Raw genomic sequence first — 45,414 nt, 5'->3', positions numbered from 1 at the left:
GCGCCGGCGCCCCCGGCGTGGGCGGCGGCCGAGCGGCGGTCGGCGAGCCGCGCCGACCGCCGGGCCAGCGCCCGGGCGGCGTGGGCGTCCAGGTGGGCGGTGGCCCGGGCGGCCATCCGCTCGGCCACCCGGTGGGCGGCGGGGTGGTTGGCGGGGACCTTGTCCGGCGCGCCGGCGATCAGGTCGAAGAGCCAGGTGCGGGCCCGGTCCGCGCGCCGGTGGAGGAGTCGCTCGCGCCGGAGCGCCCGCGCCCTGCGGCGGGGGCGCGTGGCGTACCGCCAGCGGGCCCACGGGCTGCTCGGCCGGGCCAGCCGGATCGCGCCGATCCAGGAGAGGCCGGGGACCATGATGCCGAGCAGGCCGGTCCACAGCTTGCCCTTGATCAGCGTGATCACCGAGGCCAGGGCGTTGACCGAGATCACCGTGATCAGCCCCCACCTGGTCTCCTGACCGGGCACCACGCCGAGCGGCACGTAGCCGACCAGCAGCAGGGCGGTGAACAGGATCCCGAAGATCACCGCGTCCACCGACTTGCGGCCCTGCTCCCCCCAGTACACGTCGTCCAGGTGCAGGATCAGCGCGAACTCGTCCAGCACCAGACCGCAGCCGATGCCGAAGAGCAGCCCGAACACGTCGATCCACGGGTGACCGCCGTAGGTGGCGAACACCCCGATCCCCCCGACCAGCAGAAAGCCCAGGCCGAACACCATGTGGTGGATGTGCAGGCCGCCGGGCGTGACGTTGCCGGGCCACCACCTGACCTGGGCGCGGATCATCCGCACGCTGAACCGGATGAACACGAAGGAGGTGATGAACCCGACCAGCAGCAGGAACAGCGGTTGTTTGTGCGCGGCGACGATGTGCTCGCGGTAGCTGTCCAGCAGTGTCGTCATGGGTCTTACCTTCGTTCCTGGTCCTGCGTCCTGCCCGCCGTGACGTGGCCCGGAGCCCGACTCCGGCCCAACACCCCGTCCAACGGCCGGTCAGAAGCCCCGGGTGCGCTTGGCGGCCCGGCGGGGCACGACCGGGTACAGCGAGGGACGCTCGGCGCCGACGGGCAGCTTCATGAACAGCCGGGCGATCTCGCCACCGAGGTTGACCCCGATGGCCAGCGCCATCGCGATCGCGGCGGCCCGGGTGATCGACACCAGCCCGGCGCTGGAGTGCCCCTGGGCGAAGGCCAGCATCCCGAGGTAGAGCGCCGAACCCGGCATCAGCGGGCCGATCGCCGCCGTCACGTACGGCAGCGCCGAGCCGCTGCGGTAACGCGCCATCAGCTGGCCGAAGAGACCCACCAGACCGGCCGCGACGCCGGTGGCCACTATCGGGGAGACGCCGCCGTTGTAGACCAGCACGCCGTAGCTCGCCCAGCCGATGCCGCTGTTCACCGTCACGAGGGCGAGGGTGCGGCGGTCGGTCTGCAGCAGCATCGCGAACGCGAGGGTCAGCACGAGCGCCGCCACCATCTGGACCGGCGGGTAGCTGATCCCCACCAGGCTCTCGTCCGGCCGCAGCCTCGCCTCGAAGCCGACGCCCAGGTAGAGGATCAGCATCACGCCGATCACGATGCCCGCGACCAGGTAGATCACTTCGAGGAGGCGGGCGGCGGCGGTGATGTAGAAGCCGGTCAGGCCGTCCTGGACGGCGGCGACCAGCGCCCGCCCGGGCAGCAGCGCGAACAGGCCGCCGGTGATCACGACCGAGCCGCGCAGGCCCCAGTCGTTAAAGGACAGGATGATCCCGGAGGCGGCGGCCGGCATCGCCGCGGCGACGAACTGGTAGAACTCCGGCAGCCGGCGCCGGGCCAGCCCGGAGGCCAGCCGGTCGCCGAGCACGGCCGCGATGAACGCGCTCGCGAAGACCAGCCACCCCTTGTCGTCGACCCGCCCGCCGACCAGGAACGTCGCCGCGCCGGCCAGCAGACCGGTGGTCAGGGCGAGCAGCCAGGCCGGGTACGGGTGCCGGTTGCGCCGGATCTCGGCGAGCCGGCGGTAGGCGTCGTTGACCGTCACCTGCTCCGCCGTGATGTCCGCGACCAGCTCGTACACCGCGTTCAGCCGGGTGTAGTCGGAGGTGCGGCGGCGCACCACGCGGTCCGCGGTGATCGGCGGCTCGACCAGCGAGGGCTGGTGCGAGATGCCGATCAGGGTGAAGGTCACCTGCGGCTCGCAGTGGTCCAGCCGGTAGGCGTGCGCGATGCCGAGCATCGCCGCCTCGACGTCCTCGGCGGCCTCGCCGCTCGCCAGCAGCAGCTCGCCGATGCGCAGCGTCAGGTCGAGGATGCGGGGGACGTTCCGGGCCGCCGAGGGGTGCAGCTCACGGGCCGTCCGCTCGAAGGCGGGGCGCTCGGACATCGGGGTGCGCAGGAGCGTGCGCATCCGGTCCGGCCAGGGCGCCTCGCCGGGCGCGCCGGGGGTCAGCTCCGGGACGGGGATGCCGGTGGGCGGGGTGTAGCCGGCGGCCCGCCACTCCTCGGGCGTCAGGGTATCCTCGGCGACCGAGCGGCGGCGCGGGCGCGCTTCGGCCGGGGCGGAGGCGGTCGAGGACGTCGAGGACGTCGAGGACGTCGAGGACGTCGAGGACGTCGAGGTGGTCGAGGTGGTCGAGGCGGTCGAGGTGGTCGACCCGGCGTCCGGGGTCGTGTCCTCCTGCCGGGCGGCGGACGACCGCGAGGGCAGGGCCAGTGACGGCGAGAGCTGCGGCTGCGGAGCCACGGGCTCCGGGGTCAGCAGGCCCCTGGTCTCGGGGACGGGCGGGACGAGCGGCACGACGGTGGTCGGCTCGACGACCGGGGCCGGGTGGCCGAGCAGGCCCTCGGTGGGCGGCGCGTCGGAGGGGTGGACCGGCTGGACCGGCGGCGTGCGCCGCGCCTGGCGGGCCGCCCGGCCTCCCCTCGCCCGCTTGCCCCCGCCCGGTCGGCCCCGCTTCGGCACTTCCGCTCCTCGCCACCCCTGGTGGCACCGGGCCACCGATCGATCTCCGGTTACACCTTGCCTGATCGAACAGCTGGACGCACATGTACGTCGCGGCGGGTGACCTGCGCGGCAGGCTCCTACCCGGCGCGGTGGCCGGTGCCGGCGGACGCTCCGGAACGGCGGGCCCGGAGCAGTTCGACCGCCACCGGGATCACCGAGAGCAGCACGATCCCGACCAGGATCGCCTCGATGTTGTCCCGGACGAAGGGGATCCGGCCGAGGAAGTACCCGAGGACGGTGACACCGGCGCCCCAGAGCACGCCGCCGACCACGTTGAAGACCACGAACGTGCGGTAGTTCATCCTGCTCACCCCGGCCACGATCGGGGTGAAGGTGCGGACGATGGGCACGAAGCGGGCCAGCACGATCGCCTTGGGGCCGTGCCGGTCGAAGAAGGCGGCGGCCTTCTCGACGTTCTCCTGCTTGAACAGCCGGGAGTCGGGGCGGCGGAACAGGCCCGGCCCCACCTTGCGGCCGAACAGGTAGCCGACCTGGTCCCCCGCGACGGCGGCGGCCACGATCAGGGCGCAGACCAGCCAGAGCGGCTGGTGCAGGTAGGTGCCGCCGGCCACCAGCAGGCCGGTGGTGAACAGCAGGGAGTCGCCCGGCAGGAAGAAGCCGATCAGCAGGCCGGACTCGGCGAAGACGATGACGAGGATGCCGATGAGGCCGAAGGCGGAGATCAGGCTGGTCGGATCGAGCCAGGACGGGCCGAGGGCGATGCTGGTCACGGGGGCTCTCCTGGGGATCGAGTCTTGGCAATGGAATGGTAAAGCAATGACCAAGACTCGATCCGGGTGGAGAAGGTTCCCCGGGGCTTCGGGGGCCGGTCAGAGGCCGTAGCGTTCGACGATGTCCTCGTGGTGGGCCACGTCGGCGCCCGCCGCCTCGGCCAGGGCGGGCCAGGCCAGGGGGTGGGGCCAGGCGGCGGTGAGGCGGTGGAGCAGGGCGTCGGCCTCGGCGGCGGAGGCCGTCGGCGGCACGCCGAGGGCCGCGTAGACGCCGGGCAGCATGCCGTCCTCCTCGGCCGGGTCGGTGATGCTGTACTGCTCCCCGCTGTACGCCCACACCGCGTAGCCGGCCTCGCCCAGGCCGTCCCGCAGGGCGTGCCAGGCCTCGTCGCCGGGCCAGCCGCCGTCGATCCAGTAGGTCGTGTACCCCGCCGGGTCGAGCAGCGTCAGCATCTCGAACGCCGGCCGCCACCGCACCCGCTCGGCCTCGGGGGCCTCGTCCCCCGGCGGGGGCTCCAGCAGGGCCGGGGCGAAGACGACGACGTCGCCGTGGTTGAGCGTCAGGTCGTCGCCGAGGACCGGGAGGACCCGGGCGGTGGCCGGGCCGGTGCGCAGGGCGGGGAGGTCGGCGGTGGAGCCGTTGGTCCGGGTGGTGCGGACGGTGACCAGCTGCCACTCCTCCTCCACCGGGCCCTCGGGCTCGTCGAAGTCGATGCCGAGCAGTGCGCCGGTGGAGCGGACGGCGGCCCAGTCCCGGTTGGCGGTGGCCGCGGTGATCAGGTGCCAGAGGTCGGGCTGCTGGACGGTGCGGTGCAGCTCCTCCTCGGGAGTGCCCTCGACCGGCAGCGCGTGCTCCAGGAGCTCCTCGTACAGCCGCTGCGCGGTCGCGTGGTCGCCCAGTTCGGTGGCGGCGCCGGCGGCGAGGCGGCGGGTGTTGATCCGGTCCGGGTGCTCGGCCAGGATCGCCGCGCAGTGCTCGACCACCTCGGCCCAGCGGGCCTCGGCGGCGGCCCAGCGGGCGCGCACCCAGTGCCCGTCGGCCGGGCTGGTCGCGGCCAGCCGGTCGGCGAGGCGGCGCACGCCCTCGCCGTCCCCGGCGTCGATCAGTACGGCGCCGAGCAGGCCGGGCAGGACGGCGTCGGCCGGGTCGGCGTCCAGCCGCTCCCACAGCAGGTCGGCGGCGGCCCGGGCGTGGCCGAGCCGACCGAGCACGGCGGCCAGTTCGGCCGCGAGGGCGGTGGCGCCGGCCTGCTCACCCCGGTACCGGTCCAGGGCGACGGAGAGCAGGTCGGCGCCGGTCTCGTGGGGCACGCCCGTCTCGGCGAGGTGTGCCGTCAGCTCCCCCGGCGGGACGGGCAGCTCGGGCTCCGGCAGCGCCTCGGCGGCGGCCCGCAGCCCGGCCACCTGCGCGGCCACGCCGTCGGTGCGGCGCAGATCGGTGAGCTTGCGCTCGCCCGTCGCGGCGAGCGTGCGGGCCACCGTCCGGGCGCCGCGGGCGACGGCGAGCCGACCCGCCGCCAGGAGCAGGTCGACGCACGGGCGGTGGGCGCCGGTGCCGTCGAGGTGGCCGACCCAGCCGGCCAGGACGGCCCCGAGTTCGGCGTCGTTCTCCCAGGCGCCGGCGGCGGTCAGCAGCTCGACCGTCCTGGTCCAGTGCTCGCGCAGGTCGGCGTGGCGCTCGGCGTCGTCGCGGGCGGGCAGCAGCGCGAGGGCCTCGTCGGTGCGGCCGAGCGTGGCGAGCGCGCGGGCCCGCAGCAGGGCGCCCCAGAGCCGGTCGTTCTCGCCCAGGGAGCGCCCGGCGGTGCGCTCGGCGCGCTCGGCGGTGTCGAGCAGGCCGAGGACCTCCTCGCACCGGCCGAGCCGGAGCAGGGTGCCGACCCGGGAGTGGTGGTACTCCAGCGAGAGCCGCTGGCCGGCCGCCAGCATCCGGGCGCCGGCGGCGTCGAGGTGGGCCAGGGCCTCCTCGCCGCGGCCGTCGTCCTCCAGCGCGTCGGAGTACTCGCGCGAGAGGCAGTCGAAGCACGAGCGGGCGGGCTCGATCCGCTCCAGCGTCTCGCCGAGCACGGCGAGCCGCTCGGAGGCGTAGCCCGGTCCGTCCACCCGGGCGTGGCAGATCGCGAAGTCCTGCACCACGCAGACGGACTGCGGGCAGCCGGCCGTCTCCTCGCGGTGGGCGAACTCCAGCAGGTCGACCACCTCGGGCAGGGCCCGCTCGCCGTGGTGGCGCTTGTTCAGCAGGTTCTGCATCCGCCAGTGCCGCAGGTAGACCTCGACCCAGGGCAGGCCGAGCGCCCGGGCGGCGGCCAGCGCCTCCGGGAAGACGGCGTCGAGCTCGTCGTTGCGGCCCTCGTTGGCGTGGCCGGGCAGCGCGTAGATGGCCTCGGCCAGGCGGTGCTGACCCGCGTCGGCCAGCTGCCGGTGGGTCTCGTGCACCCAGGCCCAGATGTCGGTCGTCATGCCTCGTCCCCCTGCGTCGTGCTGATGAAGAGTCTGCCGGGCGCCACTGACACCCGGCCGGTCGGCGGTCGGTCGGCCGGCCGGTCCGTCACGCGTCGCCGGACAGCGCTCCGGGGCTGTCCGGTATGTCCGCCGGGCCGGCCGGGACGGCGGCGGTCAGGGCGGAGACGGCGGTGCCGACGCCGGCGAGCGCGGCGGTGAGGTCGCCGCCGGAGGAGCCGGTGGGCCCGGCCGCCGCCATGATCACCTTGAGCGAGCGGAGCAGCGAGGCCGCGGTGGCGCTGCCGGTGTGCCCGCAGCGGTACGCGTCGAGCAGGTCCCGCACGGCCGGGCAGGACAGGTTGAGGTAGAGCCGGGCCCGGACCTCGCCGTCGGTGCGGGCGGTGAAGGCCCGGGCGAGCCGCAGCGCGGCGGACGGGATGCGGGCGTCGGCCCGGTCGTCCTCGATCCGGGCCTTCAGCTCGGCCTCGCGGTCCGGCACCAGGACCAGCGGCAGGCCGGGCGGGTCGAAGCGGGCCGGTACCAGCTGCTCGCCCGGGTCGGCCAGCGCGCCGGCCAGCCAGGCCGCCTCCTCGGCGGGCAGCGGGCGCTCCGGGTCGCGGAACAGCGAGCGGTCGCCCTGCTCGCTGCCGAGCTCGACCAGCCGGCAGCCGCGCAGCTGGGCGTAGCGGCGCAGGAACGGCAGGACGGCGTACCGCTCGCCGCGGGCGATCGGCACCCGCATCGCCCGGTAGAGCATCTCCTCGAAGCCCCCGCCGCTGCCGAGCGCGACGTGCACCGCGCCCCCTCCGGCGGCGCGCAGGGCGCCCGCGGTCAGGTCGCCCTGGGAGGTGGGCACCGGGACGTCGTCGGCGAGCAGCGTGAACAGCCGGTCGTCGCAGAGCGCGGCGCCGAGGAGGTCCTGGCCGTGCCGGGTGAGGATGCGGCGCCAGGCGGCGGGCCGCAGCCGGGCGGTCTCGTACAGGCCGTCGACGATGGCGTCGGTGAGGGTCCGCTGGAGCGCGCGGTAGTGCTCGTCGCGCTGGAGGTCCTCGCGGCTGGCGGTGGGGGTGAGGCGGCTGGACTCGACGACGCCGCCGATGAACCCGGCCCAGCCGGGCAGGAGGTCGCGGGCGTCGTCGGCGAGCAGCATGCCGCGCAGGTAGACGGCGAGGTCGCGGTTGTCGCTGCTGCCGTAGGTGCCGCCGTCCTGGACCCACAGGAGGCCGATCGCGTCGGTGCCGCCGTCGACCGGCTCGACCGGGAAGGCGGTGAGCGGCTCGAAGTGGCGGCCGAAGGCGGCGGCGAAGCGCATCCGGGCCTCGTGCGGATCCCCGGCGGAGGGGCGGCGCCAGGGCACGTCGACGGCGTTGACGGGCTCCTCGTCGTCGCCGACGAGGACCGGGATCGGCAGCAGCACGCAGTACCGGGAGAGCACCTCGCGCAGGGCGTCCTCGTCGGCGAGGTGGGCGTGTTCGGCCTTGAGCGTCAGCTCGACGACCGTGCCGGGCTGCGGCCGGGCGGGCACCGGCTCGACGAGGTACTGCTGGCCGCCGCGGCTGCGGTAGCGGTGGCCGAGGCCGGGTTCGCGGTGGGAGGTGGTGGTGACGACGACCTCGTCGGCCACCGAGAAGGCGGACAGGAAGCCGAGGCCGAAGGCGCCGATCAGGTCCTGGTCGCCGGTGAGTTCGCGCAGCATCCGGGTGTAGCCGGTGCCGACGGTGGCGAGGTAGGCGTGGATCTCCGGCTCGGTGAGGCCGGCTCCGGTGTCCTCGACGGCGACCGTGCGGCGGACGGCGTCGCCGCGCACCCGGATCAGCCGGCGGTGGGCGCCGTCCGGGTCCTCCAGGAGGCGGCGGGTGTGCGAGTCGTGGGCGTTCTGGACGAGTTCGCGCAGGGCGACCAGCGGGGTGGAGTAGAGGTGCGTGGCGAGGACGTTCACCAGGCCGCCGAGGTCGACCTCGGTCGTACGCAGATCCTCGGCCGGGGCGTGGTCGGGCGGGAGACCTTCAGACATGGGAACCCAGTGTGCCAGTGCGACTATCCGGCGACCATTTCTTTCTCTCTGACGGTGCCTGGTCAACTCCGTGTTGACCGGCGGGTGTTGTCGACCCCATTCGACCCCTCCACCAACTCTCCACCGCACAGGAATACTTGACCGGAGACGTACGGGCCCGCCGACCCACCGGAAATTCCCGCACGATGACACCATCGGGGGAATTACCACCCATTTGGTGGAGTTCGCCCGCTCCCCTGGTGAATGCTGATCACGCGACGTCAGGCAACGGCGCCACGGAGCGGCCACTCCGGATCGCGCCACATTTCGCAAGTCCAGCTCAGGGAGACCAGCGTGTCCCGTATTCGTGCAGCCGCCGCCGTCACCGCCCTCGGTGCCTTCGTCCTCGTCGGCGTCGGTGCCGCCACCGCGCACGCCGACAACGCCGCCGGCGCGGACCAGCACTCCAACAGCAGCGTCGTGAGCAACACCGGCTCGAACAACATCATCGGCAACGTCCACGGGAACGTGGTCAGCACCCAGCAGACGGCCACCGGTTCGGGCGCGAGCAACCAGAACAACGGCCTCGCCGCGACCGGCAACGGCGGCAACATCGGCGCCCTGCAGGGCAACGGCAACCTGGACACCCGCGTGTACTACCCGCACGTCCTCTACTAGGGCGGGTCTTTCGGCTCGGGTCGGAGGGCCGCGGCGTCAGGGTGCGTGCATCGCAAGGCGGAGGAGGGAGTCCATGCGGTGGGGGCACCTCCCGGCCGTCAGGCTGGGGGACATCGGCGACCGACGACAACGCGGCGAGGTGCGTGCCCTGGCGTCGCGGCACCTGGCCTGAGCCGACAGACCCGCCCCAGGCCGCGTCCACTGCCCTCGGCGCAGCCTGGCCCCACACGGGCCGGCTGCCCGCCCCACCAGCGCGGGGCGGGCGGCCGGCCCGGCCCCTTTCCCCGCCCCCTTCGGGAGACGGCGCTCAGGACACGCCGAGGACGGCCCGGGCCAGCCGCAGGAGGCAGTCGCCGAGGTCCGGGCGGGCGCTGTGCGGGCGGTTCCGGACCCCGTCGTTGACCAGGGCGAACAGCGCGTGGACGCGGATCCTGGCCTCGGCCGCGTCGTACTCCGGCCGCACCCGGCGCAGCAGGCCGACCCAGGTCCGCAGGAAGTCCCGGCGGAAGTCCACCGCGACCCGGCGGTCGGGCGGGGCCAGCCGTTCCGTCTCGCTGAGCATCGCGCCCAGGTAGTCGCCGTTGCGCCGCGCGAAGCCGACGTACGCCGCCAGGCCGGCCGCCAGCGCCTCCTCCGGCCCGGCCGCGGCCGAGATCGCGCCCTCCACCTCGTGCCACAGGCGCTCGCGGCTGCGGACCAGCGAGGCGGCGAGCAGCTGCGCCTTGCTGTCGAAGTGCCGGTAGACGCTGGGGCCCGAGATGCCGACGGCGGCGCCGAGCTGGTCGGTGCTGACGTTGTCGAAGCCGCGCTCGTGGAACAGCCGGACGGCCGCCGCGAGCAGTTCCTCCCGCCGGGGCTGCCGCCCGGGGACGGCGGCGGGCGCGGCGCCTTCCCCGCTCCCGGAACCGGCGCCGTCGAAGGCCACCGCGAGGACGGCCGCGACCACCTCGCGCAGCACCGCCTCGGCCCGCCGGGGCTGCGGCGCCGCCGACTGGTAGGAGAGCCCGGCGCAGGCCGAGAGTGCCGACCAGCAGAGCAACTCGACGTCCGGCTCCGGCAGTTCCGGGCGCTCGGCGCGCAGGACGGCGGTCATGGCGGCCACGTCCGCCCGCAGTTCGCGGCGCAGGGCCGCCCGCCGGGCCGGCGGCAGCAGCCGGGCGTCGCGCTGCACGAGGGTGCCGAGCGGCCGGTGCCCGACGGCGACGGCGGCCAGTGCGGCGCCCAGACCGGCGGTGGCGCCGGCGGCGCGCAGCCCGTCGGCGAGCGCGTCCAGGCCGAGCCGGACGGCGCGGTCGAGGAGTTCGGGCTTGCCGCGGAAGTGCCGGTAGAGGGCGGGCGCGGTGATGCCGACGCCGGCGGCGACCTCGGTCATCGAGACCTGGTGGTAGCCGCTGCGGTGGAAGCGGTCGGCCGCCACCGCGAGGATCTGGGCGCGCCGCCCCGGGGGCCGTCGGACCACCATGCTGCCGCCCCTCCCGCAGTCCCGCCGCTGCCTGCCCGGTCGCCACGGCGCCCGGCCGGAACGCCGAGGGAAGGCTAGCAAGGATTCACTTGTCATGGCCCTCGCCCAACGGCCACCGGGCGTCCGGCGCCGCGCCGACCCTGGACAGCCGAAGCTACCCGGGATTAACTTGTGAGGCCATCACCAGGCAACACCTGGCACCTTCAGCTGCACCTTCAGCCGCGACCGGCACCACCGAAGGGAGCGCCCGCGTGCGCCGCACCGTGTTCACCGAGGACCACGAGGCCTTCCGGGAGACCATCCGGGACTTCATCGCCAACGAGGTCGTCCCGGTCTACGAGAGCTGGGAGGCCGACGGCCACCCCCCGCGCGACTTCTACCGGCAGCTCGGCGCGCTCGGCGTCTACGGCATCGAGGTGCCGGAGGAGTACGGCGGCGCCGGCGAGAGCGGTTTCAAGTACCAGGCGGTGGTCGCCGAGGAGGTCGCCCGCGCGGGCGTCAGCTTCGGCTCGTCCGGGGTGCACACCGGGCTCGTGCTGCCGTACCTGCTGGAGTACGCCACCGAGGAGCAGAAGCAGCGGTGGCTGCCCGGCTTCGTCTCGGGCGACATCATGACGGCGATCGCGATGACCGAGCCCGGCGCCGGCTCCGACCTCGCGGGCATCACCACCCACGCGCGCCTGTCCGAGGACGGCACCCACTACGTCCTCAACGGCGCCAAGACCTTCATCACCGGCGGCGTGCTGGCCGACCTCGTCCTGGTCATCTGCCGCACCTCCCCGTACGACCCGGAGAACCGCCGGGCCGGGCTCTCCATCCTCTGCGTGGACACGGACTCCGAGGGCTACACCGTCGGCCGCAAGCTGCAGAAGATCGGCCTGCGCACGTCGGACACCGCCGAGCTGGCGTTCAGCGACGTCAAGGTGCCGGTGGAGAACCTGCTCGGCGAGGAGGGCAGGGCCTTCGCCTACCTGACCCACAACCTCGTGCAGGAGCGGCTCGCGATCGCGGTCGGCGCCTACGCGGCGGCCGCGGCGGCGGTGCGGTTCGCGGTGCAGTACGTCAAGGACCGCAAGGTGTTCGGCAAGGCCGTCGCCGAGTTCCAGAACACCAAGTTCACCCTGGCGGACTGCGAGGCCCAGGTGGTGGCGCAGCAGTCGATGGTGGACCGCGCACTGGAGCTCTACCAGCAGGGCGAGCTGACCGTCGCCGACGCGGCCGCCGCGAAGCTGTTCTGCACCGAGTCGGCGTCCACCGTCATCGACAAGTGCCTCCAGCTGCACGGCGGTTACGGCTACATCCTGGAGTACCCGATCGCCCGGCTCTACACCGACAACCGGGTCTTCCGGATCTACGGCGGCACCAGCGAGGTCATGCGCAGCATCATCGCCAAGTCGCTCGGCCTGTAGGCCGGCGGCGGATCCACGACTGCGGCGGGCCGCACCCCCATGGCGGCCCGCCGCACCCCGTCCGGCGCCGGTGCGGCGGCTGCGCCGGACGGGTGAACGTCAGTTCGGCGAGCCGTGCTCGGTGCGCCAGGCCTGCCAGCCGGCGGCGGAGGCCACCCGGGCCTCGTGCATCGCCCGTTGGGCCAGGGCGGTGGGCGGGGTCTCCCGGCTGCGCACCCAGTCACGGCCCGCGGTGGCCAGCGCCACGCACACCATTGCCACCCCGGCCGCGCCGAGCGCCGCGCCGATGCCCGTGAGCATCGCGCCGCCGGTCAGCAGCGAGCGGTTGACCCGGAACCCGCTGAGGTAACTCTCGTTGGTCGCCATGCCTCCACGATGCGGGCACCGCGCGGGGCCCGCACGCCGAGCGGCTCCGGGTGCGCGAGCCCGCGCGCCGGGCCGCCCCGGGTGCACGGGGCCCGCACGCCGAGCGGCTCCGGGTACACGGGGCCCGCACGCCGAGCGGCTCCGGGTGCGCGAGCCCGCCGCGTCCGCCAACCTGGGCTGACAGGCAGGAGGACGCCGCGATGCCCGATCTCGAACAGCTCGCCGTGGAGCACGCCGCGAAGGCCGCCGAGAGCCCGCACGGGCGCAGCGCCCACCTCGTGCTGCACGACGGGGTGCTGCGGCAGACCGTGATCGCCCTGGCCGGCGGCACCGCGCTGGACGAGCACACCCCGCCGACGGCCGGCAGCGTGCAGGTGCTGCGCGGCCGGGTCGCGCTGACGGTGGCCGGGCAGCACCAGGAGCTGTCGGCGGGCCAGTTGGCGCCCGTTCCGCAGGAGCGGCACGGGCTGCTGGCGCACGTGGACTCGGTGGTGCTGCTGACGGTCGTCACGACCTGACGGCCACCACGCGTGCGGTCAGCGTGCGGTCCGTGCGGGTCAGTGCGCGGCGGACTCCGGCACGCTCGCCGCGACCAGCCGCAGCCCGCGCAGGAAGTCCCGCCCGGACGGGGCGAGTTCGGGCGCGGCCAGCCACTGGGCGACGGACCCGGCCAGGAGGGCCTGGTAGAAGGCGCCGCGGGCGAGTTCGTCCGCGGTCTCCGGCACCTCGGGAAGCCCCTGGAACAGCGCGGCCAGGCCGAGCCGGCCCTCCTTCTGCGCCTCCGAGAGCGCCTGCGCCAGCTCGGGCGCGTGCCCGGCCTGCGCGAGCGCCTCGAACTGGGACGCCCAGAGGCCGCGGTGCTCCTCGAAGACGGCCTTGAGGCCCTCCCACACCGCGACGAAGCGCTCCTCGGGGTCGCCCGTGGCCTCGTTCGCGGCGTTGACCACGGCACCCAGGGCCATGCCCATCTCGCCGATCGCCTCGATCATCGCCGCGTTGAGCAGCGCGTCCTTCGAGCCGAAGTGGTAGCCGATGGCGGCCAGGCTGACGCCGGAGGCGGTGGCGACGTCCCGGGCGGTGGTGCGCCCGTAGCCCTTCTCGTACAGGCAGCGCTTGGCGCCCGCCATGAGGTCTTCGCGGTTTCCCATGGTCCCGATCCTACGGAAGGACTGCACAGCTGTCTTGCACTTACGTCTGACACTTTCGTCTCGCACAAGTGATTTATACATCCGTACTAGACAAGCGTCTGAAACGCTCGTACGGTACTTCCCATGACCGCAACCACCGGCCGCGCAGGCCGTCGCGAATGGCTCGGCCTGGCCGTCCTCCTGCTGCCGACCCTCGTCCTCGCCATGGACATGGGCGTCCTCTTCTTCGCCGTCCCCTACATCTCCACGACGCTCGCCCCCAGCGGCACCCAGCAGCTGTGGATCATGGACATGTACTCGTTCCTGCTGGCCGGCCTGCTCATCACGATGGGCGCGCTCGGCGACCGGATCGGTCGCCGCCGGCTGCTGATGATCGGCGCCGCCGGGTTCATCGGCGCCTCGCTGCTGGCCGCCTGGGCCGACAGCGCGTGGCAGCTGATCGCCGCCCGGGCCCTGCTCGGCACGGCCGGGGCGACCGTGATGCCCTCGACGCTCGCGCTGATCCGCAACATGTTCCACGACCCCAAGCAGCGGCAGGCCGCGCTCGGCGCCTGGGGCGGCGTCCTCACCGCCGGCGCCACCCTCGGCCCGGTCGCCGGCGGCCTGCTGCTCGACCACTTCTGGTGGGGCTCCGCGTTCCTGCTCGCCGTCCCGGTGATGGCCCTCGTGCTGGTCGCCGCCCCCGCGCTGCTCCCCGAGTACCGCGCCACCGCCCGCACCGGCCGCTTCGACCTGCCCGGCGCCGCGCTCTCGACGGCCGCGATCCTGCCGCTCGTCTACGGCGTGAAGACCCTCGCGGTGGACGGCTGGAGCCTGCTGCCCGCGCTCGCCGTCCCGGCCGGACTGCTGCTCGCCGCCGCGTTCGTGTGGCGCCAGCGCACCGCCGCCGAGCCGCTGCTCGACCTCGGCCTGTTCAGGATCCGCACCTTCAGCGGGGCGATCAGCGTCAACACCGTCGCGATGTTCGCGATGATGGGCTTCGCCCTCTTCACCTCGCAGTACCTGCAGCTCGTCAAGGGCATGAGCCCGTTCACCGCCTCGCTCTGGTCGCTGGTGCCGAGCGTCGGCGTCGGCGCGGCGGTCGGCCTCGGCTCGGCGCTTGCCGGGAAGGTCCGCCCGGCGGTGCTGATGAGCGGCGGGTTCGTGATCGGCTCGGCGGGCTTCGCGATGATGACGCAGGTCGGCGCGGACTCGCCGCTCGCTCTCATCCTCACCGCGGCGGGCGTGCTGGCCGCCGGCACCGTCGGCACCATGACGATGACCGCCGAGATGGTCGTCTCCGCGGCCCCCGCCGAGCGGGCCGGCGCCGCCTCGGCCACCTCCGAGACCGCCGTCGAGCTCGGCAGCTCGCTGGGCATCGCGCTGCTCGGCGCGGCGGGCGCCGCGGTCTACCGCCACCAGCTGGACGGCGCCCTCCCGGCGGGCGTGGACGGCGAGGCCGCCCGCGCGGCCCAGGACACCCTCGGCGGCGCGGTCACCGTAGCCGCGCACCTCCCGGGCCGGCTCGGCGCCGACCTGCTGGACACCGCCCGGGGCGCCTTCACGGACGGGCTGCACGTGGCGGCCGTCGTCGGCCTGGTCTTCACCCTCGGCGCCGCCGCCCTGGCCTACCGCCTGATGCGCCACCTCCCGGCCGCCGCCCCGGCCGCCGCCACCCCGGAAGCCGCCTCCGAGGCCGTCAACGCCTGAGCCCCCCACCGGCCGGTGCCAACGCGCGTCATCAGGAGCCCTCGCCCACCCGGGCGGGGGCTCTTCGCCGTTCCAGGGAACCGATTAGGCTGACCACTGCCCCGCGTCGGCCGGTGCCCATACCCCTAAGCGCCGGCCCGTTGTGGAGGGGACCAGCCGTGTTCGAGCCGGGCCGGGGCGGGGGTCGTCAGCCGTTCCCCTGGTTGCGGAAAAGCGCCCCGCGGGCGCCGTCCCGGGTGCCAAGGTGGGGCCATGGTTGCTGATCACACGCGCGTGCGCGGGAGTTACGACACGGTGGCGGAGGAGTACCTCGAACGGATCGGGGACGAGCTGGCGCACAAGCCGGTCGACCGGGCCCTGCTCTGGGTGGTCGTGGCGGAGGCCGCCGGCGGGGTCGTCGCGGACCTCGGGTGCGGGCCGGGGCACGTGGCGGGGTGGCTCGCCGGGCACGGCGCCGAGGTCGTCGGGATCGACCTCTCCCCCCGCATGGTGGAGCTGGCCCGCCGCGAGCACCCGAAGGCCGAGTTCCGCACCGGCGACCTGCTCGACCTGCCCGCCCGGGACGGCGAGTTCGCGGCGGCGGTGGCGCTCTACTCGGTGATCCACCTCGAACCCGGCGAGCTGGCGCCCGCGTTCGCCGAGATGCGGCGGGTGCTGCGGCCCGGCGGCTTCCTGCTGGTCTCGTTCCACCTGGGCACCGAGGTGCGGCGGCTGGACGAGTGGTGGGGCCACCAGGTCGACGTGGACTTCCACTTCCTGCAGACGGACGCCGTCGTCGCGCACCTCACCGCCGCCGGGTTCGCCGTCGAGGCCCGGCTGGAGCGCGAGGGCCTGCCCGAGGAGGCCCCGACCCGGCGCGGCTACCTGCTGGCCCGGCGGACGGACTGACGCTCCACCCGGGGGTGGAAGCCCGCGCGTCCACCCCCGGGTCCGTGCGGGGCCGGGCGGGCAGGAGGACCGTGGTGGGTACGCGGCCCCCGTTGCGAGGCCCGTGCCCTGGTCCACGAGCGTCAGGAGCCCCACCATGTCCCTGCCGAGCCTGCTCTCCGTCCTCGGTGTCCTCGCCTGGGCCGGGTACGAGCTGCTGCTGCGCCGCCGCGACGACTCCGCCGCCGGCACCTGGCGCGCGGACGACCGCGACCGCGGCTCGACCCGGCTGCTGCTCGCCTGCTACGCCGCCTCCGTCCTGGTGATCGTCCTCCTCGGCCGCGCGTCGGTCGGCGAACTGCCCGTGTGGGCGCGCTGGTTCGGCGTCGCCTTGATCGCCGCCGGGCTGGCCCTGCGGGCCTGGGGCATGCGCACCCTGGGCCGCTTCTACACCCGCACCCTGCGCACCGTCGACACCCAGGAGGTCGTCCGCACCGGCCCGTACCGGCTGATCCGCCACCCCGGCTACTGCGGCAGCCTGCTGGTGTGGACGGGCTACGCGCTCGGCCTGGGCAGCTGGCCGGCCACCGTGGTCGTGTTCGCGCTGCTGCTGGCCGCCTACGGCTGGCGGATCGCCGCCGAGGAGCGCCTGCTGGTGGCCGCCCTCGGCCCCGCGTACGCGCAGTACCGGCGGGAGTCGAAGCGGCTCGTCCCCTTCGTCTACTGAGCCCCGCTGCTGAGCCCCGCCCCTGCGACCTCCGACCGTGGCCCGCGACCGCGACCTTCGGCTGTGACGTTCGACACCCCGGTCGGGACACACCGGCCGGGACCACGGCACTCGCGGTCCGCTTGAGCGGCACCCGCTTTTCGGCCAGCGTTTCCCGGCCGGTGTATCCGTTCCGCACCGGGGCCAGGCATACTGGCCGGACGGGTACTTTGCCCTCCCGTGACTCTAGACAAGAAGGGACCGGTGGCCAGGGATGCTGCGGAACGGTCTTGAGCCCTGGCACATCTTGGTGGTGCTGGCGGTCGTAGTCCTGCTGTTCGGATCGAAGAAGCTGCCGGAGATGGCCCGTGGCCTCGGCAAGTCGATGCGCATCCTGAAGGCGGAGACGAAGGCGATGCGCGAGGACGACACCCCGGCCGAGGCCGCGGGCACCGCGCAGAGCACCGCCCAGCAGCCGGCCGACCGCCCGGCCGTCACCCCGACGAACGTCACCAAGGCGACCGAGACCCCGCGGCCCGAGACGACCGCCTGAGTCCCGTCGGACCTTCCGGAGGCCCCCGGCACCGTCACCGCGACGGCGCCGGGGGCCTCCGTCGTTCCCGGACGCCCCCGACTGGCCGGTCACCGTGATCCGTTGTCTCCTGGGAGGCACCGACCGGACGAACGGAGTCGTGGCATGCCGACCGACGGGCCGGGCGCCTCCCCTGACGAACCGCCCGGCGAACCACCCGACGAACTGGCCGACCTGCGGGCCCGGCTGAGCGCCGTCGAGGCCCACGAGGCACGGCTCGCCGAGGAGTTGCGGGCCCGCCCGCCGCGCCACCGGGTGCGGTCCGCGTTCGCCGTCCTGCTGGTCCTGCTGGCCTGCCTGCTGACGCCGCTCGGCGCCGTCGCCGTGTGGGCGAAGTCCGAGGTCTCCGACACCGACCGCTACGTGGCCACGATGGCCCCGCTCGCCCGGGACCCCGCGATCCGCGCCGCCGTGACGAACCGGGTGACCGACGAGATCGTGAAGCAGCTCCCCGTCGACTCGCTGCTCGACGACGTCGCGCCGGACGACCGGCCCGTGCTCGGCGCGCTGCTGGGCAGCATCGGCCAGGCCCTCGGCGACGGGATCGCCGGGTTCGTCCACACCCAGGTCCAGCGCGTCGTGGACAGCGACGCCTTCGCCACCGTCTGGACGGACGCCAACCGGGAGGCGCACGCCGCGATCGGCCGGATGCTGACCGGGCAGGGCGGCGGCGCCGTCGAGCTCAAGGGCAACACCGTGGTGCTCGACCTCGCCCCGCTGATCGCCCGGGTGAAGACGGCGCTCGTCGACAACGGGCTGTCCATCGCCTCGAAGATCCCGGAGATCCACACCTCGTACACGCTGGTGCAGTCCGACGCCGTCCCGAAGGTGCGCACCGGCCTGCGGCTGCTCGACGTGGCCGGCTTCTGGGTGCCGGTCCTGGCCGTGGCCTGCGCGACGGGCGGAGTGCTGCTGGCCGTCCGGCGCCGCCGGGCGGTGGTCACGGCGGCGCTCGGCGTGGCCGGCGGGGCCCTGCTGCTGGGCATCGGGCTGAGCGTCTTCCGGGCCGTCTACCTGGACGCGCTCCCGGCCGGCGTGGACCAGGCTGCCGCGCACGCCGTCTACGACACCCTCGTGCGCTACCTGCGCTCCGCCGTCCGGGTGGTGGTCGCGCTCGGGCTGCTGGTGGCGCTGGGCGCCTGGATCAGCGGCTCCGGGCGCCGGGCCGGGACAGTGCGCGGGATGTGGCGGGCCGGACTGGGCGCGGTGCGGCGGGTGGCCGAGCGGGCCGGGCTGCGGCTCGGGCCGGTCGGGCGCTTCGTGCACCGCTGGAAGGCATGGCTGGGCTGGGCGGCGGTCGCGGGGGCGGCACTGGCCTTCGTGCTGTGGGACCGTCCGACGGCGCTGGTGACGCTCTGCCTGGCGCTCGGGCTGATGGGCGTTCTCGCGGTGCTGGAGCTGCTGGACGAGCCCGGACGGAGCAGACGGACGGGCGCCCAGGGGGCGGCCGGGGGAGGCTGAACGGGATGTCCGAGAACCCGCCGCCACCTGCCGACGTACGGGCCTGGTACTGGCTGCTGGGCTCGTTCACGCTGCTGATGGTCGGGTACTTCACGCTGCCGCTGGAGTGGTTCGGCGACCGTCGGCCGGTGGTGAGCTGGGGGGTCTTCGTGGGGGCGCTGGCCGGGCTGACGGGCACGCTGGTGGCCAAGATCGTCGGTGTGATGCGCGGGACGGCGAAGCGTCCGGTGGTCTGGCTGATCTTCCTGATCTGCCTGACGATGACGATCTACGCGGCGACGTACTACGTGCTGGGCGCGCGCAAGGCGGAGTTCAACGGGCTGGAGACCCGGCTGGACGCGCTGTACTTCACGGTCGTGACGATGGCAACGGTCGGGTACGGCGACATCACGCCGTCGGGGCAGGCGGCGCGGCTCGTGGTGGTCCTGCAGATCGGGTACAACTTCGTGTTCCTCGCGACGGCGGCTGGCACGCTGTCGCGGGCGATCCGGTCGAACGTCGAGAACCGGATCCGACGGCAGGGCTGATCGGGCGCGGCGGGCCTGTGCACGCGACCCGCCGGGCGTCCGGTCGGGTCAGTCGTCCTCGTGGGGAGGGGTCGCGCGCAGGGCGGTGACGACGCCGAGGACGACGGTGGCGATCGCGAGGGCGAGGAGGACGGCGAAGGCCGCCGCGATCAGGAACCGCACGGGGTGCCCCGCTCCCGGCCGACGTCGAGGAGGAGGGAGAGGAGGTTGAGGAGGGTCGAGGCGGGGGCCGTGTTGAAGCGGACGAGGACTCGGCCGTCGATGGTCTTGTCGGTGCAGGCGGAGGGGAAGATCAGGCCGAACTCCTTGCCGCGCTCCTGGACTTCGGCGAGCAGGGTGCGGATGTGGTCGTCGCTGTAGCCCCGGATCCGGGGATCGGTCGGCAGCATCGGGCGCCGGCGGCGGGCGGCCATCAGGCGGCGTCCAGCTCGCACTCGAACCACACGGACTTGCCGCGCTGCTGCGGGTCGACGCCCCAGCGGCGGGAGAGCCCGGCGACGAGCTGGAGGCCCCGGCCGGACTCGGCCAGTTCGGGGAGGGAGCGCTGCTGGGGGAGGGTGGGGCTCTCGTCGGCGACGGAGACCCGGAGGGTGTTGTTGATCGCGATGATCTCGACGACCGGGGCGGGGGTCTCGCCGTGCCGCCAGGCGTTCACGAGGAGTTCGGCGAGGGCGAGTTCGGCATCGGCGATGGCGGAGGGCGGCCAGCCGGCGCGGGTCATGGCGTCGCGGAGGGACTGGCGACAGATGGTGAGGGAGGGCGTGTTGAGGTGACGCATGGGAGAACTCCCGAGGCGTGGAGGAGAAGGACGGATACGTCACCGTGAGCCAGGTCAGATGGAGGCATGACTGCTCTGCGGTGCGACGGAATAGCGTTACTGACGACCCGTCGGATCGATGTGACATCGACCATAGCGCACGCGGTCTTCATATGAAGACCTTCGCGAAGAACTTCCCTCCAACGTGGGGCACACTGGTCTTACTGCCCGCAGAGAGGACGACATGGCCCTTCGACCTAACCCGACCTTGCGTCAACGTCGGTTGGGCACCGAGCTGCGAAGGATGCGGGAGCAAGCCGGCATTGGCGGAAGCCAGCTGGCACGCGAACTCGGCATCCACGCCACCCAGGTCACGCAGATGGAAAGCGGGAAGAGCGGGATCAGTGCCGAACGGCTGAGGACCATCGCCACCGTGTGCATGTGCACCAACCAACCGCTGATCGACGCGATGGCGAACATGGCCTCGGAACGCGGGAAGGGCTGGTGGGAGGAGTACCGCACCACCCTGACCGTCGACTTCCTTGAGGTGGCGGAGCTTGAGGGTCACGCGGAGCGGATCTCTTTCTGCAATACCGTCTACCTGCCCGGCCTGCTCCAGACCAAGTCCTACGCATCTGCGATGTTCGCTCGACTCGTGCCTCCCCTGCCTCCACAGGAAGTCGAGACCAGGACAACCTTCCGACTCAGGCGCCAGGAAGTCGCCGAAGCAACTCCAGTCCGGGCCTTCATCCACGAAGCTGCGCTCCGCATGCAGTTCGGGGGACCCCTGGTTCTCATCGATCAACTCGCTGCGCTGCTGGACGACTCGGAGCGACCCGGACTTTCCATTCGAGTGGTGCCCTTCGCCGTTGACACCTTCCCAGGCGCCGGTGAGAACCTGACTTACGTCGACGGGCCGACCCCCGAACTGGACACGGTCCAGATGGACGTCGCCCCAGGCACGCTGTTCTTTGACTCGCCTGCCAACCTGGCCAAGTACCGAACCATCTTCAGCCGCTTGGACGACACTGCCCTCTCCGAGGAACAATCGTGCGACTTCATCCGATCCATCATGAAGGAGATGAAATCCACCTATGCCTAGCTCGGAGTGGCAGAAGTCCAGCTACAGCGCCTCAGGCAACGAGTGTGTCGAAGTCCGTGGGACCGGCGGGGCGATAGAGCTCCGCGAGTCCGACGACGGCGAAACCATCCTGCACACCACCCCCTCTGCTCTCGCCGCGCTCCTCCGCGCCATCAAGGCGGGCGAACACACCCGGTAGCGGCCTGGCCCGCAGCGGGGCTCCCGGCCGGCGCGCGGTGCCCGAAAAGAATCTTCGCGGGCCGCGGCAACCTTTCCGAGGGCGGTGACAACTGGGTGGTGTCCGGACAGGCGGTCTGGTCAAAGGCACCGGCTGAAAGAGAGCATCGCCATGTTCCCTCACTCATCCACCTCACCGGAGGCGTCGTCCCGCTCTGCCGAGCCAGGCCGGAGGCAGAAGCACCGCAGCCGTCGGTTGTACCAGCGTCGGAGTCTCTGGGCGGCCGTCGGTCTGGCGGTCGTGGGCGGTTCCGTGGTCGTGGTCAACACGGCCTCGGCGGGGACCGTGGACACGAACGCCTGGTACGTCCTGGTCAACCGCAGCACCGGCGAGGCGTTGGACGCCCCCGCCTACGCCACGAACGACGGTGCTCCGCTGGCGCAGTGGAGCCGCAACGGCGGGACCAACCAGCAGTGGAAGTTCATCGACTCCGGTGACGGGAACTACCGGCTGCAGAACCGGAACTCCGGCAAGGTGCTGGACGACTACGACTGGTCGAGGACCGAGGGCTCCGAGCTGGTGCAGTGGAGCGACCTGAACGGCGCCAACCAGCAGTTCCACATGGAGAACTCGTCGGACGGCTACGTGCGTCTGATCAACCGCTTCAGCGGCAAGGCCGTCGAGGTCCCGGGCGGGTCCAAGACAGAGGGGAGCCACATCGCCCAGTACCACGACTGGAACGGCCCCCAGCAGCAGTGGCAGCTCGTCCCGGCCGGCAGCGTCAGCGGCACCGGGAACGCGGGGAGCTCCGGCAGCGGCGCCACGCCCACCACGCCTGCTGCGCCCACCACGGCCGCCAAGCCTTCCGCGCCTGCCAAGCCCGGCGCCGGCGTTCCCGCGAGCCAGGCTCCGAGCGGCACCCGCCCGGCGTCGGCGCCGCCGGCCCCCGCTCCGACGTCTGCGGCCGCCCCCGCCGGCGGGAGCTCGACGAAGAGTTTCATGGGCAGCAACACGGTGCTCGTCGGCGGCATGATGAACGAGGCCTCGACGAGCGCCGCGCCGTTCGACATGCGCTACGCCTATGTGCACAGCCAGCCCGCGCCCTCGTCGGACTACTACTCGGCAGCGCTCTGCAAGGCCGCGTGGTCGAGCTGGTGGGGCTGCTGGAGCGGCGAGACCACGGCGCCCGGCTTCTACGTGACCTGGAACGACGACCACGTGACCAAGGCGACGTACCAGGGCAAGCCGCGCCCGCAGAAGAACTTCTGGACCTGGTACTCGCTGCGCGACCTCGGAGACCTGGCGGGCCAGGGCGACGGCCCGGGCGAGGTCGTCGCCATCAACAGGGCCGACCTGCTCACCCGCTACATGAACGACTACCGCTTCTTCCTCCAGAAGATCGGCAACTCGCAGGACGCGATCGACATCGAGCCCGACTTCTGGGGCTACGTCCGGTCGCTCGGCAACCCGCACCAGATCGCCGCGCAGGTCAAGGCCGCGAACCCGACGGACTGCGGATCGCAGGAGAACAGCGCCGTCGGCCTGGCCCAGTGCCTGATAGCGATGGCGCACAAGTACGCGCCGAACACCGGCGCCGGGTTCCACCTCACCTGCTGGGACTGGACCAGCAACATGCAGAAGTGCGTCAACGACTACACGGACCTCGGGGCGAAGAACGCCGACTTCCTGGTCGCCGACGTGGTGGACCGCGACGCGGGCTGGTACGCGCTGCCGGCGAACGGCGGCCGTGACACCTTCTGGAACGACCAGAAGGCCGCCGCCGCACTGGGGTGGTACAAGACGATGGCCGAGTCGGTGGGCAAGCCGGTCGTCCTGTGGCAGATCCCCCTGGGCAACATGGCGCAGAACAACACCTTCGGCCACTACAAGGACGACAAGGTCGACTGGTTCCTCTCGCACATGGACCAGGTGGCGAACGCGCACGTCGCCGCCCTCCTGTTCGGCCCGGGGCAGCAGGAACAGACCACGGTCGAGTCCGACGGCGGGAACCTGATCAACAAGACGACCGCGTACCGCACCTCGGGCGGCACGCCGCTCAAGTAACTGTCCGCAGCCTGGAGCAGGAAGTCGGCCCGTCCGACTTCCTGCTCCGCACATCAGCCGTGGCTGGTGTCGATGACGCAGAAGACGTTGCCCTCGGTGTCGGCGAGCACCACGAAGTCCGGGTCCTCCGGGTACAGGTCCCAGTCGACGTCCCGGGCACCCAGTGCCAGCAGCCGCTCGACCTCGGCCGCCTGGTCGGCGGCGTCGCGCGCATAGAGGTCCAGGTGCACGCGCGGGTGCCGCTGCACGGGCGATTCGCTGAGCCCGAGGGCGAGTTGGACGCCCGTGCCCGCCGCGGGTTCGAGCACCGTCCAGTCGTCCTCGACCAGGCCGCCGCGCGGCACGTAATCAAGGGCGGCCGTCCAGAACGCGACGGCGCGGGCCATGTCGGAGACGCCGAGGACGAGGGATCCGATGGTCAGCATGCGCCCATTGTGGCCCTGGCCGTTTACTGGCGCTCCAGTCATCCGGATTGCTTCGCCTGGCTGCGGCGGGCGTAGGCCCGGGCCGCGCGCACCCGGTCGCCGCAGCGCACCGAGCACCAGTGCCGGGCGGCGTGGGTGCGCACCAGGAAGCGCGTGCACGGGCTCGCTCCGCAGGGGGCGAGGCGTTCGGCGTCCGGGCCGGTGAGCAGGTCCGCCGCGTCGGCGGCGATCGCGGCCATGGCGTGGTCGGCGATCCGGTCGGCCGGATGGACCGCGGCACGGTATGGCCCGCCCTCTCCGTCCCAGTGCAGCAGTGCGGCCACGGGGGTGGCGGTCAGCGCCGCGTTGACCGCGTCGACGGCCTCGGGCGCCGGCACCGTCCCCCCGCTGCGCGCCGCGAGGAGGGTCCGCAGATGAGTGCGCAGTTCGCGCAGCCGTCCTGCGCAGGGCTCGTGGAGCACCGCGTCCGCGCCGGCCAGCCCCCGTTCGACCAGCCACTGAGTGGCGGCGGCCGGGGTGGCCAGCAGGTCGAGGCGGCCGGCGGGCAGCACGAGCTCGCTGTTGGCGAAGTCGAGGGCGACGTACCGGTCCGCGCCCGCCGCAGGTGGTGGAGGGGCAGTGGCGGTCTCGCCCGGGGCTTTCATGACGCTCACGGTTCTCATGCTAAACCTTGCGCTCTTCCGTGATGGCCAGTTAGGTTTCATCACGTCAAATTCCGCAGTTACCCGTGAGGTGAACCCAGCATGGCGACCATCCGCGCCTTCGGCGGCCCGACCACGCTCATCGAGTTCGGCGGCCTGCGCTTCCTCACCGACCCGACCTTCGACGGGCCCGGCGACTACCCGACCGGCAGCGGCTACGCGCTCACCAAGACCGCGCCCTCCGCCACCACCCCCGCCGACCTCGGCCCGGTCGACGCCGTCCTGCTCTCCCACGACGAGCACCCGGACAACCTGGACGCCTCCGGCCGCGCCCTGCTGCCGACCGTCCCGCTCGTGCTCACCACCACCAGCGGCGCCCGACGGCTCGGCGGCACCGCACGCGGCCTCGCCCCCTGGGACTCGGTGGAGTTGACCCGCCCGGACGGCGGCACCGTCACCGTCACCGCCGCGCCCGCCCTGCACGGGCCCGAGGGCTGCGAACCGGTGATCGGCCAGGTGATCGGCTTCGTGCTGACCGCCCCCGACCTGCCGACCGTCTACGTCAGCGGCGACAACGCCTCGCTGCCGCTGGTCAAGGAGATCGCCGACCGCTTCGGCCCGGTCGACACGGCGGTCCTGTTCGCCGGCGCCGCCCGCACCCGGCGCTTCGACGGCGCACTGCTCACCCTGGACAGCGCGCAGGCCGCCGAGGCCGCCGTCCTGCTCGGCGCCCGGCGCGTCGTGCCAGCGCACTTCGACAGCTGGGGGCACTTCACCGAGGGGCGCGAGGCGCTGGAGGCCGCTTTCACGGCGGCGGGGCTCGGCGACCGCCTGGACCTCTCCTGACCGGCAGGACCGGCAGGACCGGCAGGACCGGCAGGACCAACGAACAAAACCACCAGGCCGAGCAGCACCACCGCCCGCAGTGCCGTCGCCTCAGTCGTTCTGGTTGTCCGCCTGCGTGTGGAGGGCGGTGAAGAGCGCGCCGAGGCGGGCGTTCCAGTCCTTGGTGGTCGGGCCGTCGATGGCGTGCCGCTTGCTCATGTCGCGAACCACCTTCTGCGCGTCCTTCAGGTCCTGGGCCGCGTCGTCGGGGCTGCCCTCGTTGAGGCGCGCCGAGGCATCGTCCAGGATGCGCAGGAGCTCCACCTGACCGCCGCGGTCCTTCCCACCCACCTGGGTCTGGGCGACGGCCTGGCGCAGCGCGTTCAACTGCACGGCCGGCGGCTGGTTGCGCGGGACGGTCGGGGTGGGGGCGGGCAGACCGGGCACGGTGGTGGGCGCGGCGCTCGGGCCCGGGGCGGTCGTGGCCGGCGCGGGCGCCTGGGTCGCGGGTGCGGCGGCGGCCGGCTTCTTGGCGGCCGCGTTGCCCGGCGGCGTGTCGAAGGCTGTGAGGGCGATGGCGGTGACCCCGGCCAGGCCGGCCACGCCGAGGGCGCCCAGGACGAGCGGTTTGCGGCTGCGCGCGGGCCTGGCGGGCGCCGGGGGCGCCATCGGGACCGGCGCCATCAGGGAGGTGGCAGCGGGGGCCTGGGGCGGGAGCACGGTGGTGTGCTGCTGGTTCGACGGGAGCGGCGGCAGCATCTGGGTGGGCGCGGCGGTGGCGAGCAGCTCCGCCGTCGGGTCGCCCACGGCCAGCCCGGGGACGGTGGCGAGGAGCTCGGCCCGCGCCGCGGTGGCGTCCGCCGGGCGGTCGGCCGGGTTCTTGGCGAGCAGCCGCAGCACCACGGCGTCCAGCGCGGGCGGCAGCCCGGGACGGCGCGCGGACGGCGGCAGCGGCTGCTCGCTGACGTGCTTGAACGCGATCGCCACCGGGGTCTCGGCGGTGAACGGCGTCCCGCCGGTCAGCATCTCGGTCAGCACGCAGCCGACCGCGTAGAGGTCGGTGCGGCCGTCCAGCGCGGAGGCGGTCGCCTGCTCGGGCGACAGGTACGCGGCCGTCCCGAGCACCGTGGCGGTCTGGGTCAGGTTGTTGGAGGAGCCGGCCCGGGCGATGCCGAAGTCGACGACCTTCACCCCGCCGTCGTCGGTGATCATGATGTTGCCCGGCTTGATGTCCCGGTGCACCAGCCCGGCCGCGTGCGCGACCGCGAGCGCCTCGCACACCGCCGCCGCGATGCCCACGGCGCGCTCCACCGGCAGCTGCGGCTGCTGGGCGAGGACGGCCGCCAGCGAGCGCCCGTTCACCAGCTCCATGACGATGTACGGCGAACCCTGGTCCATGCCCGAGTCGAAGACCATGACGACCTTCGGGTGCACCAGCATCGCGGCGTGCTGCGCCTCCCGGGAGAACCGCTCGGCGAAGCGCGGGTCGTCGGCGAGGCCCCCGTTGAGGACCTTGACGGCCACCTGGCGTCCCAGCACGCGGTCCACCCCGCGCCAGACGGTGGCCATGCCGCCGACGCCGAGTATCTCGACGAGTTCGTAACGCCCGTTGAGCGCCCGTCCGATCACCTGGAACTCCCCTCACGCCGGGCCCGGGGTCCCGGACCGCCTCGTGCACCCGTGCACGATAGCCGCCGGCGTCCGTGCCGCCCGGCGCGGTGTCCGGGCCGGTCCCGGCCGAGGCCGCCGGAGGACTCCACGCGCGCCGTGGTGGCGGCGGTTCCGCCTGCCTGCCACGAAGCCCGCCTGCCGGGAGGCCCGTCTCCCGGGAGGGGGAGGCGGCCGGGGAACCGGGCAGCGGATCCCCGACCGCCCGTTCGGGGTGTGTGTGGCCCGCCCGGACTGCGGGCGGGCGGGCCACACGTTCCGGGCCGGCCGGGCCGGCGGCGCGTCCGGGGTGAGCGCCTGCCGGTCCGGCCGGGGGCCGGCCGGGTGGACGGTGGGCACGGGGGAGCCGACCGGCCACCCGGGGTCTCGGGTGGTCGCCGCGGCGCCGCGGGTGTCGCGGTGCCGCAGGTCCTGCGGTGGTGCTGGTTACTGCGGTGGTGCTGGTTACTGCGGTGGTGCCGGGTACTGCGGTCCTGCGGTCCTGCTATCCGGGTGGGCGGCGGGCCCGGGGGGATTCGCCCACCGCCCACCCGGAGTCCTGTGGGTCACCCCTGGGCGGCCTGCCGGTCCTGCCCGCTGGGGCGGACGTCGGGCAGTGCGGGCGACGCCGGGAGCGTCGGCGTGGTCCGGCCGGGTTTGGGCCCGCCACCGTTGGTGGTGTTCCCGCCGCCGTTGCCGCCGGAACCGCCGTTGCCCTTGCCGCCGTCGACACCGCTGCCGCCCGCGGCTCCGGAGCCGTTCGCGTTGCCACCGCCGGAGCCGGCCGCGCCACCGGAGCCTGCCGCGCCACCGGAGCCGGAGCCCTGGCGGTCGTCGTGCGTCGGCTGCGGGGTGGCGCTGCGGTGGGCGTCGTCGCCCGCCCGGCCGAGCGCCTCCCCGCAGTAGTCCTCCACCTTGTCCGGGCCGCCCGCCTCCTCGACCAGCAGGGTGAACACCGGGTCCAGGACCAGCTGGCGCGGGTGCTCGCCCTTGCCCTTCCGGTCGGTGAACGTGTGGCAGAGGGCGACCATCGCGGCGGACGCGGGCGGTGTGGCCCGCCCCGTCGCGGAGGGGGTCCCGGGCGTCGGCGAGGCCGACGGCCCGAGACCCTGAGCGCCTCCGCCGGAGCCGCCGGCGGAGGGGCCGTTGTACGGCCGGGCGGACTGGCCGCCCGGCGTGGTGGTGCCCGGCCCGTGCCCGGACGTGGGCAGCGCGCCCGTGGCGCCGCCGCTCGCGAGGGTGCGCTCGGGCTCGGTGCCGCTGCCGCTGCCGATCGACAGGTTCCCGGTGCCGGCGGCGACCGCGACCCCGCACAGCGCCGTGGCGCTCAGCACGGCGGCAACGGCCTTCGTGCTGAAGGCCCTGGCGAGGGCGGCGGTTGCCATCGGTCGTCTCCGGACGGGTGCGGTCGTTGCGGTCGTTGCTACGGGGTCGGGCGCGAGACGGGCCTCCCGGAACGCGGTCAGGGCGGCCTGCTCCCCGGTCAGCTCGGCGGCCGTCGCCGGGGCGGCTGCCGCGGCGAGTACCCGGGCGACCTGCCCGGCGGCGTCGCCGTCCGGTCCGGTGAGCGAGGCGTCCTGCCCGGCCGACGGGCCGCCCACGGCACCGCCGAGCAGCTGCTCGGCGGCGTCACGGTCGATCCGACGGGATCGGTTGGTGCTCATCTCATGTCCTTCAGCGTCGCGGCCCGGCGTTCTGTCACACCCTGCGGAGAAACTTTTTTCGCGGCCTTCCGGGCGGCCCTCCCGGAGGGTGCCCCCGGCTCCTGTCCGGCCGCCCGCGCGGCCGGGATCCCGCGGTCGGATCCCGGCCCCTCGCCCGGCCCCTCACCGGGCCCGAACGACTGCTCCAGCAGCTTGGCGAGCCGCCGCAGCCCCCGGTGGGCGGCCATCCGGACGGTGCCGGCCCGCTTACCGAGCACCTGCGCGGCGCTCTCCGCGTCCAGCTCCATCACCACGCGCAGCAGCACCGCCTCGGCCTGGTCGCGCGGCAGCCGGGAGATCAGCGCGAGCGCGTCGCCGGTGCCGGCCCGGGCGAGCGCGGCGCCCGCGGTGTCGTCCCCGGCGGACAGTTCGGCGAGGTACTCGAACGGCAGGTCGGCCACCGGGCGGCGGCGCCGGGCCCGCAGGTGGTCCAGGGCGCGGTTGCGGGCGATGGTGGCCGCCCAGCCGCGGAAGCCGTCGCCGTCGCCGGAGAAGCCCCGCAGGTCGCGGGCGACCTGCAGCCAGGTCTCGGAGGCGATGTCCTCGGCGTCCTGCGCGTCCTCGGGCCGGCCCCCGACGAGGACCCGCAGGTAGCGCAGCAGGCCGGGCTGGACGGTCCGGAAGAGGAGCCGGAACGCCTCCTCGTCACCGTCCTGCGCGGCCCGCACCGCCTCGGTCAGGTCCGCGGGAGCGGGGGCCGGGCCCGGTGGCGGGGCGGCGGGTGGTACTGGTCCGGACCGGCCTTCGGGGCTGCCGGTGCCCGCTCCGGGGCGCTCTGCACTCTGCACCCGCCACATCATGCGCCATCCGCGCGGCGCGGGCGGGCCTGACCTTGGACCGGCCCGCCCGGGGCCCAAGGTCCCGCGGACGACCGCCCTTCGCCCACGGCCGCGGCGGGGCCGCCAGGCCTACGTTGTCCGTGGGCGAATCGACCGGGCCCGCCGCCACCTCGTGACCGCAGCCCCCGTCCGGGGCGTGCCGTCCGTCACGCTCGCGCCTCCGTGCGCCCCCGCCCCACCGGCCTGCGCCGACCCCGCGCCCGGCCCGCCCGCAGCCACCCGCAGCCACCCGCAGCCACCCGCAGCCGCCCGGAAGGACCTCCATGACCGCCGCCCGCGAGTTCCACGCGGCGGGGCTGCGCGACCACCTCGCGCCCGCCCTGCGCGCCCTGGGCCTCATCGGGTGGCGCCGCACCTTCAGCCTCCCGGACGAGACGCACTGGCTGCTGCTCGGCCTGGTCGAGCGGCCCGCCGCCGACCGGGTCCGCTTCACCTTCGGCCTCAGCGTCGTCCGCCGCGCCGACTGGGCCGCCGCCGGCCTGCCCGGGCACCGGCCCGACCCGCGGACCGTCCACGGCATCGAGACCTGGCGGGCCCGGATCGGCGAGGTGCTGCCGGTCGGCGACGACGTCTGGTGGGAGGTGCTGCCCGGACCGCGCTGGCAGGTGGCGCTGGACGACGCGGCGGCCGCCGTCCGCCACTACGCCCTGCCCGAGCTGCGCCGCCGGGCCGAGCGGGACCGCACCGGCGCGGGCGAGGCGTACCTCTCCCCCGCCGACCTGGACGACGTCAACGCCGCGCTGCTGACCGCCGCGGTGCCGCGGATCCGGCGCGCCGAGCTCGTCGCCGGGGTGCTCGTCCTGACCGGCGCCTGGACGAGGGCCGACGCCACCGCCCGGGCCGTGCTGGAGGGCACCGCGCTCGGCTTCCTCTCGGCCGGGGACGAGCGCTTCCACGGCGTGCGCTGTGCGGACACGCTGGGCCGCGCGCTGTGGACGTTCACCGCGGCCGAGGCGTGAAAGCACAGGTCACCGGCCCTTCTCTGCACCCCGGCGAAGGCGGTGTCATGACGGGCACCATGACGTCTGTCATGCGGATCAGGCAACGGACGGCACTGATCTGACGGAGGGTCGCGCCGGAAGACTGGAGGCACGACGCGGGCACCGGCCCCGCGGCCACCAGCGGGGAGGAACCCACCATGAGCCAGACCCTGAGTGCCGTCGCCACCGAGGCCGCCACCACCCCGGCCGGCGCGGAGAAGCAGCCGAACCCGGTGGGCTCCGCGTTCCGCCCGCTCCTCCTGGACGTCGCCGCCCCGCTGGCCGGCTACTACCTGCTCCACTCGGCCTTCGGGATGAGCGAGTTCGCCGCCCTCGCCTGGAGCAGCGCCGTCCCGGCCGGCCGGACGGTCTTCGGCCTGCTGCGCGAGCGCACCCTCAACCTGTGGGCCGCGCTGATGCTGGCGGTCAACCTGGCCGGCCTGGCGCTCACCTTCCTCACCGGCGACGCCCGGATGATGCTCGCCAAGGACGGCCTGCTCAGCGGCAGCGTCGCGGTGGCCGTCCTGGTCTCCGCCCTCGTCGGCAAGCCGGTGATGACCCCGGTGCTGATGCCCTTCCTGACCAAGGGCAACCACGCCCGCGCCGCCGCCTGGCAGCGGCTGGCCGAGGGCCGGGCGACCGCCTCGCGCTCCTTCCACCGCCACGAGCGCGTCTTCTCGGGCATCTGGGGCACCGCGCTGCTGGCCGAGTGCACCGCCCGCGTGGTCGGCGCCTTCACCCTGCCCGTCTCGACCATGGCCTGGCTGTCCACCGTCTTCCTGATCGGCGCCATCGTGGCCGGCTCGATGCTCGGCCAGATCGCCGCCGAGCCGATGGAGAAGCTGCTCACCGCCGAGACCGACGCCCCGACCGCCGCCTGACCTGCGCCTCTTCCTTCCGAACGTCCGAACAGCGGGTTTCCGCCGGTCGAACGGCGAGGAACCATCCGGATCTCCCGATAGTCCTTCATAACGAGGGGGTAACGGGCCCCCGGACGACGAAACGGGGAACCCTGTGAGCGAGCGGAGCGAGCGAGCCATGAAGAGGTGCACGTGGGTGAATGCCCCTGCCGAGCGCAGCGAGGTGGGAGCATGAACCGGACGCACGCGCAGACCACCACCGAGGACCGCACCCTCGTCTGGGACGGCTGCCTGAACGTCCGCGAGCTGGGCGGACTGCCCACCGTCTCCGGCCGCCCGACCGCCCGCGGCGCGATCGTCCGGGCCGACAACCTCGACCGCCTCACCGCCGAGGGCTGGGACGCCCTCCTCGACCACGGCGTCCGCACCGTCGTCGACCTGCGCAACGCCGAGGAGCACAAGCCGCTCCTCCCCCGCCCCGAGGGCGTCGAACTGGTCCGCGTCCCGCTGGACGAACTCGCCGGCCCCGCCTGGTGGGAGACGTACGGACGGCTGGACGGCACCCCGCTCGCGCTCCGCCCCTACCTGGACCACTGCCCGCACGCCGCCGCCGAACTGGTCACCACGGTGGCCGGCGCCCGGCCCGGCGGCGTGGTCGTCCACTGCGGTGCCGGCCGCGACCGCACCGGCCTCGCCGCCCTCCTCCTGCTCGCCCTGGCCGGGGTCCGCCCGGCCGCGATAGCCGAGGACTACCTGCTCAGCGGCCCCAACGTCCGTCCGCTGTACGGAATGCTGGGCCTGCCGGACCAGTACCGCCGGATCGACGCGGTGCTCGCCGAGGCCGGCACCACCGCCGAGGCCGCCCTGGCCGACACGCTCGACGGCTTCGACCCGGCCGGCTACCTGCTCGCCGCCGGGGTCACGCCGGCCGACGTCGCCGCCGTCCGGGCCCGACTGGTGCCCGCGGCCTGACCGCCGTCCGGCCGCTGCCCGACCGCCGCCGGACCGCCGCCGGAGCCGGTCGTTCACCAGAGCCGGTCGACCGTCCCGGGGTGGAGGGCGATCCGGCGGTGCGGGAAGTCCGCCCGGTGGTGCTCGGCGCGCGCGGTGAAGAAGGCTGCCATCGTCACCTTGTCGAAGCCCTCCCGGTCGCTGGGGAACGGATCCTCCGCCGTGCCCCCGACCAGGACCGCGCCCGGCAGGCACTCCCAGCCCGCGCTCTCGTAGAAGCCCCGCAACTCGCGGTCGCAGGTGAACAGCCCGAGGTCCGCGCCACGCTCCCGGGCGGTGGCGCGGGCCGCCGCCACCAGCCGCCGGCCGTGCCCCAGGCCCCGGCAGGCCGGGTCGGTGACGACGGTGGACAGGCCGCTCGCCGCGTACGTCCGCCCGGCGTGGACGATCTCCTTGGAGAGCACGTCCAGCGCGGCCACCACGCGGGCGCCGTCCAGCAGCAGCATGGAGAGCGGGCGCAGGGCCGGATCGTGCACGGGCGCGGCGGACGGACCGGGCGGGCCCGGCCACGCCAGATCCTGCAACTCGGCCACCCGCAGCTTGAGTCCGGCGGGCACCTCGGCCTCGGGCAGGGTGATGATCCGCAGGTCAGCCGCCATGTCCGACACCTTCGCTCCACTCCGTCACCCGACCGCCCGAAGCCTACCCGGCAGTATCGTCAACTATCGGTTGACGATGCAGGATCGACAACCTACGGTTGACGCATGGAGAATCCCGTTGTTCCCAGCACGACTCCGCTGCGCCTCGACGACCTGATCACCGCGATCAAGAAGGTCCACACCGACGCGCTCGACCAGCTGTCCGACGCGGTGATCGCCGCCGACCACCTGGGCGAACTCGCCGATCACCTGATCGGCCACTTCGTGGACCAGGCCCGCCGCTCCGGCGCGTCCTGGACCGACATCGGCCGGAGCATGGGCGTGAGCAAGCAGGCCGCCCAGAAGCGCTTCGTCCCCAAGGACCCCGCCACCCCCGACGACCTCGACCCCAGCCAGGGCTTCGCCCGCTTCACCGACCGCGCCCGGCACGTCGTCGTGGTCTCGCAGGAGGAGGCCAGGAACGCCGGCAACGCCGAGATCACCGCCGAGCACCTGCTGCTCGGCCTGATCGCCGAACCCGAGGGCATCGGCGCCAAGGCGCTCGCCGCCCAGGGCGTCGACGCGGAGGCGGTCCGCGCCGCCGCCGGCGCCGCCCTGCCGGCCCCCGCCGCCGAACTGCCCGCGCTGATCCCGTTCGACGCGCAGGCCAAGAAGGTGCTGGAGCTGACCTTCCGCGAGGCCCTCAAGCTGGGCCACAACTACGTCGGCACCGAGCACATCCTGCTCGCCCTGCTGGAGCAGGCGAACGGCACCGGCGTGCTCGCCGACCTGAACGTCGACAAGGCCGAGACGGAGACGTTCGTCTCGGAGGCCCTCACCGCCATCGTCGCCGCCCGAAGCGAGGACCCGAGGCAGCCCTGAACCACGGACGGGCCCCGCGACGGTCGACCGCCCCGGGGCCCGCGCCGCCCTCCCGACACCCCGTCAGAATCCCGACACGCTCGTGGTGACGATCCGCACCCGGCCGTCGACGGCCGCCTCCAGCGCGGCCCGCAGCCGCGCCGAACGGGACGGGCCGAGCAGGACGAGCGCCTCCTCGTCGGGGACCCAGCGGTAGTCGTCGAGCTCACCGGCCGGGACGGTCACGGGGGTGCCGTCCGGGACGGTGCCGAAGTCGAAGAGCAAGTGCTCGGCCGGGTGGTCGAGTTCGTTCGAGGGGTGGGTCCAGGAGATCGCCAGCAGGTCGCCGGCGGCCTTGACGATCCCGGTCTCCTCCTCCAGCTCCCGCGCGGCGCACTCGGCGGGCCCCTCGCCGAGGTCGATCGTGCCCCCCGGGAACTGCCAGTGCTCGCGGTACCCGGCCTTCACGATCAGCATCCGCCCGGACTCGTCCCGCAGCAGGCAGCCGGCCGCCGCGTAGATCCGCGGCAGGGACGCCAGCCACTCCTCACGGGACTTCAAAGGCTCAGCAGACACGGCGTTCCTCCTCGGCGCGGTGCCCACAGCCGGTGGCTGCGGCAACGGTGGTCCCTGCGGCCCCTACTCTGCCACCGCGGCCGCCGGGCGGACGGACCCGGCGGACCACCCGGACCCGCGCACCCGAACCGGACCTGCGAACCTGCGCCGGACCGATGATTCGCGACCGCCGGAGCGGTCCAACCCGCATGGAGACCAAGCGAACCACCACCGGCCGGACGCTCACCTGCGACCTCGGCGCGCTCACCGCCCCCGACCTGGCGGTCGTCGACGCCCTCGCCCGGCTGCGGCTCGCCGCCGCCCGGCACGGCGTGGGCGTGCTGCTGCTGAACGCGAGCGGCCCGCTGCGGGAGTTGCTCGCGTTCAGCGGGCTGGCCGACGTCCTGCCCGTGGCTCCCCCGCCGCTACTCGGCCTCCAACCGGGCCGGGAGGCCGAACAGCGGGAAGAGCACGTCGGTGTCGAGGAAGTTGGTGAGCCCGGTGATCCGGCCGTCTGACACCTCGGGCACGATCAGCGCCCACGGCTCGTGCCCGCCCGCCGGACTCGGCCGGTACTGCGCGAAGGCCGGACCGCCGTTGGCCGTCACCGGGAGCAGGCGCGAGCCGCGGCAACCGCAGCCGGGGCCGAGCATCCAGGCCCGGATCTCGTCCTTGCCGCGCAGCCACATCGCGAACGGCGGCATGTTGAGCGTGACGTCCTCGTGCAGCAGCGCAGCCAGGCCCGCCATGTCGTAGGCCTCGAAGGCGCTGACGTAGCGGTCCAGCAGCGCGCGGTGGTCGTCGTCCAGGGCGGGCGCCGGGCGGGCGGCCGCGCCGTCGCCGGCGAGCACCGCGCGGGCGCGCTGGAGCGCGCTGTTGACCGAGGCCACCGTGACGCCGAGCAGCTCGGCCACCTCGGCGGCCCGCCAGCCGAGCACCTCACGCAGGATCAGCACCGCGCGCTGGCGCGGCGCGAGGCGCTGGAGCACCGCCACGAAGGCCAGCTTCACCGACTCGCGCTGCGCCGCCACGTCGGCCGGGTCGCCCGTCTCGGGCAGCACCCGGCCGTCCGGCGCGGGGCCGATCCACGTCATCTCGGGCAGCTGCGCGTCGCTCGCGGTGGCGACCGTCACCGGGCCGGCCAGGTCCATCGGGCGGGCCCGGTTGTTGCGGCCGTTCAGCGCGTCCAGGCAGACGTTCGTGGCGATCCGGTACAGCCAGGAGCGCAGGGCGGCCCGGCCCTCGAAGTTCTTGTGGCCGCGCCAGGCGCGGACCATCGTCTCCTGCACCGCGTCCTCGGCCTCGAAGACCGAGCCGAGCATCCGGTAGCAGTAGCCGGTGAGTTCCGTCCGGTACCGCTCCAGCTGGACCTCGACCGGCTCCTCGGTGATCACGTCCGTCATCGTGCGCCCCCGTCGCCCTGGCCGCCCTTCGGCCGACGCGACGACCGTACCGCAGGGGTCCGACACGTCGACCCGGCACGTTCCGGCGGTCGCCCCAACCGGACCTGAGCACGCGTCAGGGGTGGGCGCCCGGCGCGGACGCCCACCCCCGGCGGCAGTGGCGCCGCTCAGTGCGCGGAGTGCTTCTCGGCGCCGCGGTGCCGGTGGCCCTTGAGCTCGGCGTGCATCGCCGGAGCGGCGTGCGCCACCGCCGTCCCGGTGTCGCGCCCGCCGTGGCGGAACGCGTCGCCCGCGGCGTACCCGGCCGCCGCGCCGGAGGTGCCGCCGGTGCGGACGCGTGGAGCGAGCTGCTTGGGGCTGCTGGCCATGCCGCGTCGCTCCAGCAGGTCCTGGGTGCCCTGGCGGAGCTTGGCGGTGCTGGCGGGTGTTCGCTTGGTCATCGTCGGCCTCCCTTCGGCGGTCACCGACGGCGACGGACGTCGGCCGGTGGCCGCTCGGGCGCTGCGCTTCGAAAATCGGACGAGCGCTATGTCCGGATTTTATCCGGCTTGGAGCCGGGTGCCACCGGGAATCCGCACCCGACGGCGGCGCAGCTCAGCCCATGGCCTCGTGGACGAAGCACCAGCGCCAGTCCTCCCCCGGCTCGTACGAGCGGATCACCGGGTGCGAGGAGGCGTGGAAGTGCGCGGTGGCGTGCCGCCCCGGTGAGAAGTCGCAGCAGCCGACGTGGCCGCAGTCCAGGCAGATCCGCAGGTGCACCCAGTCCCGCCGGCCCTCGGCCAGGCAGTCGGCGCAGCCGTCGCCGGGCGGGGCGGGCCGGATGGTCTCGGGGGCCATGGCGAGGTCTTCGCAGGCGGCGGTCATGCCCGCAGGGTAGTGACGCCCGCCCGGGGCGGGGCGCGAAGACACGCCCGAGAAGGGCCGCGGAGCAGCGGCTCACTCCACCCGGGCCGGGCTCCCGTCCGCCGTCCAGCTCGCCAGCAGCGCGAGCTTCTGCGCGGTCGGCGAGCCGGCCGGCGCCGTGAACGCGACCAGCAGCTGCTCCGGCGATCCGTGCACGCCCAGGGTCTCGTAGCCGAAGTCGAGTTCGCCGACCAGCGGGTGCCGGACCAGCTTCACCCCGTGGGTCTTCTCGCGGACCTGGTGATCGGCCCACAGGCGGCGGAACTCCTCGCTGCGCACGGACAGTTCGCCCACCAGCGCACCCAGCTTGGCGTCCTCCGGGTGCAGCCCGGCGTCCCGCCGCAGGTACGCGACCGTCTCCGCCGCCACCGCCTCCCACTGCACGTAGAACTCGCGGGCCGCCGGGTCGAGGAACACCTGCCGGGCGGCGTTGGTGTCGCTCCCCGGACGGGACGAGTAGCCGTGCACCGCGTCCGCCAGCCCGTTCCACGCGAGGACGTCCATCCGGCGCCCCAGCACGAACGCCGGGACCCCCGCCATCATGTCCAGCAGCAGCCTGGTGCCCTCGCGCACCTGCTGCCTCCCGCGCGCGGCGGAGACGGCGGAGGGCTTCGGCGGGCGGGCCAGCGACCGCAGGTGCTCCGCCTCCACGTCGTCCAGGCGCAGCACCCGCGCCACCGCGTCCAGCACCGTGTCCGAGGCGCTGCCGCCCCGGCCCTGCTCCAGCCGGACGTAGTAGTCCACGCTCACGCCCGCGAGCTGCGCCACCTCCTCCCGGCGCAGCCCCGGCACCCGGCGGCGGCCGTGCGAGGGCAGGCCCACCTCCTCGGGCTGGATCCGGGACCGGCGCGAACGGAGGAAGTCCCCCAGGCTGTTCTCCATGCCCGGCAGCGTAGTCCGGGGGACGGCGCGGGAGGGTGGTACTGCCGTTCCCAGGAAAGGAGTTCCCGGGTCCGTGGTTCCCGGGTCCGTGGTTCCCGGGAAGAGCTCGGCCCTGGGTAGCCGTCCGCCGCCGCAGCAGAGTGGTCGTCGTCAGCCCGACCGCCCCAGCCCCGGAGCCTCCCGATGAGCTACCCCGCCCTCGCCACCCGCACCGCCGTCGTCACCGGAGCCGCCAGCGGCATGGGCGCCGCCACCGCCCGGCTGCTCGCCGCCGGCGGTGCCCGCGTCGCCCTGCTCGCCCGCCGCGCCGACCGGCTGGCGGACCTGGCCGCCGAGATCGCCGGGGCCGGCGGCCAGGCCGTCGCCGTCACCGCGGACATCACCGACCAGGCCTCCGTCGACGCCGCCGCCGAGGCCGTCCACGCCGCCTTCGGACCGGTCGACCTGGTGGTCAACAACGCCGGCGTGATGCTGCCCAACCCGCTCGACGACGGCCGCATCGACGAGTGGGCCCGCATGATCGACACCAACCTGACCGGCGCCCTGCGGATCGTCCGCGCCTTCACCCCCGACCTCGTCGAGGCCGCCGCCGAGGGCCGCGCCGCCGACCTCGTCAACGTCTCGTCCATCGCCTCGCACGTCGTCTTCCCCAACTACGCGGTCTACGGCGCCACCAAGGCCGGCCTCACCCAGCTGTCCGCGGCGCTGCGCACCGAGCTCGGCCCCCGCGACGTCCGGGTCAGCGCCGTCGAGCCCGGCCTCACCGACACCGAACTCGGCGGGCACATCGACAACCCGGCCCTGCGCGAGCAGCTCGGCGGCATGTTCGAGGCGATCCCGGCCCTGGGCGCGGACGACATCGCCGACCTCATCGCCTACACCGTCACCCGCCCCCGGCACGTCAACCTGCGCCACGTCGTCGCGCTGCCCACCCGGCAGGCGTGAGGGGCCGCTGCTGGCCTCTCGGCTCACGGCGCGCCCTCAGGGGGGCATGGGAGCATGCCCCCCGTGGCAATCGTGACGGGGAGAACGGACGGCGGCACCGGCGGCGCGGGGGCCGACGGTGCCGGGACGGGCGCTGCGCCCGGGCACCTGCCGGGGCAACGGCCCCGGCAGGCGGAGCGCGCTCCCGCGTCCGGGGCGGGCGGGGGCGTCCCTGCCCGGGTGCTCGACACCGGCCGAATACGGCAGCCGGTCGCCCTCGTCCGGCTGCTCACCGGCCTCCTCGGAACCGCCCTCACGCTCCTGCTCGCCGACTACGCCCGCGCCACCACCAGCGGCCTGGCCGCCGACATCTCCGGGGCCACCGAACTGGTGCCCCGCCCCCTGGCGGGCCTCGCCGGCGGCCTCACCACCGCCGCCGTCCTGCTCCTGCCCGTCGGCCTCGCCGTCCGCCGCCTCCTCGGCCCCGACCGGCGGCGCGCCCTCCAGCAGGTCTCGGACGGCCTGCTCGCGGCCGTCCTCGCGTACGGCCTCACCCTCGCCGTCGGCATGTGGGCCGACGGGCTCGCCCCGGCCTCCCTGCTCGCCTCCCTCACCAAGGCCCTGCCCGGCGGGCCCACCGGGCACACCGGGCACACCGAGCCCGTGTACGGGTACCTCGCGCCCGCCCTCGCCTTCCTGACCGCCTCCGGCAGCCGCGAACGGCGCCTGCCCTGGACCGTCCTCGCCCTCTCCGGCCTCGCCGGACTCGCCGCCGGCTACGCCACCCCCACCGCGCTCCTCCTCGGGCTGCTCATCGGCTGGACCGCCGCCCACGGCGTCCTCTACGCCGTCGGCACCCCGGACCCGCGGCCCCGGCCCGCCGAGATCCTCCGCGGCCTGCGCGAGAGCGGCCTGCGGCCCACCGCCGTCCACCCCGCCGGGCCCTACCGCCACCTCGTCCGGCAGGCCGACGGCCGCCCCGACCTCGACGTCCAGGTCCTCGACCGCCAGGCCGTCACCGCCGCCGCCCTGCACCGCGCCTGGCGCCGCCTGCGGCTGCGCACCGCGCCCCACCCGCGCGCCCTGCGCTCCCCCCGCACCGGCCTGGAGCACGAGGCCCTGGTCTCGTACGCGGCCGTCGCCGCCGGCGTCCGCACCCGCCGCATCGCCGCCACCGCCGGACTCGGCCAGGACACCGCCCTCATCGCGTACGAGCACCTCGCCGGCCGCACCCTCGACGAACTCGCCGACGACGAGATCACCGACGACCTCCTCACCGACGCCTGGCACCAGCTCGCCCTCCTCCAGCGCCGCGAGATCGCCCACCGGGCCCTCGCCCCGTCCGCCCTCCTGGTCGACCCGGCGGGCGCGGTGCACCTCGTCGACTTCGCGGACGGCGACATCGCCGCCAGCGAACTCGTCCTGCGCAGCGACATCGCCCAGCTCCTCACCACCCTCGCGCTGCGCGCCGGCCCGGCCCGCTCCGTCCGCACCGCCATCGCCGCCCTGGGCCCCGACCCCGTCGCCGCCGCCCTCCCCCTGCTCCAGCCGATAGCTCTGGCCCCCACGACCCGCCACTCCCTGAAGCGCCGGCCTGCGGCCACGGGACCGGCCGGAGCCACCTCCGGCACGCCCCTGGTCACCACCCGCCCCGGCACCAACGGCCCTGCCGCCTCTCAGGCAACCGCGTCCTCCAGCAACGGCGGGGAAGCCACCACCGGCACCCCCCTGGTCACCGCCCGCCCCGACGCCGACGGGCCGACCGCCTCCCAGACGGCCGCCTCCCCCACCGAGGCTGCCGCCGGGAGCCGCCCCGGGACCGCCCAGCCGGCCTCCAGCGGGCCCACCGTCACCCCGACGGCCACCGCCCCCGCCGCCGACGGGCCGGCCGCCGAGGCCAAGGCGCCGGACCTCCTGGACGGGATCCGGGCCGAGGTCCTGCGGTTGCGGCCGCAGGCGGCCGTGCGGCCGGTGAAGCTGGAGCGGTTGCGGCCTCGGACGCTGCTCGCGGTGGCGGGCGGGGTGGTGGCCGGGTGGCTGCTGATCCCGCAGCTGTTCTCGGCGGAGCGGAACCCGATCGCCGCCGTGGCCGACGCCGATCCGCTCTGGCTGCTGCTGGCCGTCCTCGCCGCCGCGACGAGCCACGTCACCGCGGCGATGGGGTTCGTCGGCTTCGTGCCGGAGCGGCTGGACTTCCGCAACGCCGTGCTCGCGCAGGTGGCCGGGTCCTTCGCGAAGCTGGTGTCGCCGGGCGGCGTCGGCGGCGTCGCACTGAACACCCGGCTGCTGCAGCAGGCCGGCATCCCGACCGCGCAGGCGCTGTCCAGCGTCGGCGTCGGTCAGTTGATCGGGCTGGTGCTGCACCTGCTCCAGCTGGGCGCGTTCGTCTACCTGCTCGGCCAGGAGCCCGGCGGCTCGGAGCTGGACGCGCTGCCCGCCGTCGCCGGCGGCCTCGCGGGGGCGGCGGTGCTGCTGGCCGCGGTGTCGGCGGTGCCGCCGGCCCGGCGGTGGCTCGCGGCGCGGCTGCGGCCGCTGACGGCGGAGGTGCTGCCGCGGCTGCTGGAGCTGCTGCGCAACCCGGGGCGGCTGGCGGTCGGGGTGACCGGGCAGCTGATGGTCTCGATGTGCCTGACCACCTGCCTGTACTGCTCGGCCCGCGCGGTGGGCCAGGAGCCGTCGTTCGCGGCGGTCGCGGTGGTGTTCCTCATCGGCAGCCCGATCGGCAACGCGGCGCCGACCCCGGGCGGGGCGGGTGTGATGGACGGGGCCCTGGGGGCCCTGCTGCAGTCGGCCGCGTCGATGGAGCAGGGCGGCGCGGTGGCGGCCGTCGTGCTCTACCGGTGCCTGACGCTGATCCTGCCCGTCCTGCCGGGCTGGGCGGCGTTCGCCTGGCTGCAGCGGCGCCGCGCCCTGTGAGCCCGCGGCGGCCGGCGCGCCACGGCCGCTACTCCCGGTACTCGTCCTCGTCGAGCTGGACCACTCGGCTCTGCTCGGCGGCGTCCGCGAGGTCGGTGGCGGGGTCGGCGCCGAGGGCCCGGCGTTCGGCGACCTCGTCGTACTCGTCGCCCTCGGGCGCCTCGTCGTCGGGTTCGACGGTCTCGACGGCCTCGTCGATGAGGTAGTCCTCGTGGTTCTGCGGCATGGCGTCCGTCCTCGCTGTTCGGAGGCTCCCACGAGCGCCGGGTGGCGGTGCGCGGGCGGTGCTGGGCAGTACTGGCAGTATCCGCCGCCGGGCGCCCGGACGCGAAGTGCCGGCCCGGTTCCGGCGTGTTGCCCGGACCGGCCCGCAGGCCGCGATTGACCCACGAATCCGGTGATCGAATGACCCATTCCCGTGGTGCATTCCGTCCCTAGAGTCGTAGTCATGACGACGAACGAGATCACCGCAGCCCCGGCCCGCCTCGACTACGCCCGCACCGTCCCCAAGGTGTTCCGCGCGATGATCGCCCTGGACGCCGCCGCCCGCGAGGGCCTGGACCCGGCCCTGGTCGAGCTGGTGCAACTGCGCACCTCGCAGCTGAACGGCTGCGCCTACTGCCTGGACATGCACGTCAAGGACGCCCGCAAGGCCGGCGAGACCGACGAGCGGATCTACCTCCTCCCGGTGTGGCACGACGCCCCGGCCGGCGTCTACACCGAGCGCGAGCGCGCCGCCCTCGCGCTGGCCGAGGAGGTCACCGCGATCGGCGGCGGCGTCTCGGACGCCGTGTACGCGCGGGCCGCCGCGCTCTTCGAGGAGGAGGAGCTGGCCCACCTGATGTCGGTCTGCTTCACGATCAACACCTGGAACCGGATCAACGTGACCACCCGCAAGACCCCCGGCACCCTCTAGGGCATCGGCCCCGGCCCGCGCCCGCGCCCCGGCCCGCGCCCCGGCCGGACAGAACGCGGCCGGGGCCGCCGGGGGTACGATCGGTGCCGTACCAGGGCTTACCCGCACCCACCCGGTGGCCCCGAGGCCCACACGAACGACGGGGAAGCACATGTCCGGCTCGCACTACTTCACGGGTGCGCCCGAGGTCGCCAGCGAGCGCCGGCCGATCACGGTCTCCCTGCCGGACCTCACCCTCGAACTGACCACCGACGCCGGGGTGTTCTCGCGCGGCCGGCTCGACCCCGGCACCCGGATCCTGCTGGAGCACGCCCCGCAGCCGCGCGTGCGCGGCCCGATCCTGGACGTCGGCTGCGGCTACGGCCCGATCGCGCTCACCTGGGCGACCCGGCGCAAGCGCCTCCCGGTCTGGGCGGTGGACGTCAACGAGCGCGCGCTGGAGCTGGTCCGGCTGAACGCCGGAGCGCTGGGGCTGGGCAACGTCCAGGCCGCGCTGCCGGACGACGTCCCGGAGGACCTCCGGTTCGCCACCATCTACTCGAACCCGCCGATCCGGATCGGCAAGGCCGCGCTGCGCCGGCTGCTGACGCACTGGCTCGGCCGGCTGACCCCCGACGGTTCCGCGTTCCTGGTCGTGCAGAAGCACCTGGGCTCGGACTCGCTGCAGAAGTGGCTGACCGAGCAGGGTTACCCGACCTCCCGGATCGCGTCGGTCAACGGGTTCCGGATTCTGGAAGCGCGGCCCCGCCCGGAGACGGGCGAGGGCTCCGAGAGTGGACGAGGTACGACGTCGTGAAGCAGCTCCGCGGGACCGAACTGAAGCGCCTGCACCGCTCGTGGCGGCGCAGCAACGAGTTCCGGCTCGCGCTGATCCTGGAGAACCTGCAGTCCCCGTTCAACGTCGGCTCGGTCGTGCGGACCGGCGCGGCGATGGGCGCCGAGAAGCTGTACCTGACCGGGGACACCCCGTCGGTGCGCTCGTCCGGCGCGCAGAAGGCCGCGATGGGGACCGACAAGTACCTGAAGGTCGAGCACTTCCCGACCGTCGCCGAGGCGGTCGCGGCGGCGAAGGCGGACGGCTTCAAGGTGGTCGGCCTGGAGCTGGCGGACGACGCGGTGCCGATGTTCGCGGCCGAGCTGACGCCGGCGGTGGCCTTCGTCCTCGGCCACGAGGACCGCGGGATCACGCCGGAGGCGCTGGCGATCTGCGACCAGGTCGTGTTCGTGCCGCAGCTGGGCCGGGTCGGCTCGCTGAACGTCTCGGCCGCCGCGACGGTCGCCTGCTACGAGGCGCGCCGGCAGGGATACGCGATCAGCGGCACCCCGGACGGCAGCGAGGACGTCGGCGGGCTCGACGACGAGTAGCCCCGCGGACCCCGCGCTCCACTCGGGGTTCCGCTCGAACGCCTGGTGGGTGTGCCGATCGGCACACCCACCAGGCGTTTTCGGGGGGTTGCGGCGCACGAAAGCCCTCCGATATCTCCCGAACGGCAGATGTGCGGGTGCGCGGCGCCGCGGAAGCATGGCGGTCAGGAAGACGCCGACTGCCGGGCCGGCGTGCAACGACCAAGCGTGCGACGCCCGGCCGCACGCACCCGGGGGGCCGAGCGTTGGAGCTCAGGATCCACGACCTGACCAAGGACTACGGCGGCGGCAGGCGCGCCGTCGACTCCTTCTCGCTGACCTTGCGGCCCGGCGTCCTCGGCCTGCTGGGCGCCAACGGCGCCGGGAAGTCCAGCCTGATGCGGATCCTCGCCACCGTCACCCGGCCCACCTCCGGGCAGGTGCTCTGGGAGGGCACCGACATCGCCCGGCGGCCCGGCCCGCTGCGCCGCACGGTCGGGTACCTGCCGCAGGACTTCGGCGTCTACCCGCAGCTGACGGCCCGTGAGTTCCTCGGCTACCTGGCCGCCGCCAAGGGCCTGCGGCGGCGCTCGGCCCGGGCCCGGATCGACGAACTGCTCGCCCTGGTCAACCTGTCCGGCGCCGCCGGGCAGCGGCTCGGCGCGATGTCCGGCGGGATGCGCCAGCGGGTCGGCATCGCCCAGGCGCTGCTCAACGACCCGAAGCTGCTGATCGTCGACGAGCCCACCGTCGGCCTCGACCCGGAGGAGCGGCTGCGCTTCGGCGGCCTGCTCACCGGGCTCGGCGCCGAGCGGATCGTCGTCCTGTCCACCCACATCGTCTCCGACGTGGCCGCCACCGCCGACCGGATCGCCGTCATGGGCGGCGGCCGGCTGCTGCACCACGACACCCCGGAGGGGCTGCTCCGGACGGCCGCGGGCCGGGTCTGGGAGCTGACCGTCGATCCGGCCCGACTCCCTGTGCTGCGTTCGCGGTTCCTCCTCGGCGGCACCACACGCACCCCGCAGGGCGTCCGGGTCAGGGTCCTCGCCCCCGAGCGGCCGGCCCCGCAGGCCGAGCCCGCCGAGCCCCGGCTCGACGACGCGTACCTGCTGCTCGCCGCCGGCCCCGCCACACCGGTCGCCGAGGGGGTGGCGGCATGGTGACGGCCGGCGCCGTCCGCGCCCTCGCGCTCGCCGACTTCCGCGAACGGCGGCGCCGGCCGGGCTACCTGGCCGTCCTGCTCGGCACGCTCGGCCTCGGGCTGCTCGCCGCGCCGGTCGGCGACTCCCGCTGGCAGGTCTTCCAGGTCAGCGATCACCTCGGCCGCTACACCAGCGGCTACGTCGGCACCGTGACGGCGCTCGGCGGGGCCGTCTGGCTCTCGTTGGCGGGCTTCGGCATCACCCGCGGCACGGTCGCACGGGACGAGCGCACCGGCGTCGGCCAGGTCCTCGCCGCCACCCCGCTCAGCCGGCTCGCCTACCTGGCGGGCAAGTTCCTCAGCAACCTGCTGGTCCTCGGCTCGATGCTGCTCGCCCTCGCCGGGACGGCGCTCGCCGTGCAGCTGCTCAAGGGCGACTCCGACGACGTGGACGTCGTGCGGCTGCTGCTGCCGTACGTGCTGATCACCCTGCCGCTGCTGGCGGCGGTCGCCGGGTGCGCGGTGCTCTTCGACACCGTGCCGGGGCTGCGCGACGGCCCCGGCATGCTCCTCTGGTCCGTACTCTGGCTGACCGGCGTCCTCGGCGCGCAGGCGAGCCGCGGGTACGACCTGCTGGGCATGCGCCTGATCACGGCCTCGATCCGCAGCGTCATCGCGGCGAGCGGCTACCCCGCGGAGACGGTCGAGTTCGGGGTCGGGCTCACGGCGGACAACCGGGTGCGCGGCAGCTTCGACTGGCCCGGACTCGGTCCGGGCGAGGCGGGCGGGCTGCTCGGCCACGCCGGGCTGACGGCGGCCGTCGCGGTGGCGCTTGCGCTGGCCGGGGCGGCCTGGTTCCACCGCTTCGACCGGGCCGCGTCGCCCGTCCGGCGGCCCGCCCGGCAGGCCGGGTCCCCGGGCTCCCCCGCCTCAC

Annotated in this window: 47 protein-coding genes (1 of these 47 cut by a window edge); 25 read left to right on the top strand and 22 right to left on the bottom strand. The window is 74.4% G+C overall.

All coding sequences use genetic code 11. The annotated features are described in order from the left end of the window. The 5 genes from ACFVSN_RS37865 to ACFVSN_RS37845 form a co-directional block, all read right to left on the bottom strand. A partial coding sequence (locus ACFVSN_RS37865; protein WP_387957944.1) for a hypothetical protein occupies positions 1-893 on the bottom strand: 893 nt, incomplete at its 3' end. Positions 894-983: 90 nt separating this feature from the next. Continuing rightward, positions 984-2,933 (bottom strand): threonine/serine exporter ThrE family protein, encoded by a 1,950-nt coding sequence (locus tag ACFVSN_RS37860; protein WP_387957942.1) that lies wholly within the window; start codon positions 2,931-2,933, stop codon positions 984-986. A 119-nt stretch (positions 2,934-3,052) separates the two neighbouring features. Next, complete coding sequence (locus ACFVSN_RS37855) at positions 3,053-3,706, bottom strand: DedA family protein (RefSeq protein WP_380435738.1); 654 nt, start codon at positions 3,704-3,706, stop codon at positions 3,053-3,055. A 99-nt stretch (positions 3,707-3,805) separates the two neighbouring features. Then, positions 3,806-6,163 carry a hypothetical protein gene (locus tag ACFVSN_RS37850; RefSeq protein ID WP_387593268.1) on the bottom strand — a complete coding sequence of 786 codons (2,358 nt, stop codon included), beginning with the start codon at positions 6,161-6,163 and terminating at the stop codon, positions 3,806-3,808. 88 nt (positions 6,164-6,251) lie between these two features. Beyond that, positions 6,252-8,159, bottom strand: a complete 1,908-nt coding sequence (locus tag ACFVSN_RS37845; RefSeq protein ID WP_387957940.1) for an ATP-binding protein — start codon at positions 8,157-8,159, stop codon at positions 6,252-6,254. A gap of 333 nt (positions 8,160-8,492) precedes the next feature. On the opposite strand from ACFVSN_RS37845, the gene ACFVSN_RS37840 reads away from it, so the two are divergent. Then, entirely contained in the window at positions 8,493-8,816 is a 324-nt protein-coding gene (locus tag ACFVSN_RS37840; protein WP_387957937.1) for a hypothetical protein, read from the top strand. Positions 8,817-9,123: 307 nt separating this feature from the next. Here the strand turns inward: ACFVSN_RS37840 and ACFVSN_RS37835 are convergent, their stop codons facing one another. Further along, complete coding sequence (locus ACFVSN_RS37835) at positions 9,124-10,278, bottom strand: TetR/AcrR family transcriptional regulator (RefSeq protein WP_387957935.1); 1,155 nt, start codon at positions 10,276-10,278, stop codon at positions 9,124-9,126. Between the two features lie 251 nt (positions 10,279-10,529). Between ACFVSN_RS37835 and ACFVSN_RS37830 the strand changes: the two genes are divergently transcribed. After that, a complete protein-coding gene (locus ACFVSN_RS37830) occupies positions 10,530-11,687 on the top strand; it encodes an acyl-CoA dehydrogenase family protein (RefSeq protein ID WP_380496732.1) in 1,158 nt (385 codons plus the stop codon). A 99-nt stretch (positions 11,688-11,786) separates the two neighbouring features. On the opposite strand, the gene ACFVSN_RS37825 is transcribed toward ACFVSN_RS37830, so the two are convergent. Further along, on the bottom strand, positions 11,787-12,053 hold the full coding sequence (locus ACFVSN_RS37825) for a hypothetical protein (protein ID WP_380435726.1): 267 nt from the start codon (positions 12,051-12,053) through the stop codon (positions 11,787-11,789). A gap of 200 nt (positions 12,054-12,253) precedes the next feature. On the opposite strand from ACFVSN_RS37825, the gene ACFVSN_RS37820 reads away from it, so the two are divergent. Further along, entirely contained in the window at positions 12,254-12,571 is a 318-nt protein-coding gene (locus ACFVSN_RS37820) for a cupin (RefSeq protein WP_380435724.1), read from the top strand. Positions 12,572-12,610: 39 nt separating this feature from the next. Here ACFVSN_RS37820 and ACFVSN_RS37815 read toward each other — a convergent pair whose 3' ends face one another. Then, positions 12,611-13,201, bottom strand: coding sequence for a TetR/AcrR family transcriptional regulator (locus tag ACFVSN_RS37815; protein WP_380496731.1), 591 nt, complete (start codon positions 13,199-13,201; stop codon positions 12,611-12,613). Between the two features lie 123 nt (positions 13,202-13,324). Between ACFVSN_RS37815 and ACFVSN_RS37810 the strand changes: the two genes are divergently transcribed. The 6 genes from ACFVSN_RS37810 (at position 13,325) to ACFVSN_RS37785 (ending at position 19,043) form a co-directional block, all read left to right on the top strand. Continuing rightward, positions 13,325-14,890: an MFS transporter gene (locus ACFVSN_RS37810; protein WP_387957933.1), complete on the top strand. Its 1,566-nt coding sequence runs from the start codon at positions 13,325-13,327 to the stop codon at positions 14,888-14,890. A gap of 252 nt (positions 14,891-15,142) precedes the next feature. After that, positions 15,143-15,778, top strand: a complete 636-nt coding sequence (locus ACFVSN_RS37805; RefSeq protein WP_380435718.1) for a class I SAM-dependent methyltransferase — start codon at positions 15,143-15,145, stop codon at positions 15,776-15,778. Positions 15,779-15,914: 136 nt separating this feature from the next. Further along, positions 15,915-16,484 carry a methyltransferase family protein gene (locus tag ACFVSN_RS37800; RefSeq protein ID WP_380508933.1) on the top strand — a complete coding sequence of 190 codons (570 nt, stop codon included), beginning with the start codon at positions 15,915-15,917 and terminating at the stop codon, positions 16,482-16,484. A 253-nt stretch (positions 16,485-16,737) separates the two neighbouring features. Next, positions 16,738-17,016, top strand: coding sequence for a Sec-independent protein translocase subunit TatA (gene tatA / locus ACFVSN_RS37795; RefSeq protein ID WP_380435714.1), 279 nt, complete (start codon positions 16,738-16,740; stop codon positions 17,014-17,016). 144 nt (positions 17,017-17,160) lie between these two features. Further along, positions 17,161-18,516: a hypothetical protein gene (locus tag ACFVSN_RS37790; protein ID WP_380508936.1), complete on the top strand. Its 1,356-nt coding sequence runs from the start codon at positions 17,161-17,163 to the stop codon at positions 18,514-18,516. A 5-nt stretch (positions 18,517-18,521) separates the two neighbouring features. Further along, entirely contained in the window at positions 18,522-19,043 is a 522-nt protein-coding gene (locus ACFVSN_RS37785) for a potassium channel family protein (RefSeq protein ID WP_380435710.1), read from the top strand. A gap of 149 nt (positions 19,044-19,192) precedes the next feature. Here the strand turns inward: ACFVSN_RS37785 and ACFVSN_RS37780 are convergent, their stop codons facing one another. Next, a complete protein-coding gene (locus ACFVSN_RS37780) occupies positions 19,193-19,456 on the bottom strand; it encodes a hypothetical protein (protein ID WP_380508939.1) in 264 nt (87 codons plus the stop codon). After that, positions 19,456-19,821 carry an ATP-binding protein gene (locus ACFVSN_RS37775; RefSeq protein ID WP_380435706.1) on the bottom strand — a complete coding sequence of 122 codons (366 nt, stop codon included), beginning with the start codon at positions 19,819-19,821 and terminating at the stop codon, positions 19,456-19,458. Before ACFVSN_RS37775 ends, ACFVSN_RS37780 begins: the two co-directional genes overlap by 1 nt. Before the next feature lie 262 nt (positions 19,822-20,083). On the opposite strand from ACFVSN_RS37775, the gene ACFVSN_RS37770 reads away from it, so the two are divergent. The 3 genes from ACFVSN_RS37770 to ACFVSN_RS37760 all read left to right on the top strand — a co-directional run bounded on the left by ACFVSN_RS37770 (position 20,084) and on the right by ACFVSN_RS37760 (position 23,123). Further along, a complete protein-coding gene (locus ACFVSN_RS37770; RefSeq protein ID WP_380508942.1) occupies positions 20,084-20,902 on the top strand; it encodes a helix-turn-helix domain-containing protein in 819 nt (272 codons plus the stop codon). Continuing rightward, the gene (locus ACFVSN_RS37765; RefSeq protein ID WP_380508944.1) at positions 20,895-21,080 is read left to right on the top strand and encodes a DUF397 domain-containing protein; all 186 of its coding nucleotides are present in this window, start codon (positions 20,895-20,897) and stop codon (positions 21,078-21,080) included. Before ACFVSN_RS37770 ends, ACFVSN_RS37765 begins: the two co-directional genes overlap by 8 nt. A gap of 279 nt (positions 21,081-21,359) precedes the next feature. Next, the gene (locus ACFVSN_RS37760) at positions 21,360-23,123 is read left to right on the top strand and encodes an RICIN domain-containing protein (protein ID WP_387593286.1); all 1,764 of its coding nucleotides are present in this window, start codon (positions 21,360-21,362) and stop codon (positions 23,121-23,123) included. Positions 23,124-23,176: 53 nt separating this feature from the next. Here ACFVSN_RS37760 and ACFVSN_RS37755 read toward each other — a convergent pair whose 3' ends face one another. Both ACFVSN_RS37755 and ACFVSN_RS37750 read right to left on the bottom strand, forming a co-directional pair. Next, positions 23,177-23,548: a VOC family protein gene (locus ACFVSN_RS37755; RefSeq protein WP_380435698.1), complete on the bottom strand. Its 372-nt coding sequence runs from the start codon at positions 23,546-23,548 to the stop codon at positions 23,177-23,179. A 38-nt stretch (positions 23,549-23,586) separates the two neighbouring features. Beyond that, on the bottom strand, positions 23,587-24,192 hold the full coding sequence (locus ACFVSN_RS37750; RefSeq protein WP_387593395.1) for a CGNR zinc finger domain-containing protein: 606 nt from the start codon (positions 24,190-24,192) through the stop codon (positions 23,587-23,589). Between the two features lie 99 nt (positions 24,193-24,291). On the opposite strand from ACFVSN_RS37750, the gene ACFVSN_RS37745 reads away from it, so the two are divergent. After that, positions 24,292-25,035 (top strand): MBL fold metallo-hydrolase, encoded by a 744-nt coding sequence (locus ACFVSN_RS37745; protein ID WP_387593289.1) that lies wholly within the window; start codon positions 24,292-24,294, stop codon positions 25,033-25,035. A gap of 90 nt (positions 25,036-25,125) precedes the next feature. Here the strand turns inward: ACFVSN_RS37745 and ACFVSN_RS37740 are convergent, their stop codons facing one another. From ACFVSN_RS37740 to ACFVSN_RS37730, 3 genes are all read right to left on the bottom strand, one after another. Then, complete coding sequence (locus ACFVSN_RS37740; protein ID WP_380435694.1) at positions 25,126-26,643, bottom strand: protein kinase; 1,518 nt, start codon at positions 26,641-26,643, stop codon at positions 25,126-25,128. A 584-nt stretch (positions 26,644-27,227) separates the two neighbouring features. Beyond that, the gene (locus tag ACFVSN_RS37735) at positions 27,228-28,325 is read right to left on the bottom strand and encodes a hypothetical protein (RefSeq protein ID WP_380435692.1); all 1,098 of its coding nucleotides are present in this window, start codon (positions 28,323-28,325) and stop codon (positions 27,228-27,230) included. Then, complete coding sequence (locus ACFVSN_RS37730; RefSeq protein WP_387957947.1) at positions 28,322-29,161, bottom strand: RNA polymerase sigma factor; 840 nt, start codon at positions 29,159-29,161, stop codon at positions 28,322-28,324. Before ACFVSN_RS37730 ends, ACFVSN_RS37735 begins: the two co-directional genes overlap by 4 nt. A 305-nt stretch (positions 29,162-29,466) precedes the next feature. Between ACFVSN_RS37730 and ACFVSN_RS37725 the strand changes: the two genes are divergently transcribed. The 3 genes from ACFVSN_RS37725 to ACFVSN_RS37715 all read left to right on the top strand — a co-directional run bounded on the left by ACFVSN_RS37725 (position 29,467) and on the right by ACFVSN_RS37715 (position 32,015). Then, on the top strand, positions 29,467-30,162 hold the full coding sequence (locus tag ACFVSN_RS37725) for a hypothetical protein (protein ID WP_387957931.1): 696 nt from the start codon (positions 29,467-29,469) through the stop codon (positions 30,160-30,162). Between the two features lie 179 nt (positions 30,163-30,341). Then, a complete protein-coding gene (locus tag ACFVSN_RS37720; protein WP_387957929.1) occupies positions 30,342-31,064 on the top strand; it encodes a VC0807 family protein in 723 nt (240 codons plus the stop codon). A 210-nt stretch (positions 31,065-31,274) separates the two neighbouring features. Beyond that, the gene (locus ACFVSN_RS37715) at positions 31,275-32,015 is read left to right on the top strand and encodes a tyrosine-protein phosphatase (protein ID WP_380435686.1); all 741 of its coding nucleotides are present in this window, start codon (positions 31,275-31,277) and stop codon (positions 32,013-32,015) included. Between the two features lie 53 nt (positions 32,016-32,068). On the opposite strand, the gene ACFVSN_RS37710 is transcribed toward ACFVSN_RS37715, so the two are convergent. Then, on the bottom strand, positions 32,069-32,653 hold the full coding sequence (locus ACFVSN_RS37710) for a GNAT family N-acetyltransferase (RefSeq protein ID WP_387957926.1): 585 nt from the start codon (positions 32,651-32,653) through the stop codon (positions 32,069-32,071). Between the two features lie 105 nt (positions 32,654-32,758). Here ACFVSN_RS37710 and ACFVSN_RS37705 point away from each other — a divergent pair, with 105 nt between their 5' ends. Continuing rightward, positions 32,759-33,514: a Clp protease N-terminal domain-containing protein gene (locus ACFVSN_RS37705; protein WP_380435682.1), complete on the top strand. Its 756-nt coding sequence runs from the start codon at positions 32,759-32,761 to the stop codon at positions 33,512-33,514. 63 nt (positions 33,515-33,577) lie between these two features. On the opposite strand, the gene ACFVSN_RS37700 is transcribed toward ACFVSN_RS37705, so the two are convergent. Further along, positions 33,578-34,069, bottom strand: a complete 492-nt coding sequence (locus tag ACFVSN_RS37700; protein WP_380435680.1) for an NUDIX domain-containing protein — start codon at positions 34,067-34,069, stop codon at positions 33,578-33,580. A 188-nt stretch (positions 34,070-34,257) separates the two neighbouring features. On the opposite strand from ACFVSN_RS37700, the gene ACFVSN_RS37695 reads away from it, so the two are divergent. Further along, positions 34,258-34,566, top strand: coding sequence for an STAS domain-containing protein (locus tag ACFVSN_RS37695; protein WP_380435678.1), 309 nt, complete (start codon positions 34,258-34,260; stop codon positions 34,564-34,566). On the opposite strand, the gene ACFVSN_RS37690 is transcribed toward ACFVSN_RS37695, so the two are convergent. The 4 genes from ACFVSN_RS37690 to ACFVSN_RS37675 all read right to left on the bottom strand — a co-directional run bounded on the left by ACFVSN_RS37690 (position 34,474) and on the right by ACFVSN_RS37675 (position 37,236). After that, positions 34,474-35,451, bottom strand: coding sequence for a sigma-70 family RNA polymerase sigma factor (locus ACFVSN_RS37690; RefSeq protein WP_380435676.1), 978 nt, complete (start codon positions 35,449-35,451; stop codon positions 34,474-34,476). The genes ACFVSN_RS37695 and ACFVSN_RS37690 overlap by 93 nt on opposite strands. 167 nt (positions 35,452-35,618) lie before the next feature. Beyond that, positions 35,619-35,891 carry a hypothetical protein gene (locus ACFVSN_RS37685; protein ID WP_380435674.1) on the bottom strand — a complete coding sequence of 91 codons (273 nt, stop codon included), beginning with the start codon at positions 35,889-35,891 and terminating at the stop codon, positions 35,619-35,621. 154 nt (positions 35,892-36,045) lie between these two features. Continuing rightward, the gene (locus tag ACFVSN_RS37680) at positions 36,046-36,315 is read right to left on the bottom strand and encodes a UBP-type zinc finger domain-containing protein (RefSeq protein ID WP_380435672.1); all 270 of its coding nucleotides are present in this window, start codon (positions 36,313-36,315) and stop codon (positions 36,046-36,048) included. 72 nt (positions 36,316-36,387) lie between these two features. Continuing rightward, the gene (locus ACFVSN_RS37675; RefSeq protein WP_380435670.1) at positions 36,388-37,236 is read right to left on the bottom strand and encodes a helix-turn-helix transcriptional regulator; all 849 of its coding nucleotides are present in this window, start codon (positions 37,234-37,236) and stop codon (positions 36,388-36,390) included. Positions 37,237-37,419: 183 nt separating this feature from the next. Here ACFVSN_RS37675 and ACFVSN_RS37670 point away from each other — a divergent pair, with 183 nt between their 5' ends. Both ACFVSN_RS37670 and ACFVSN_RS37665 read left to right on the top strand, forming a co-directional pair. Beyond that, positions 37,420-38,181, top strand: coding sequence for an SDR family oxidoreductase (locus tag ACFVSN_RS37670; RefSeq protein WP_380435668.1), 762 nt, complete (start codon positions 37,420-37,422; stop codon positions 38,179-38,181). 63 nt (positions 38,182-38,244) lie between these two features. Then, on the top strand, positions 38,245-41,076 hold the full coding sequence (locus ACFVSN_RS37665) for a lysylphosphatidylglycerol synthase domain-containing protein (protein WP_387957923.1): 2,832 nt from the start codon (positions 38,245-38,247) through the stop codon (positions 41,074-41,076). Between the two features lie 28 nt (positions 41,077-41,104). Here ACFVSN_RS37665 and ACFVSN_RS37660 read toward each other — a convergent pair whose 3' ends face one another. After that, a complete protein-coding gene (locus tag ACFVSN_RS37660; protein WP_363650026.1) occupies positions 41,105-41,302 on the bottom strand; it encodes a hypothetical protein in 198 nt (65 codons plus the stop codon). A 222-nt stretch (positions 41,303-41,524) separates the two neighbouring features. On the opposite strand from ACFVSN_RS37660, the gene ACFVSN_RS37655 reads away from it, so the two are divergent. The 5 genes from ACFVSN_RS37655 to ACFVSN_RS37635 form a co-directional block, all read left to right on the top strand. After that, positions 41,525-41,992: a carboxymuconolactone decarboxylase family protein gene (locus ACFVSN_RS37655; protein ID WP_387957921.1), complete on the top strand. Its 468-nt coding sequence runs from the start codon at positions 41,525-41,527 to the stop codon at positions 41,990-41,992. A 151-nt stretch (positions 41,993-42,143) separates the two neighbouring features. Continuing rightward, positions 42,144-42,788 carry a class I SAM-dependent methyltransferase gene (locus ACFVSN_RS37650; protein WP_380435662.1) on the top strand — a complete coding sequence of 215 codons (645 nt, stop codon included), beginning with the start codon at positions 42,144-42,146 and terminating at the stop codon, positions 42,786-42,788. Further along, the gene (locus tag ACFVSN_RS37645) at positions 42,785-43,357 is read left to right on the top strand and encodes a TrmH family RNA methyltransferase (protein WP_380435660.1); all 573 of its coding nucleotides are present in this window, start codon (positions 42,785-42,787) and stop codon (positions 43,355-43,357) included. The genes ACFVSN_RS37650 and ACFVSN_RS37645 overlap by 4 nt, the downstream gene beginning before the upstream one ends. A gap of 245 nt (positions 43,358-43,602) precedes the next feature. Continuing rightward, positions 43,603-44,502, top strand: a complete 900-nt coding sequence (locus ACFVSN_RS37640; protein WP_380435658.1) for an ABC transporter ATP-binding protein — start codon at positions 43,603-43,605, stop codon at positions 44,500-44,502. Then, a protein-coding gene (locus tag ACFVSN_RS37635; protein WP_387957918.1) for an ABC transporter permease crosses the window boundary here: on the top strand, positions 44,496-45,414 show its 5' portion. It continues 710 nt past the right edge of the window; 919 of the gene's 1,629 nt are visible here — the first part of the coding sequence; its start codon is at positions 44,496-44,498; its stop codon lies off the right edge, out of view. The genes ACFVSN_RS37640 and ACFVSN_RS37635 overlap by 7 nt, the downstream gene beginning before the upstream one ends.

It is taken from the genome of Kitasatospora sp. NPDC057904 (assembly GCF_042887925.1).
Lineage (GTDB): Bacteria > Actinomycetota > Actinomycetes > Streptomycetales > Streptomycetaceae > Kitasatospora.
This window is presented reverse-complemented; position numbering and strand designations above follow the sequence as displayed.

Bases quoted from the DNA above. Each gene is read 5' to 3' on its own strand.
- ACFVSN_RS37850 (WP_387593268.1), bottom strand. From the start codon at position 6,163: ATGACGACCGACATCTGGGCCTGGGTGCACGAGACCCACCGGCAGCTG.
- ACFVSN_RS37845 (WP_387957940.1), bottom strand. From the start codon at position 8,159: ATGTCTGAAGGTCTCCCGCCCGACCACGCCCCGGCCGAGGATCTGCGT.
- ACFVSN_RS37835 (WP_387957935.1), bottom strand. From the start codon at position 10,278: ATGGTGGTCCGACGGCCCCCGGGGCGGCGCGCCCAGATCCTCGCGGTG.
- ACFVSN_RS37825 (WP_380435726.1), bottom strand. From the start codon at position 12,053: ATGGCGACCAACGAGAGTTACCTCAGCGGGTTCCGGGTCAACCGCTCG.
- ACFVSN_RS37820 (WP_380435724.1), top strand. From the start codon at position 12,254: ATGCCCGATCTCGAACAGCTCGCCGTGGAGCACGCCGCGAAGGCCGCC.
- ACFVSN_RS37815 (WP_380496731.1), bottom strand. From the start codon at position 13,201: ATGGGAAACCGCGAAGACCTCATGGCGGGCGCCAAGCGCTGCCTGTAC.
- ACFVSN_RS37810 (WP_387957933.1), top strand. From the start codon at position 13,325: ATGACCGCAACCACCGGCCGCGCAGGCCGTCGCGAATGGCTCGGCCTG.
- ACFVSN_RS37805 (WP_380435718.1), top strand. From the start codon at position 15,143: ATGGTTGCTGATCACACGCGCGTGCGCGGGAGTTACGACACGGTGGCG.
- ACFVSN_RS37800 (WP_380508933.1), top strand. From the start codon at position 15,915: ATGTCCCTGCCGAGCCTGCTCTCCGTCCTCGGTGTCCTCGCCTGGGCC.
- tatA (WP_380435714.1), top strand. From the start codon at position 16,738: ATGCTGCGGAACGGTCTTGAGCCCTGGCACATCTTGGTGGTGCTGGCG.
- ACFVSN_RS37790 (WP_380508936.1), top strand. From the start codon at position 17,161: ATGCCGACCGACGGGCCGGGCGCCTCCCCTGACGAACCGCCCGGCGAA.
- ACFVSN_RS37785 (WP_380435710.1), top strand. From the start codon at position 18,522: ATGTCCGAGAACCCGCCGCCACCTGCCGACGTACGGGCCTGGTACTGG.
- ACFVSN_RS37780 (WP_380508939.1), bottom strand. From the start codon at position 19,456: ATGGCCGCCCGCCGCCGGCGCCCGATGCTGCCGACCGATCCCCGGATC.
- ACFVSN_RS37775 (WP_380435706.1), bottom strand. From the start codon at position 19,821: ATGCGTCACCTCAACACGCCCTCCCTCACCATCTGTCGCCAGTCCCTC.
- ACFVSN_RS37765 (WP_380508944.1), top strand. From the start codon at position 20,895: ATGCCTAGCTCGGAGTGGCAGAAGTCCAGCTACAGCGCCTCAGGCAAC.
- ACFVSN_RS37755 (WP_380435698.1), bottom strand. From the start codon at position 23,548: ATGCTGACCATCGGATCCCTCGTCCTCGGCGTCTCCGACATGGCCCGC.
- ACFVSN_RS37750 (WP_387593395.1), bottom strand. From the start codon at position 24,192: ATGAAAGCCCCGGGCGAGACCGCCACTGCCCCTCCACCACCTGCGGCG.
- ACFVSN_RS37745 (WP_387593289.1), top strand. From the start codon at position 24,292: ATGGCGACCATCCGCGCCTTCGGCGGCCCGACCACGCTCATCGAGTTC.
- ACFVSN_RS37735 (WP_380435692.1), bottom strand. From the start codon at position 28,325: ATGAGCACCAACCGATCCCGTCGGATCGACCGTGACGCCGCCGAGCAG.
- ACFVSN_RS37730 (WP_387957947.1), bottom strand. From the start codon at position 29,161: ATGTGGCGGGTGCAGAGTGCAGAGCGCCCCGGAGCGGGCACCGGCAGC.
- ACFVSN_RS37725 (WP_387957931.1), top strand. From the start codon at position 29,467: ATGACCGCCGCCCGCGAGTTCCACGCGGCGGGGCTGCGCGACCACCTC.
- ACFVSN_RS37720 (WP_387957929.1), top strand. From the start codon at position 30,342: ATGAGCCAGACCCTGAGTGCCGTCGCCACCGAGGCCGCCACCACCCCG.
- ACFVSN_RS37715 (WP_380435686.1), top strand. From the start codon at position 31,275: ATGAACCGGACGCACGCGCAGACCACCACCGAGGACCGCACCCTCGTC.
- ACFVSN_RS37710 (WP_387957926.1), bottom strand. From the start codon at position 32,653: ATGGCGGCTGACCTGCGGATCATCACCCTGCCCGAGGCCGAGGTGCCC.
- ACFVSN_RS37705 (WP_380435682.1), top strand. From the start codon at position 32,759: ATGGAGAATCCCGTTGTTCCCAGCACGACTCCGCTGCGCCTCGACGAC.
- ACFVSN_RS37695 (WP_380435678.1), top strand. From the start codon at position 34,258: ATGGAGACCAAGCGAACCACCACCGGCCGGACGCTCACCTGCGACCTC.
- ACFVSN_RS37690 (WP_380435676.1), bottom strand. From the start codon at position 35,451: ATGACGGACGTGATCACCGAGGAGCCGGTCGAGGTCCAGCTGGAGCGG.
- ACFVSN_RS37685 (WP_380435674.1), bottom strand. From the start codon at position 35,891: ATGACCAAGCGAACACCCGCCAGCACCGCCAAGCTCCGCCAGGGCACC.
- ACFVSN_RS37680 (WP_380435672.1), bottom strand. From the start codon at position 36,315: ATGACCGCCGCCTGCGAAGACCTCGCCATGGCCCCCGAGACCATCCGG.
- ACFVSN_RS37675 (WP_380435670.1), bottom strand. From the start codon at position 37,236: ATGGAGAACAGCCTGGGGGACTTCCTCCGTTCGCGCCGGTCCCGGATC.
- ACFVSN_RS37670 (WP_380435668.1), top strand. From the start codon at position 37,420: ATGAGCTACCCCGCCCTCGCCACCCGCACCGCCGTCGTCACCGGAGCC.
- ACFVSN_RS37660 (WP_363650026.1), bottom strand. From the start codon at position 41,302: ATGCCGCAGAACCACGAGGACTACCTCATCGACGAGGCCGTCGAGACC.
- ACFVSN_RS37655 (WP_387957921.1), top strand. From the start codon at position 41,525: ATGACGACGAACGAGATCACCGCAGCCCCGGCCCGCCTCGACTACGCC.
- ACFVSN_RS37650 (WP_380435662.1), top strand. From the start codon at position 42,144: ATGTCCGGCTCGCACTACTTCACGGGTGCGCCCGAGGTCGCCAGCGAG.